40 protein-coding genes and 1 tRNA gene are annotated in these 48,158 nt (G+C 64.7%); 5 read left to right on the top strand and 36 right to left on the bottom strand.

Annotated features, from left to right (window positions below):
* From C1877_RS13130 to C1877_RS13010, 25 genes are all read right to left on the bottom strand, one after another.
* On the bottom strand, nt 1-427 hold a 427-nt coding region (locus C1877_RS13130; protein WP_114569375.1), incomplete at its 3' end, for a transcription termination/antitermination NusG family protein.
* 89 nt (nt 428-516) lie between these two features.
* Entirely contained in the window at nt 517-1,164 is a 648-nt protein-coding gene (locus C1877_RS13125) for a hypothetical protein (protein WP_147274560.1), read from the bottom strand.
* Between the two features lie 39 nt (nt 1,165-1,203).
* A complete protein-coding gene (locus C1877_RS13120) occupies nt 1,204-1,845 on the bottom strand; it encodes an uL22 family ribosomal protein (RefSeq protein WP_015539082.1) in 642 nt (213 codons plus the stop codon).
* Nucleotides 1,842-4,631 (bottom strand): vWA domain-containing protein, encoded by a 2,790-nt coding sequence (locus C1877_RS13115; protein ID WP_114569374.1) that lies wholly within the window; start codon nt 4,629-4,631, stop codon nt 1,842-1,844. The genes C1877_RS13120 and C1877_RS13115 overlap by 4 nt, the downstream gene beginning before the upstream one ends.
* A complete protein-coding gene (locus tag C1877_RS13110; RefSeq protein ID WP_114569373.1) occupies nt 4,628-5,194 on the bottom strand; it encodes a SipW-dependent-type signal peptide-containing protein in 567 nt (188 codons plus the stop codon). Before C1877_RS13110 ends, C1877_RS13115 begins: the two co-directional genes overlap by 4 nt.
* Before the next feature lie 50 nt (nt 5,195-5,244).
* Nucleotides 5,245-5,799, bottom strand: coding sequence for a SipW-dependent-type signal peptide-containing protein (locus C1877_RS13105; RefSeq protein ID WP_181813856.1), 555 nt, complete (start codon nt 5,797-5,799; stop codon nt 5,245-5,247).
* 39 nt (nt 5,800-5,838) lie between these two features.
* Nucleotides 5,839-6,345 carry a signal peptidase I gene (locus C1877_RS13100; protein ID WP_114569371.1) on the bottom strand — a complete coding sequence of 169 codons (507 nt, stop codon included), beginning with the start codon at nt 6,343-6,345 and terminating at the stop codon, nt 5,839-5,841.
* Nucleotides 6,346-6,368: 23 nt separating this feature from the next.
* Nucleotides 6,369-7,871, bottom strand: coding sequence for a hypothetical protein (locus C1877_RS13095; RefSeq protein WP_147274559.1), 1,503 nt, complete (start codon nt 7,869-7,871; stop codon nt 6,369-6,371).
* A 353-nt stretch (nt 7,872-8,224) separates the two neighbouring features.
* Nucleotides 8,225-8,986 (bottom strand): class B sortase, encoded by a 762-nt coding sequence (locus C1877_RS13090; protein WP_114569369.1) that lies wholly within the window; start codon nt 8,984-8,986, stop codon nt 8,225-8,227.
* Nucleotides 8,979-13,070 (bottom strand): VaFE repeat-containing surface-anchored protein, encoded by a 4,092-nt coding sequence (locus C1877_RS13085; protein WP_114569368.1) that lies wholly within the window; start codon nt 13,068-13,070, stop codon nt 8,979-8,981. The genes C1877_RS13090 and C1877_RS13085 overlap by 8 nt, the downstream gene beginning before the upstream one ends.
* A 10-nt stretch (nt 13,071-13,080) precedes the next feature.
* A complete protein-coding gene (locus C1877_RS13080) occupies nt 13,081-13,575 on the bottom strand; it encodes a DNA gyrase (protein ID WP_114569367.1) in 495 nt (164 codons plus the stop codon).
* A 127-nt stretch (nt 13,576-13,702) separates the two neighbouring features.
* A complete protein-coding gene (locus tag C1877_RS13075) occupies nt 13,703-14,713 on the bottom strand; it encodes a VirB6/TrbL-like conjugal transfer protein, CD1112 family (protein WP_181813855.1) in 1,011 nt (336 codons plus the stop codon).
* Nucleotides 14,710-15,459, bottom strand: a complete 750-nt coding sequence (locus C1877_RS13070; protein WP_114569366.1) for a hypothetical protein — start codon at nt 15,457-15,459, stop codon at nt 14,710-14,712. Before C1877_RS13070 ends, C1877_RS13075 begins: the two co-directional genes overlap by 4 nt.
* Nucleotides 15,460-15,471: 12 nt before the next feature.
* A complete protein-coding gene (locus C1877_RS13065) occupies nt 15,472-17,136 on the bottom strand; it encodes an NlpC/P60 family protein (RefSeq protein ID WP_227153583.1) in 1,665 nt (554 codons plus the stop codon).
* Nucleotides 17,133-19,601 (bottom strand): VirB4-like conjugal transfer ATPase, CD1110 family, encoded by a 2,469-nt coding sequence (locus C1877_RS13060; protein ID WP_220149918.1) that lies wholly within the window; start codon nt 19,599-19,601, stop codon nt 17,133-17,135. The genes C1877_RS13065 and C1877_RS13060 overlap by 4 nt, the downstream gene beginning before the upstream one ends.
* A gap of 31 nt (nt 19,602-19,632) precedes the next feature.
* Entirely contained in the window at nt 19,633-20,049 is a 417-nt protein-coding gene (locus C1877_RS13055; protein WP_114569364.1) for a PrgI family protein, read from the bottom strand.
* A gap of 9 nt (nt 20,050-20,058) precedes the next feature.
* On the bottom strand, nt 20,059-20,274 hold the full coding sequence (locus tag C1877_RS13050; protein WP_103265156.1) for a hypothetical protein: 216 nt from the start codon (nt 20,272-20,274) through the stop codon (nt 20,059-20,061).
* A gap of 146 nt (nt 20,275-20,420) precedes the next feature.
* Nucleotides 20,421-22,256 carry a VirD4-like conjugal transfer protein, CD1115 family gene (locus C1877_RS13045; RefSeq protein ID WP_114569363.1) on the bottom strand — a complete coding sequence of 612 codons (1,836 nt, stop codon included), beginning with the start codon at nt 22,254-22,256 and terminating at the stop codon, nt 20,421-20,423.
* Nucleotides 22,253-22,801, bottom strand: coding sequence for a hypothetical protein (locus C1877_RS13040; RefSeq protein ID WP_114569362.1), 549 nt, complete (start codon nt 22,799-22,801; stop codon nt 22,253-22,255). Before C1877_RS13040 ends, C1877_RS13045 begins: the two co-directional genes overlap by 4 nt.
* 84 nt (nt 22,802-22,885) lie before the next feature.
* The gene (locus tag C1877_RS13035; RefSeq protein ID WP_114569361.1) at nt 22,886-23,734 is read right to left on the bottom strand and encodes a hypothetical protein; all 849 of its coding nucleotides are present in this window, start codon (nt 23,732-23,734) and stop codon (nt 22,886-22,888) included.
* 120 nt (nt 23,735-23,854) lie between these two features.
* On the bottom strand, nt 23,855-24,688 hold the full coding sequence (locus tag C1877_RS13030; protein WP_103265160.1) for an ATP-binding protein: 834 nt from the start codon (nt 24,686-24,688) through the stop codon (nt 23,855-23,857).
* Entirely contained in the window at nt 24,663-25,139 is a 477-nt protein-coding gene (locus C1877_RS13025) for a helix-turn-helix domain-containing protein (RefSeq protein ID WP_103265161.1), read from the bottom strand. The genes C1877_RS13030 and C1877_RS13025 overlap by 26 nt, the downstream gene beginning before the upstream one ends.
* A gap of 14 nt (nt 25,140-25,153) precedes the next feature.
* Nucleotides 25,154-25,444 carry a helix-turn-helix domain-containing protein gene (locus tag C1877_RS13020; protein WP_157938949.1) on the bottom strand — a complete coding sequence of 97 codons (291 nt, stop codon included), beginning with the start codon at nt 25,442-25,444 and terminating at the stop codon, nt 25,154-25,156.
* 134 nt (nt 25,445-25,578) lie between these two features.
* Entirely contained in the window at nt 25,579-25,896 is a 318-nt protein-coding gene (locus tag C1877_RS13015; RefSeq protein ID WP_103265163.1) for a helix-turn-helix domain-containing protein, read from the bottom strand.
* Nucleotides 25,897-26,370: 474 nt separating this feature from the next.
* Nucleotides 26,371-26,447: transfer RNA gene (locus tag C1877_RS13010), tRNA-Met, on the bottom strand.
* 280 nt (nt 26,448-26,727) lie between these two features.
* On the opposite strand from C1877_RS13010, the gene C1877_RS13005 reads away from it, so the two are divergent.
* The gene (locus tag C1877_RS13005) at nt 26,728-27,516 is read left to right on the top strand and encodes an amidohydrolase family protein (RefSeq protein WP_015540101.1); all 789 of its coding nucleotides are present in this window, start codon (nt 26,728-26,730) and stop codon (nt 27,514-27,516) included.
* Here C1877_RS13005 and C1877_RS13000 read toward each other — a convergent pair.
* The 6 genes from C1877_RS13000 to menB form a co-directional block, all read right to left on the bottom strand.
* On the bottom strand, nt 27,513-28,844 hold the full coding sequence (locus C1877_RS13000; RefSeq protein WP_041239605.1) for a hemolysin family protein: 1,332 nt from the start codon (nt 28,842-28,844) through the stop codon (nt 27,513-27,515). The two genes, C1877_RS13005 and C1877_RS13000, sit on opposite strands and share 4 nt — an antisense overlap.
* 451 nt (nt 28,845-29,295) lie before the next feature.
* Nucleotides 29,296-30,756 (bottom strand): uracil-xanthine permease family protein, encoded by a 1,461-nt coding sequence (locus C1877_RS12995; protein ID WP_114569359.1) that lies wholly within the window; start codon nt 30,754-30,756, stop codon nt 29,296-29,298.
* Entirely contained in the window at nt 30,753-31,331 is a 579-nt protein-coding gene (locus C1877_RS12990; protein ID WP_041239607.1) for a xanthine phosphoribosyltransferase, read from the bottom strand. The genes C1877_RS12995 and C1877_RS12990 overlap by 4 nt, the downstream gene beginning before the upstream one ends.
* A gap of 247 nt (nt 31,332-31,578) precedes the next feature.
* A complete protein-coding gene (locus tag C1877_RS12985) occupies nt 31,579-33,099 on the bottom strand; it encodes a basic amino acid/polyamine antiporter (RefSeq protein ID WP_114569358.1) in 1,521 nt (506 codons plus the stop codon).
* Nucleotides 33,100-33,188: 89 nt separating this feature from the next.
* Nucleotides 33,189-36,017 carry an o-succinylbenzoate synthase gene (menC, locus tag C1877_RS12980; RefSeq protein WP_114569357.1) on the bottom strand — a complete coding sequence of 943 codons (2,829 nt, stop codon included), beginning with the start codon at nt 36,015-36,017 and terminating at the stop codon, nt 33,189-33,191.
* A 98-nt stretch (nt 36,018-36,115) separates the two neighbouring features.
* Entirely contained in the window at nt 36,116-36,955 is an 840-nt protein-coding gene (menB, locus tag C1877_RS12975) for a 1,4-dihydroxy-2-naphthoyl-CoA synthase (RefSeq protein ID WP_114569356.1), read from the bottom strand.
* Between the two features lie 319 nt (nt 36,956-37,274).
* Between menB and C1877_RS12970 the strand changes: the two genes are divergently transcribed.
* Nucleotides 37,275-37,832, top strand: a complete 558-nt coding sequence (locus C1877_RS12970) for a TetR/AcrR family transcriptional regulator (RefSeq protein WP_015540105.1) — start codon at nt 37,275-37,277, stop codon at nt 37,830-37,832.
* Nucleotides 37,833-37,953: 121 nt separating this feature from the next.
* Here the strand turns inward: C1877_RS12970 and C1877_RS12965 are convergent, their stop codons facing one another.
* The 3 genes from C1877_RS12965 to C1877_RS12955 all read right to left on the bottom strand — a co-directional run bounded on the left by C1877_RS12965 (nt 37,954) and on the right by C1877_RS12955 (nt 42,324).
* A complete protein-coding gene (locus C1877_RS12965; protein WP_114569355.1) occupies nt 37,954-38,874 on the bottom strand; it encodes an alpha/beta fold hydrolase in 921 nt (306 codons plus the stop codon).
* Between the two features lie 256 nt (nt 38,875-39,130).
* On the bottom strand, nt 39,131-41,005 hold the full coding sequence (menD, locus tag C1877_RS12960) for a 2-succinyl-5-enolpyruvyl-6-hydroxy-3-cyclohexene-1-carboxylic-acid synthase (protein WP_114569354.1): 1,875 nt from the start codon (nt 41,003-41,005) through the stop codon (nt 39,131-39,133).
* Nucleotides 41,002-42,324: an isochorismate synthase gene (locus C1877_RS12955; RefSeq protein ID WP_114569353.1), complete on the bottom strand. Its 1,323-nt coding sequence runs from the start codon at nt 42,322-42,324 to the stop codon at nt 41,002-41,004. The genes menD and C1877_RS12955 overlap by 4 nt, the downstream gene beginning before the upstream one ends.
* A 277-nt stretch (nt 42,325-42,601) precedes the next feature.
* Here C1877_RS12955 and mscL point away from each other — a divergent pair, with 277 nt between their 5' ends.
* On the top strand, nt 42,602-43,051 hold the full coding sequence (mscL, locus tag C1877_RS12950; protein WP_015540106.1) for a large conductance mechanosensitive channel protein MscL: 450 nt from the start codon (nt 42,602-42,604) through the stop codon (nt 43,049-43,051).
* Between the two features lie 34 nt (nt 43,052-43,085).
* Here the strand turns inward: mscL and C1877_RS12945 are convergent, their stop codons facing one another.
* Complete coding sequence (locus tag C1877_RS12945; RefSeq protein WP_181813854.1) at nt 43,086-44,522, bottom strand: helix-turn-helix transcriptional regulator; 1,437 nt, start codon at nt 44,520-44,522, stop codon at nt 43,086-43,088.
* Between the two features lie 445 nt (nt 44,523-44,967).
* Here C1877_RS12945 and C1877_RS12940 point away from each other — a divergent pair, with 445 nt between their 5' ends.
* Nucleotides 44,968-45,348, top strand: coding sequence for a response regulator transcription factor (locus tag C1877_RS12940; protein WP_015540107.1), 381 nt, complete (start codon nt 44,968-44,970; stop codon nt 45,346-45,348).
* Nucleotides 45,349-45,634: 286 nt separating this feature from the next.
* Here the strand turns inward: C1877_RS12940 and C1877_RS12935 are convergent, their stop codons facing one another.
* Entirely contained in the window at nt 45,635-46,873 is a 1,239-nt protein-coding gene (locus tag C1877_RS12935; protein ID WP_041239612.1) for a hypothetical protein, read from the bottom strand.
* A gap of 354 nt (nt 46,874-47,227) precedes the next feature.
* Here C1877_RS12935 and C1877_RS12930 point away from each other — a divergent pair.
* A partial coding sequence (locus C1877_RS12930) for an amidohydrolase (protein ID WP_181813853.1) occupies nt 47,228-48,158 on the top strand: 931 nt, incomplete at its 3' end.

Raw genomic sequence — 48,158 nt, 5'->3', positions numbered from 1 at the left:
TGCGGCCCTCGCTCGCGCGCAGCACGTGCGCCTCGTCGAGGACCGACTCGAGCCACGCCTGCACGCTCGGCGAGAGCGGCGCGTAGGTGCGGCCCCGCCTGCCCACGAGCGGTGCCGGGAACGACAGCTGCCCGAGCGCCTTGGCAAGCGCGCGCACGTCGCGCGTGGAAACGAACACGTACTCGCTGAACATGGGATGCACGACGATGCGCCAGGCGCCCTCGCGCTTCATGTACCGCTCGTACTTGGGAACGAAGCAGTCCTCCACGAGGTCGGAGCCGAGGAGCTGGCGGCACTTGCCCGCCACCGCGTCCTCGCGGCCCTCGGGCACGTGGATGGCGTACCAGCGCAAGTCGCCGTCGCGCGACGGCCTGTCCGACAGGAAACCCGTCGGCAAACCCACGCGCTGCCGTGCCTCCGTTGCCATTACGTCCTCTCCCCTACCCCATTAAGCATTGCCTTGAAAAAGGGCGGAGCCCAAACCGCTCGTCTCACCTTCCCGTCGGCCGTGTCCCCTTACGGTTGACGCTTCTTCCCGCAACTGCTGCGGCAACGTTTCCAAGCGATGAGCGCAACCAACGCGCTGACGATCGCCGCAGCACCCCAAACCAGCACATCTGCCCATTCGTCACCGGTTCGGGGCATGCCCAAAATCCCACCTCCGTCCTGGGCGCTCGGAAGCTCCTCAACCATGAAGGTCCACACGACCTCGCCGTAGGCTCCCTGCAGCTCGTTGCCCGCTTCGACAGGTACTTTGAGAACCGCCCGCAGATCCGCCCTTCCGCCAGGTTGGAGCGTGCCCAGGCAAACCCAGTCTCGAAGGCCGCCTTGCTCGCTGGCAGGCGCTTCGAACAACTTCGCCGACCCGTCCTGCTCGACAGTCAGATGCATCTGGCTCAGCATGCCTTCATGACGTTCGTCAATCGTCTCGGCACGCAGATATATCCTCGCCTCAACATCGTTCGAGCCGTTTTCGACCGTTATCTCCTGCGTTAGCTCGTCCCCCGGCATGACCTCCTTGAATCCGCGGAAGAGATCCGTGCTTTCAGGCAGGAACACGAACGACTTCGCGTCTCCTTCGTACACCACCGACGTCGGATCGGCATACGCACGGCCGGTCGCCGCACACAGCAAAGCCAGGCATGCCAGCAGCGCTCCGAACATGACTCCGGTCATTCTCCGCATCGTCATCAAGGCAACCTCCTATCCTTCGATCGATTGGTCGACCGCGCCACGGGCGAGCGCGCCGCTTTCGACGCATAAACCGCTCGAGCGCCCCCAGGCCTCGGCGAAAGCGACATCCGGCTCCGACTGGATGCCAGCCGCCAGCACGGTCATCTGGAGCTTCCAGCCCTTCTCCTCCGCGAGCGCCTTTCCCTTTTCGGTCAAGGCGGCGCATCTCACCAGTATCTCCGTGGCCTCGCCGGGCTCGACTGGGAGAACGTGATAACTCAATCCGTCGGCACCCTCCAGCCATCCGGAGGGATCTGCCCGCTCGAGCGAATAATCCTCACCCTGCACCGGCATCCGGCCCACCACCTTGCCAGCCTCGTCGACCCAGCAGACAACAAGCTCGGCACGCATCCATGCAGCCGTATCGCCCGTATTGCGCACGACAACGTTCTCCTTCGCCCGGCCCAGGTTCTCCTCAACCTCCACGCTCGCCTCCGAAGGTGCGAACTTGTTCTCCAACGGGCCTTGCGCATCCGCAAGCCATGCATAAGCCGCACCAGATGCCAGCGCCGCCCCAAACAGCACGGCCAATGCGACGGCAATCCGAATTCCACTGCACCCGTAGCCCGTTAACGTGCGTGCAGTGGCATGACGCCCTTCGCGCTTCGTCATGCTGCCCCTCCCTCGTTCGCCCTTACCACTTCGACGGATCCGTCGATTACCCCGAAAACGTTTACAGCAGAGCACTCGTGGGAGAGCCATGCCTCCCTCTCCAGCCGGTTGGTCAGCGTCACCGATGCTTGCGCATAGAGGCTTGAGGCCGGGCGCTCGTCGCTCGTCGGCAGGCTTACCGACGAACCGTGCTCCTCGGCCACGCCCCCCGTCGACCCAACGAACTCGTAGCGCCACGACCACGCTTGGTCCTCCGTTACGCGGTAGGTGCCTATCGGCAGCCCGGCCACCGTGACGCTCCCGTCTGCCGACACCACCGCCCTCACCGAACCGATCAGGAATGCGGATGCCCGGGGGCAATCCTGGGCGAGCTCCTCATAGCGGGCGACGGTGTCCTCGACTTGCTCCACCGTCACGAGGAAGCTGTCACCGGGATGGTACATTGCTCCCGACAGGCTCTTGCCCACCGTCACCGAGCACGCCACAGCTCGCACGCAGACCTGCCCTTCGATCTCGAGGTCATCTTGCGCCTCATTCCCATCCCAGGCGTCGCTCACCGTGCAGGACAGGCCGTATTCTTCCTCCCCAGCTCCAACGGGCAGCACCGTAATCGTCTCGACAGGGTTTCCCGAGGAATCCTTCCACGCCAACGCGAAATCCGGACCCGATGCGTCCGTACCGGCCGGAATCTCGCTGAAGTACGTAACGCCGTCGACAACGAGCCGATAAGCAATATCCACGAACGCGTTGTTCTGCCCGTCGGGCACGTACGATTCCGCCCAAGACACGTTGTCGGCGATGTTGGACGTCTCGCCAAGGTAGACCACGTCGTCCGAAGAGGCCACCTCGAAGTCAAGGGCGGCGGAGTCTATAGGCTGCTCGAACATGCCCAAAGGCTCGCTTTCGAGATCGGCGTACACCCCTGACGTCGCATCGTTGGTGCGCCCCGTGCCTCCGAAGGTTGCAGTGCGCTCAACCGGAATCCGAACCACCAGCTTGCTTCCGTGAGGAATCGCCGCGCCGCCTTCCTCCCGCATGCCGACCCAATTTCCCGAAAAGTCGAAGCCCGACACGTCGACGGTGGATCCGTCGACGACCACCGCCGCACCATCGAGCGGAATCGCTTCTGCCCAACCGGCGTCGGGGCCCAAGTAGGCTCGAGTAAACACCTTGACGGACGATGCATCCGCCGCCTCTGGCAACGAGAACCCAGCGGCGACGACGTCACGCACCACGGCCTCGGTGCCCACGTCCACGGACGATCCGCCCGTGGATTGGGATATGCTTTGGAATATGCTGTTCAGACCTGCGGAGTCAGACGCCGAAAGGTAGTAGTCGGGAGAAGAGCCCTCTTCGTCTACGAAGCGCGCACCCGGGCTGCCCATGCTCGACGCGTCCGGGTAGTTGCTGGACAGCAAATGCATGAAGCGATTCGAATCGTTGTCGCCCCAACCCATCGCGCTCTGGTCGGGCAGGTCTCCCGAGGCGTCGGCCCCGGGGAAAATCCCTATCGAGAACACGGTCGAACCGGCGGTCTTGAGCTCGGACGCCTGACTTATCGCCTCGTTCGCCACTCCGCGATCGTTTCCGTACAAGCCAGGGGCGCCGTCGGTCAGCACCACCGTCACGCGGTTGCGCAGCTCCCCCGTAACAAGGGGGTTCGCCGAGAAGACACCGTTCGCCATATCCAGGCCGTCGTCAACCAGCGTCCCACCGTCCGCGCTAAGCTGGCCTATAGAAGCGAGCGCATTGTCGAAACCCATTTCGGTCGTCATGTCCTGGAAAGCCGACCCATATTGGCTTTGCGCGCTTTGCCCATACGGATACGAGGCGCTTCCGACGAATAGCTCGGTGTTACCTCCGCTCGCGAAGCCGATCACGGCGATACGGTGGGGCACGTCGTCAACTGTCCCGGCGATTCCATCCTCTCCGAGGGAGTTGCTGCGAACACTTTGAACGAACGAGTTCGCCGCGTCTTTGAGTGCCGCGATCCGCGTGACGGTCTGGTCCGTCTGGAAGGAGTAGAACGTCACGCCCTCGAACTGGGGCACAGTGTATCGGCCCTCCGACGTAAGGGGTGCCTCCAACCCCTCCCACGTGTAAGAATATTTCAGAGAAATGAAGCCGGACACGTCAACGTCAACAGCCACATAGGAGCCGTCCCCACCTCGTACGTACAAATTGCCGTTTTCGGCCAGGTCGCCGAGCCGCTTATTGCTGTATCCTGACAACGCATGGTACGACCCTTGGGAGCCGAACCGGTCATCCATCGATCCCGACTGGTCGAGCACGAGCACGATGTCGCAGGGGATCCCCTGCTCAACTATGCTCATGCTGCCAGAGGCGTAGGCTTCCAACGTTATAACCTTGTCGCCTTGACCGTCGGTTTCCAGGCTTTTCGCCAATACGAGATCACCTTCGCCACCCGAGGTACCTCCAGTATCGCCGCGTACCAACCCACCTGCGCGGAGCACGTTGACCGAACGGCTCGAGGACGGATCCGCCACTTGACCGGTTTCGGCCTCATCAGCCTCGGAGCCGTCGTTCTGCCCTTCACCTTCATTCCCGCGTCCGTCCTCGTTCCCGCTCTCGGAGACGCTTCCCCCTTCTTCTTGCGGGGTCTCCTGTTCTGACTCTAGGGCATTCGTCTCGATTTCGCCCACAGCCTCCGTCGGCGTCGTGCCGCCATCGGGCTCCGTATCATCCGCGTAGGCAATGATCGGCACCAAGGAAAGAACTAGGATCACGCACGCGAAAACCGAGAGAGCCTTCCGCTTCACCGTCATGACCAATCCTCCTCATCGGACCAACCCAACGCGCCCAGCACACCATCGCTCCCATCGTTGTTCTGGCTCTGCACGGCCTGAGCGCGGACAGACACCGTCACCTTGGCGCCGGCGTAATCCTTACCTGCCGAACCGTCTAGAGACACGGCATCGATGAGCGGCGGAGATGCCATCCCTCCATCAAGCGGCTGCACCAGGTAGAGCCAGCCGTCTCCCCCGTCGACCCAGGCGCCAGCCCCCGCTTGCTCGGAAAACCGCAGACCCACCGGACCCGTTTCGAGCGCCTCACCACCTGCCGAGCTCGCGGCGACGTCGAGGCGCACGCGCACCCAAGCAGGATTAGAGCCGTCGTTTTCCACATAAACCTTCTTCCGAATGCTCTCGCCGGGTGCGATGCCCTGGGCGCCCAGCTCATCGAAATCCTCGACCAGCCTAATGCTGACGTCCCCTACGGTAACCACGTTCGTCGCCGTGCCGGTGGCCGTAAAGAGCGCCCACGTTCCCATGCACAGCACCGCTGCAAAGCATGCAGCCAGCGATGCGGCAATAACCTTCCTTCTCATTGAGCCTCCTCAAGCCCGTCTGTGGAGCGGCCCTTCGATTTCTACGACCGCTACGCGTCCAACTCGGCCCAGGCTTCGACTGGCGTATTGAAACCCACCTCCTGAATGGCGTACGCTTTGAACGACAACGTGGGCTGCACGGCTCCCTCGACCGCGAGGGCATCCATCATCCCGCTCGTCACACCTTCAAGCACGCTCACCTTGTCTCCGTCTAGGACGGGGAAAACCTGGTCGACCTGGCTTGCGGCAACAGCGCGGTAGAAGACGCCTTCCTCCCCCGGCAGCTGGATCCAACCGTCGGCTATCGCATATGCGATGTAGTCGTCCAGAACGGAAGACTCTTCGATCTTCACGAACACCCAGCTCGCCTCACTGCCTGCTTCCACACTCACCTTCGGATCCTTGGCGATATCGGTTCCGGGAACCATCTTGTACGACTCGCCCGTAGTCTCGGCCAGACCGATATCCACGTTGCCCACGGTGAACACGTTCTCAACCTCGGGAGTGGTGCTGGTCAACCACGCCCACGTGCCAACTGCGCCCAAACAGAGAGCCACGGCTCCTGCGGCCGCCACGGCCACCATCTTGAACTTCCTCGATTCCATATCCATCATCCTTTCATCTTTCGCTTCATATCTTGCACTTTATGCCACGTCGCGCGCACTCCGCGCTTTTCGTCCAAAGGGCCTCGATGAGACCAAGGCCCAGACGAAAAGGCAGGCGATCGCCGCCGCAACCACGAACAGCCCCGGAGGCCGGGAGACCCACGACACCGCGTAGCCGACCAGCGGGACACAGAAGGCCGGGCTGCCAATTACGCTGGCGAACTGAACGGGAGAGCCGTCCGGCTCGTCGTTCGCGTCGCCTTGGGTGCGCAGGCTCGCAGACTCCGCATCCACCTCGATCACCCGGTGGGTGGCCACTGCCTCCCGCCCCTCCAGCGTGAACGTGACGGGATCGCCCACGCGAAGCTCCGACGCATCGACGCTCCGGACGTAGACAAGTGAGCCCACGGGGTAGGTCGGCTCCATGCTCCCGCTGAGCACGACAAACGGTGTGAGCCCCAAAACACGGGGAGCCGCCAAGGCAACGGCCAGCAGCACGCATGCAAGCGCCGCCAGCGCTCCGAGGGATGCCCCGATTCTCTTCACGTCCCTTTCCTTTCACGTTGCCATCAGGTGCGATCACAAGAACTGAAAGTGTCGGAAACGTGGACTTTTTTAGAGCGGTCGGCTATTGTGTTCACTTGATCGACGACAAAGGTCTTCGGTGGAAAAGCCGCTGGTGGGACGAAAGGGGCTAGCCAGCGTGGGAGCGATTCCGCACGGCCGGAAACGTCCACCTTTGCCTTCGACTTTCGCTCCCCTATGTTCATCTCCAAGCCGTCTTTGACATCCACAACAAGCTTGTCGACAAAGCCGACGATGTTCTCTGGCAGTTTGTCCTCAAAAGATTCGAGCAGTTGATAAAATCGCTCCGAATTTCCTCGTTCTATCGATCCTTTGTCAATGGACTCAACTTTAGAAAAGGTGTCAGAAAAGTACTTCTCAATCTCGGTGTTGAACTCGTCGCCAGACTTGCTAAATAGACTTGCAACATAGTTTTGATTGTAATAATCGAACCTGAATTGCCCGGATGAAATATCAAATCCGCTCATAGTGCGAACCTTGATCTGGAGTCCGGAGACGAAAGCTCGCCTGCTCTCCTGCAAGTCTCCCTTAGAAGGATCGAGGGAATTAGCCAACGAGTCCAGGAGGACTGATTTTCCGCTTCCTCTTCCTCCTATTATGGCGTTCAAGCGAGGCGACAAGCCCAAGCATTGCCCTTCAAATTCTATAGACCCGATGAAACTTCCGAGATCATTCTCATCGACGAAGGTTTGACTATGAGTGATTCTTGAAATTTCGCTACCCACAAGTTTTAGCCCGTTGAAATTGGGAAGGGAATTGAAGTATTGGGGCGGTTCTTTCGCGTAGGCCTTGAGATCCTCGAGGCCCTTAGAGTCGGAGAACGCGACGACGGATATCAATTCATCGCTTTCCATTCGCTTTAAAAATTCAACTGCACGAGCGATTTCGCTCTTGCCGCTCGATTCCCAAAAACAGAAAAACTGATCCCTAAACTTCTTTATCTCGTTTGACATCTCCTCTTCTGGTAGAGGATGCCAGTCATAGTCGATTCCTCTCTTGCCCTGCTTCAAAGCATGAGGGCTTAGAACGAAATCGACCTTATAGCCTAAAAGCTCATCCAGCAATTCATGTATATCGACGGGCTGCTTCCCGGGTCCACTTCCGACATTTCTTTTTTCAAGGAAGGCATTGATTTTTGTCGCCAGTGACTGCAATTTCCCCAAGTCATTCATCGCATCGAAATAAACGACCAAATGCTTTGCCGTACCGCCCTTTTCAAGAGCAACGTCGATTTCGATTCCGGGAAGAAGAGAAATGCGGCTTTTCGCGTCGTAGAACGCCTTATACAGATCAAAGCAAATGTGATTGTGATCTGTAAATGAAATCATCTCAAGGTCTTTGAAATCAGAAAGCGCTTCGAGAATGCTGCTCACATATTCCGCCACGCTGAGCTTTTTTAATTTGGGATCGGTAATGGAATAGCATTGATTCGAATGGATATGCAGATCCCATATCTTGCCCCGTGTGCATATGTGCGCGTCGTTCATAATAGCGTCCTATCCAATTTGAGCCGCCCCCCGATAGGCGGATTCCGGAAACTAGCGCACGGGCTTCTTTCTCTAGCCTTCAAAAGAAGCCTGGTCGGCTAATGTCCATCGCTACAATAATGCCATAACCGACAATTTGGTGGAACGCGGCGTCATCGATGATGGTGGGTTTCAGGTTGACCGGCTTCGGGACTATTCAAATTCCTAGGGCATGAACAACTATCGCGGGCTTTACTTCTTCGATTCAGAATTCTGCGCATAATCATATTCGCTAATGCTACCAGCCCTGAGGCAGCACCATGCAAGGAGCGCGTTGCACATGAGAAACATCCCGAGCGCGAAAAGAAACGCTTTCATTCTCGTCTCCCGTCTTCTATCGCATAGACCACCGTCCGAGAGTTGGACGTCTGGTAGCTGCACGTCGCGAAGGCCCAGACCTTAGCATCCAGCAGATCGGGCTTCTCGAGCACGAGGTCGCTGCGCGATATCCGCTCGCTGAGGAAGGTGGTCCTCTCCTCATCGCTTTCGAATGAGACGCGGACGCGCTCGTCATCCGCGTCCACCACGTCCGCCGCCACGACGCGCAGCTCATGGGCCCCGCCGTCGAGGCGGGTGAGCACGAGGATGGTCCGGTGGGCCTCCGCGTACCCGCGGTCGGAGAAGCGCGCGAAGTCGGCGAACACGGTGCCGTCGTCCATGTGGTGCCCGTAGACGATCGAGAAGGGGGAGTCGGGCGAGCACTCCCAGTCCAGATATGGGGTGCCGTAGGAGCCCCGCCCAAGGGCGTCGGCATGGAGGTAGCGGTTGGGCGCGTCCGCCGTCGCCTGGGCGATGGGCTCGTCGACGGACGTGCCCGGCACTTCGACCCAGGCGACGACCGCCTCGGGAAGCGCCGCCCAGTCGATCGGGCTCTCCGATTCAGAGTCCAAGGCCTCGAATACGCCCGGTGTCAAAGTCGGGAGGCCCCCTTCTTCCTCCGGTTTGATCGTCTGCTGCAGGGCGAAGGCGAGCAGGCCCGCCGCGAGGAGCGCCAGAGCGATGCGGAGAGCCACGCCCAGGGGGCGGGCCTTGCGCCCGCCCCCCTTGTCGGCATGCGCGAGATGTCGCCTAGGCATCTTCGCCCTGATCGTCTGAGGCGTCCTTGCGGCGCTTCAGAAGGCCGCTCGCCGCACCGGCCAGGCCGTATGCAGCCAAGGCGATCCCGCCGGCTCCCGCCGCCACTGCGGTCGCGGCTGCGCCGGTCTTGGGATAGCCCTTGCCGGGCGCATCCTCTTCGGGCTCGACTATCGCCACCGTCTGGGCCTCGTCGTCGATGTCGGCGTGCGTCGCGACCTCGATGCCGTCCTTCACGAGCGACTCGAACGCGACGGCGCTCTTGCCCGCGAGCCCGGTGGCGTCGAACTCGAAGGCCACCTCTACCTCCCCGTCGGGGGACTCGGGCGTGAACGCGGCCGAGGCGGATACGCCGTTGCCCTGCGCGTCCTCCAGGGGCTCTCCCGTGGCCTTGTCCATAAGCACGCCCGTCACGACGTACTCCTTGCCGGGGATGAGGTTCTCGTACGTCACCGTGTCGACGATGACCGCGGACTCGCCCGCGACGAGGTTCTTGTCCCCATCAGCCCCGTCGACCGCGTTGGTGCGGATCATCGGGAAGAAGATCGACTGGTTCGCGTCTGCCATGTCGTCATGCACCGCGACGACGTTCCCCTCGGAGTCGGAGAGCGTCTCCGTGAACACGGTAGTCCTGCCGGAGAGCTCGCTCGCGTCGATCTCGAAGGCGACCTCGACGGTGCCCTCGCCCTCTTCAGGCGTGAACGCGACCTCCTGGACGTAGGCATTTCCGTCCCCGTCCATGAGCAGCTCTCCCGTCTCAGCATCCGCGATATGGCTCGTCATCGTATAGGTGTTGCTTGGCGTGAGCCCCGTGTACTCGACCGTGTCGACGAGCTCGAGCCCCTCGTCCGCGATGCCGGTGGCGTCCCCGGTCTCGGGGTTCACGGCCGTCGTGGCGATGTCGACGACGGCCACCGTCTGGCCTTCGTCTTCGATGTCGGCGTGGGCCATGTACTCCTCGCCCTCGCACGTCATGGTCTCGAAGGCGACGAGCCTCTTGCCCGCGAGTCCGGCGCCGCTGAAGGCGAAGGCCATCTCGACGCTTCCCGCGAAGTCCTCGGCCGTGAAGGTCGCCTGGGCGGTGATCTCGTTGCCGTCGTCGTCGAGCGCGGGCTCGCCCGTCTCGGCGTCCATCAGGATCCCTTCGAGCGTGTACTCGTCTCCGGGGATGCAGCCGGTGTACTCGACTGTGTCGATTATCGTCAGGTTCTCGCGCGCCTGGCCCTCGTGGGCCCCGCTTTCGGCATCGGTTGCCGTGGTGCCCATGGTCTTGGGCATGTTAGCTATCTCGAGCTCGAAGACCGCGCTCATGGTGCCGTCCTCCCGCTCGAACATGCCCTGATCGTTCACGAGGAGCTCGTGGACGGCGGCGTTGCCCTCGTTATCCACGTCGCTCACGATGTAGCCTTCGGGGGCCGAAGTCTCCTGCAGATGGTAGGCGCCGTGCACGAGGTAGGAGACATCGATCATGCCGTCCTCACTCGTGACGAGCTCCTCGTCGTAAGTGCCCTCGTCGTTCCAGAGCCTGAAGGTCGCGCCCGCCACGGGCTTGCCGGGGTCGAGGGCGTCGACCTTCTTGACCTTGAGTTCGGTGGGGGCATCCTCGGCTTCGAGCACCTCGTCGAACACGGCGATGTCCTGCCCTTGGTATTCGAGCGTCACGGTCTTCTCGTCGACGTCGAGCGCGTAGCCGTCCTTGGCCTTCGCCTCGTAGACGGTGTAGGTCCCGAGGTAGAGCTCGCCGCTCGTGGCGCGGCCCGCCTCGTCGGTCTCGAGCGTGGCCACGATGTCGCCGGCATGGGCGCGGACCGTGCCGTCGCCCGTGACGATGTCGGATGACGCCTTCACGACGTAGACGGAGTCGGAAACCGGCTCGCCCGTCGCGGAGTCGTGCTTGACGACGCTGATGGTGCCCTTCTGGGGCATGTCGGCGAACTCGACCTCGATGGGGTCATCCCAATCGTTGTAGACCGCCCCGACCGTGATGGTCTTGCCTTCGAGCGCCTTGACGTAGCCCTCTGGCGCCTGCACCTCGACGAGCGTGTAGTCGCCCTGTTCGAGCAGCATCGGCAACGTCACCTCGCCGCGCTCGTTGGTGGTCCAGGTGTCCATGACGTGGGTGTCGGGGTAGTGGCTCTCGTAGGTGACAAGCTCCCCGTCAGAGTCGAGCAGCTGGAACGAGCAGGGAAGCGGGATCTGGCGTCCCGTCTCTGCGTCTGTCTTGACGACCTTGAGCGGCGTCTGCGGGATGTGGTTGTTCACGAGCGCCGGCGGGTCGTACTGCCCCTCCTCGGAGATGGTCGTCTTCCAGTCGGGGACCGGGATGATGTCGTGGCCGTACTCCGCCTTGAAGTCCTCCGCCACGGAGTCCGGGATGACCTCGTGCACCGTGTAGGTGCCGTATGCCAGGGCCCCCGACCAGCCTTGCGGGATGTCCCATCCGTTGACGGCGAGGCCGCCTCGGGTCGATGCGAGGCCGTTCTCGTCGGTGGTGATGGTGCAGACCACCTCGCCGGGCTCGGCCTTCTCGCCGGTCTCGGGAGAGACGATCGGATTCTCGGATGCGTTGATCAGCTGGAACTGCACGCCGGGCAGCAGCACGCGGTCGGCCTCCTGCACTATGCCGGATTCGTCCTCCACCTCGATGGGGATTTCCTTGACCAGGCGGAAGTCGCCGCGCTCGACCGTGTCGGGCGCCTTGGGCGTGTTGTAGGTGTAGACGGCCTCGCCCATGGCGCCGCCGTCGGTTATCTGGATGCAGAACGCCTTGGGCTCGCCGCCCGCCCCGTCGTCGAGGTTGTAGCCGGCGGGCGCTTTGGTTTCCTGTATGACGGCCGTGCCCAAAGGAAGCGTGGGATCCCCGTTGCTCATATGGTAGAGGTCGGGACCCGCCACCTTGTAGGCGTCGGCGTAGTCCGCGAAGCCGTCGGCGTCGGTTGCGAACACCCAGGTTCGCGCGGGATCTCCGGACGCCTCGGCCTCCTCGGCGCTGGCGTAGTGGCCCTCGTAGAAGCGCACGGTGAACTCCGCGCCCGCAAGCGACGCCGAGCCCTGGGGAGCGCTCTCCCCGGTCGTCGCGTCGACCTTCATGACGAGCATGCCGACCGGGTCGGACTTGGGGTAGTCGGCGACGCCCGCGGCGCCGTTGACGGCGCTCGCCATGTCGGGATGGACCTCGACCTCGTAGACCGCCTCGTCGAGGGCGTAGCCCTTGGCGGGGACGGTCTCCTTCACCCAGTAGGTGCCGGGAATGAGCTCGCCCAGCTTGCCTGACCCGCTGCCGTCGGTCTCGATCGAGCCGACCCTCGAGGCGAGCCCGCTGTCCGAGTAGACCCCGTAGACCGCGCCGGCGAGGCTGTAGCAGGGGTTCGACCCGCTGACCTCGGGCAGCGCCGAGCCCTTCTGGAGCACGATCTCGCCGAAGGGGGTGTACCCGAAGGACAGGATGATCTGCGTGCCGGCTCCCGTGCTCAGCTGGAAAGCCTCGAAGTTCCGGGGCACCTCGCCCGTCCGCGCCGCGATCTGGCGGCCGGTCGCGTCCGGGTTGGTCACCTCCCCCGAGTCCCCGAAACCGAGCACGTTGTACTGCACCCAGTCCTTGAACTGCTCGGTGCAGCCGTACATGGCGTAGTTGCCGTCGGAGGTGTAGGTGTCGGACAGGAGGATGTGGGTGAGCGCGGCGTAGTGGTTGTCGCTCATCGTCGACCCGTCGTACCACCTATCCGGCCACATGGAGGCGTCGAAGCCGGGGGCTCCGTAGCCGAACCACAGGTCCGCCACGGCCTCGGCGGTGCGTCCGGAGGGCGCGCTGAGCGCGGATTTGGGGTAGGTTCCGGACGGCGGCGTCGAGGCGGAGGGGTTGCCGCAGTAGGCGATCTTGCCGTCCGCCCACATCCAGTTGGTCGAGTAGCCGCCGTAGTAGATGCTCGACCCGACGGTCAGCTTCGCGGTCTGCGCCGCATGGGCCTCCTCGGCGAACGCCGGCGACAGCGTGGCGAGAAGTCCGGAAAATGCGAGCAGGACGGCGAGGATCGCCCTGAGCGGCGCGGATCGGGTTGCCGCGCCGATGAGGCTTGATTTGCTCATGACGCACCTCCTATCGTGCTGGTTTCTCAAAAGGGGCTTTGCCCTCGGAGAGGGCGGAAGCGCCCTCTCCGAGGGCATGCTCGGCGCGCGAGCTGAGCGATTGCTCCCTGGATTCGCGCAGCGCGAGGTACTCCCTGCGGGCCTCGTCGAGGGCGGTCTTGAGCTGCGCCGGCATGACCTTGACCGTGTCCTTCGCCGCACGCCCCGTCCGCTCGTCTATGACGGGATTGCCCTCGGCGTCGAGGATGGAGCGCTGCAGCCAGACCTCCCTGTTCGTCAGAAGCGGTATGTCGACGAAGTTCTCGCCTCGGTACTTCGAGGGGTTCACGAACATGGGCGAGAACTGGTAGTAGCTCACGTCGTGCCCTTCGATCACCGTCCCCTTCGGCAGCGTCACGGAGTTGAAGGTCCTCTTCTCGCCGCTCTTGGGGTCGGTGTACTCGATATCGGCCTTGACGAAGTTCCTGTGCAGGGTGATGTAGGTGTTCTTCTTCTCTTCGGCCATCGTCTCTTCTCCTTTCCTTGGTATCGGGATGGCGCCGGCCCTTCTCTTTGTTGACCGGGCCCGGGCCGGCGGCAAGGCCCGCAGGGTCTCATCCCGAGGGACGAGGTGTGCCTGCGCGCTTCCATGGTCAGAACCCGCTCACGATGTCGCGGGCCCACGTGCCGCTCTTCACGAGCGAGAGGATGAGCAGGACGCACATGGCCAGGTACTGGAGCGCGTAGGTGAGGCCGTTCGCGATGCTGTCCATCGGCGTCCCCGTGCCGGGGTTGACGGCGACGAGCCCGCCCAGGATGAGGGGGAACGAGACGAGCAGGATGAGGATGATCAGCCCCGCGATGCAGACCGCGGCGAAGTTCTTGATGTAGCCGACGCCGATCTGGCGCGTGTCGTCGAGTGCCATGAGGGACAGCGGTATCGGGCTGAAGGCCGCCATGATGTAGAGCTGCAGGGCCCGCGCCCAGCAGACCACAAGACTCACGATGTAGGCCACCAGCACGACGAGCCAGCTGACGAGCGAGACGAGGAGCATCGCGATGAGCGAGGGCAGGTCGTCGTCCCCCGTGACGATGGAGACCTCGCCTAGGTCGAGCGCGCCCCCCGTGCCGAACAGCGCGATCGTCCTGTCTATCGCCAGCCCCACCACCTCGTAGATCGCCTGCATGAGCTCGAAGCTGTTCTGGATCAGAAAGAGGAACACGGCGAAGAACACGAGCAGGAACACCACCTCCTTCACGCCCGGCAGCGACTGGCTGCCGTCCATGCGCTGGGAGATCTGGATGAGCTTGATGGTGAACACGAGCGAGAGCACCCCGCAGCCGATGGGCAGGATCGCGACCTGCCACACGGCGTGCACGATGTCGTACATGGAGGTCCCGCCCGCCGTCGTGAGCATGCTGCCGAAGTCGGCTCCCAGGATCCCCTCGTAGCCGATCGACTCCAGGACGTTCGCCTGCTGGGAGAAAATCCAGTTGCAGCAGTCGCGCAGCACGCCGCAGAGCCACCCGTTGATGTCGTCGGCGATGCTCGCCCAGGCGGGCCGCGCCGGCAGGAAGATCGCCGCGCAGACGATGAAGGAGAGCAGGGACGCCCTCGCGAAGCGCTCCCTGCCGCCCTGCTTTGCCTCGATGCGCGCGATCATCGGAACGTCAGCTCCCCGGACCCGTCGTCGACCACGGTGACGGGGGTGTTCGCCGCGTCGTCGAGGGTGAAGTTCGTGAGCTTGGTGCCCGCGTTGAAGTCGAGCCAGACCTCGCCGTCCCAGGTCGCCTTGGTCGCATGGGGGGATGCCCCCTTCGCGAACTCGCCGAGGACCGCCTCGAACTCGTCGCGGGTGTGCCCGAACGCGTCGAACAGCGCCTCGTCCGGGTTCCCGATCGACACGTGCGCTTCCTCGGCGACATCGCGCACGAAGGCGCCGCCCAGCTCGTCGCATACGATCCTCTGGGAACCGTCTGGGCCGCTGGTGACGAAGAGCACCGCGAGCTGCTGCGGGCCGTTTACGGTTTGGGAGACGGAGAGCGTCGCGGAGAGGCTCCCGTCCGCGGAGGACTCCTCGTCGAGCGCGTAGTAGAGAACCGTCGTGCCCTCCGGGGACGTCACGACGAGGTTCGTCGGGGTGATGGACAGCGAGGACCCGCCGTCCTCGCTCGTCCAGGACGATCCGGCTAGCGCGGAGAAGCCCTTGGGCGCGCCGCCGGCGGCTCCGGCATCCTCTTCCTCGTCGCCTCGCCCGGCCTCCTGCGGGCTCGCCTGCTCCTGCGAAACGGGATCGGGCCCCGCCTCGCCGCCGTCCTGCGCGAGCGTGCAGCGCGCTACGCTCGATCCGACGAGGATCGCCAGCGCCCCTGCCGCCAAGACGGCGATGATCTTCGTTTTCCTATCCATTCTTTCCTCCTCCTATCCGATGACCTTGATCGCCGCGGTGAAGTAGCCGACGCCCGACGCTTCCCTGCAGACCTCGCCCGAGTAGGGCTCGTGGATGTACTTGTCGTCCCCGATGAAGATGGCGACGTGCCCCGGGCGCCACAGGATGTCCCCGGGCTCCGCGAGCGAGACGGGGACCTTGGTGCCGAACGCGGCCTGGTCCTCGGAGTTTCGCGGGATGGAGATCCCCGCCTGGGCGTAGCAGTACTGGGTGAGCCCCGAGCAGTCGAGCCCGACGCCGGGCGTGGTCCCGCCCCAGACGTAGGGCACGCCGAGCTGGCTGCGCGCCGCCGCGACCACGGTCGACCTCGCCTGGTCCAGGCTCCGGAACTCCTCCAGGCTCATGCCGTCGAAGCGGCGCAGGCCGTAGGCGTCCATGGCCGACTTGAGGCTCTCGACGTAGGACGAGCTCGTCGCCCATCCCGCGTCCTTGAGGCCTTCGGCCATCTTGTCCGAGTCGCGTTTCTCGATCGCCTCGCGGATGAGCGGGTTGTTCGCGTAGTGGCCCGCCTGCAGGAAGACGCGGCTCCTGAAGCGGATGCAGTCCACATCCGAGGTGAACGAGGTGAAGTACGCCGTGATCGCCACCGCCTCGCCCCCGTACTCCTCGTTGGTCGCCCAGGCCGACTTGCCGGTCACCTCTGGGCAGGCGGCGAACGACGAGGACCATTTCATCCCGAAGAGGTTGTGGTCGCGCTCCGCGAGCCGGCTCATGTGGTCGCCCTGGCCCGATTCGCAGATGATCTGGGCTATCGTGCAGCCCGCCGGATGCCCGTAGTCCTCCTGGCACTCGATTGCCTCCTCCACCATCTCGTAGGTAATGTAGGGGGGAAGGCCCGCGAGGCTCTGCTTCGCCGCCTCGTTCTGCCAGAAGCCGAACAGCGCCGCGACGAGCTGGCTTGCGGCGAGCGCGACGAGGATGAACGCGAGCACTCCCGCGAAGACGCCTCCCAAGGGGGCGGCTGCGCTCGCGATGGCGCCGCCTATCGCCTTCGCCGATGTGCTCTTCGCTGCTGCCGCCGCCTTGGCGCCGCCTGCAGCCTCGGCCGTCTTCGCCTGGACGGCAGCCTGGGCGCGGACGGCCGAGGCGCTTGCGCCCTTGGCCGCGCCCTTCCCCTTGGCGGACCCCGCGGCGCGCGACGCCTTCTTGGAGGACGCGCCGGGGCGCTTGCCGGATCCCGCCTGCCGGACGGGACCGTTCGCCTTGCCCGCTCCGCGGGCCTTTGCCGAGAGGCGCTTGGCCAGGACGGCCTTGTCGCGGACGCCGGCGGCTCCCGAGAATTCCTCGGTGTCGTCGAGCTCGTCCACCGCCGCGTTCCCGATCGCCGCCTTCGCTCCGATCGGGGCGCGATGCCCGCCGAGGCGCCCGGGTTGCGCGGCGGTCTGATCCGAAACGGCCGATCCTTCGGCGGCTCCGCGGGATCGCGCGCGTCCCCTCGATGCGCCCCTCGGGACGCGTCCTGCTTTTGCGGCGGCGAGCGGGCTTGCCTCCCGTGCCGCCGTGGACCTTTCCGCGAGCGTCGAGAGCGCCTGGTCGTCGGCGGATTTGACCGTCCCCGAGTTGAGGACCGTCTCCTTCTCGGCCGCCACGAGCTCGCGCATCCCGGCATCCTGGTATGTCTGGCCCTGGCCGCTCATCGCTCAGGGCCCTCCTCGCCATCCGCATCCCGAGACCCGGAGCTCGCCCGCCTGTTCGCCTCGAAGACGGCCTTGCGCTTGAGCTCGGCGATCTCGTCGGGCTTGGTGTTGAACAGGTCGTAGAGCGCGCCCTTCGGGAAGTCGTCCATGATCGGCACGCGCGCGCCGCCCGCGACGAGCAGGCCCTCGCCGGCCTTGATGGAATCGTCTATGTAGCCCGCCTCGGTGTCGGAGAGGGTGAGCAGGTCCACCCAGCTCTTGCGGTCGAGCGCGGACTGCTTGTGCAGCAGGCAGAAATCCGAGTTCAGGACCATGTTGCGGGCGGACTCGTGCGTGAGCATGTAGGTCGAGTTCTGCGTGATTCCGGTGCAGATGAGGTTGAACTTGCGCCCCTCGGCCCAGAACTTGGAGAAGTACTCGATGATGGCGGGATGCCCGAAGAGGCTCTGCACCTCGTCGATGTAGAGCCAGGTGGTGACGCCCCGCTCGAAGTTCTCGTACATGCGGTTTCGCACCGCCTCGAGCGCGGTGAGCATGCCGAAGACGCGCATGTTGCTGGAGAGGTCGTGCAGATCGACGTTGGTGACGCGGTTCTTGAATGCCACGTTGCTCTGGCGGTTGAAGAACGAGAGCGCCCCCTTCACGAAGCGCTCGTAGCGAAGCGCGATGTCGCGCGCCTCCCGTTCGGGCTGCTCGACGAGCACGCGGTAGAAGTCCTCGAGGGTCGGGATGCGGTCTCCCGCCTGGGCGTAGGCGGCCTCGACGCAGCGCGTGATGATGGACTTGTCCGCTTCGGGGAGCCCCTCTGCGCCCTCCGCCATCATGGCGGAGGAGAGGGCCAGGAACGCGTCGATCTTGAAGGCCATCTGGGCGGCGTCCGCCTTGCCTTCGACGTCCGTGAGGTCGAAGGGGTTCATGGACGTGTCCGAGTCGGGCGCGAGGCGGATGTTCTGGCCATTGCAGCTTCCGACGAGGGTGGAGTACTCGCCGGCGGGGTCGAAGATGACGACCTCGTCTTCGGGGAAGGCGAGCACCGTGTTCAGGATCTCGCGCTTGACGCTGAACGACTTGCCCGAGCCGGGCTTGCCGCAGACGAACCCCATGGGGCTCGCGAGCCGTTTGCGGTTGCAGATGACGAGGTTGCCCGACTGCTTGGACTGGCCGTAGTAGCCGCCGCCTTCCTGGTTGAGCTCCTGGGAGGCGAAGGGCATCTGCATCGCGATCTGGCCTGTGGTGAGGTGCCTGGAGACGTTCACGTGGTTGCGCCCCAAGGGGAGCATGGAGTTGAGCGCGTGCTTCTGGCGGTAGTCGAGCCCGACGATCCCGAGGGAGTTCCCCTGGGCCACGGAGACCACCTGCTCCACCTGGCGGTCGAGCTCCTCCAGGCTGTCGGCGTAGGTGTAGACGAGCCCGGTGTAGACGAAGAGGCGCTCGTTCTTGTTGCGCAGGAAGTCGAGCAGCTCCTCCGCCTCCTCCTTCGAGTAGCGCAGCTCGGGCGGGAGGATCGAGTAGTCGTAGCCCTTCTTCACCGCCGCCATCTGCTCGTCGATGATCTCCTTGTCCATCCAGTCGAGCTGGCGCTTCACCATCGCGAGCGCGTCGCTTTGCGCGATGGGCTGGATGTGCAGCGTCACGACGAGCGGGATGGGCAGGTCGATGATGTTCGCGAGGTAGTAGTCCTCGAGCATGCTCCCGAAGTCGCGTATGGCCAGCACGCTCCCGAACACCCCGTCGGACTCGAAGCAGTCCGCCCGTCCCTCGGGCGCGAAGTCCATGAGGTTCGGGGCGATGAGGTTCTTCGTGCGCAGGCCGCGGAACTGGGACAGTTTGTCCCAGCTGAACTCGAAGCGCTTCTTGGGGCGGACGATGGAGTCCATCGCGCGCAGGCGCTCCTCGCCGTCGATCGGGCGCGCGTCGCACCGGATGCGCGCGAGCGTCTGGCACACGTCCGCGCGGATGCGGGCGAGCTTCGGCGTCGCCGCATCCACGTCGTCGGCGCCGACCATGTAGGTGAGGTAGCGGTGGCGCTCGAGGTTGGACACGCCCTCGCGCAGCTTGTCGTTGAGGATCCGGTTGTACTCGTCCACGAGCCCGTCGTCGACGTCGGCGACGTGGCGGAAGAAGCGCTTGGACCCGATCACGTCGGCGGGGATGGGCGTGTTGGCGATCGAGAGCTGCACCGAGGCGTCCGCGTTGAAGTAGTTGTAGAGGCTCGAGAGGACGGAGAAGATGTTCTCCTGGGCGTCCCTTCGCGCCGATTGGTAGCTGATGTCGGAGAACTCGACCGTCTGGCTGAAGAGCCCTTCCTCCACCTGGGCGATGCCGTTTTTGTACATGGCGTCGTATCCGATGTAGTCGAGCTGGCGCTTCGCGGAGTTGCGGGCCTTGGACGTGCGCCTGGCCTTCTCCTCGCGGGCCTTCGCCTCGGCGCCCGTCGCCTTCCTGCCGCCGAGAAGGAGCCCCATGAGGCTCGACTTCCTGGCGGGCGCCTTTTTCCTAGAACTGTTCTGGGCCATGGACCTCGGCCCCCTTCCTCTTGGCCCTGCGGCGCGCCTTGCGGGAGGGCTTTCCTGCGACGGGGCCCGTGTATGTGCAGCCGGCGAGCGCGTCGCCGGTGTCGTAGAGCATCGTCTGGCTGTTCATGGAGTGCTCCCAGAGAAGGGGGAGGAACTCCTCCAGCTTCATCCCGAAGGGGCGCCAGAACCCGGCGAGCCAGAACGGCAGCGCCGCTGCCATGACGGGAAGCGTCGCGTTGCCGACCTCGATTCCGAGCCCGAAGTAGACGATCGCCGCCGCCGCGATGGCGGACGCGAAGCCGAGGGACACGCACGCGAGCGTGCGCAGGCTCATCTTGCCGACGATCTTCTCCTGGTACTCGCCGATGTCCTTCTGAATCGGTATCTGCAATGACATGCCGACCACCTACGCTGGGAGCCAGGATGTGTCGAGCATGCCGAAGTAGACGGCGGCCGCGATGATGATCGCGCCGCCCGCGATGGTCGAGATGGCGCTCGCGATCTGGGAGCCTCCCTGCTGCTCGCGGATGGCGAGGCCGAGCGAGACCGCGCCCCACACGACGAGGAACCCGCCGAGGAAGGTAACGCAGCCCGATACGAGCGTGATTATCTGGGTTAGCATCATGGTTTCCTTTCTTCTTCTCGCCGCGATCGCGGCGATGTGCCCTGGTCGATCCCGAGAGGCGCATGCGGGCGGCGGCCCCATGCGCGGTCGCCCGCGCATGGGCCGGGTCTCCGGGCGCCGCCGCCCCTAGGCTCTTCTTTCCCTCATGCCTCCTCCTTTTGACGTATCCGATAGGACGCGAAGCCGAACCGCTCGGCATGCCTTGCCTCTGGACGGCCGGGATCGATATGCCTGTAACGGGGATGCCGCTCGAGCGGGTACTTCTTGTCCTTGAACGGGAAGGCTCCCGTGATGAGCACGATCGCCTCGTCCCTGGGAAGCCTTCCGACCTCGGACGGTTGGATGAGGTCGCGCTCCTGCCTGTTGTAGTTGCGGGTCCGGCTCGAGTTGGAGCCGCGGGAGTCGTTGAAGGTGATCGTGGAGACGGTCTGCTTTCCGACCGCCTCCGAGATCTCCTTGTTGGTCTCGCCCGACTTCCCGCCGAGGAAGAGCGTCGTGTCGCAGCAGTCCTGGATGGTCTGCGCGTCGTCCTTGTAGCGGCTCTTGAGCTGGGCGAGGGACTGCAGGATGATCGAGCAGGATATGTTGCGGCTGCGCACGACCGCGATGGTCCGCTCGAAGTCCGGGACGTGGCCGATGTTGGCGAACTCGTCCAGGATGAAGTGGACGTGCGTGGGGAGATGGCCCGCATGCCGCCTCAGCGCGACGTTGCAGAGCACGTCGAGCGTCTGCCACATGAGGATCGCGAAGAGGAAGTCGAAGGTCGAGTTGGTGTCCGGCATGCTCGCGAAGACGACCGTCCTCTTGCCCTCCTCGCCGAGCTCGTCGAGGCCCATCTCGTCGCGCTCGAGGAGCTTCGAGACCTCCTTGATGGAAAGGGGCTTCAGGCGCACGTTGCAGCTGATGATGATCGACTTGAGCGTCTTGCCTGCGGCGGTCTTGAACGCCTTGTAGTTCGACAGCGAGAAGTCGTCCTCGGGCGGCACCGGCTCGCCGGTCCTCACCCACGTAAACCCTCCGGCACCGCTCGAGAACGCCCTGCTCTCGAAGTCCCCCTCGGCTGCCTCGCCGGTCTTCACGAGCTTCTTTCCCGTCTCGAGCTCGGCGAAGAGGATGTCGAGCGGGCTCATGTACGATTCGTCCTCCTCCTTCGCCTCCGCGAGCCCGAGCAGGACGAGCAGCCCGGGGAGGTTGCGGTCCTCCTCGGGGCAGTGCGCGAGCAGGTAGGAGACGAGCGCGGTGTAGAGCAGGCGCTCCGCGTTCTCCCAGAACGGGTCTCCGGCATGGTCCTTGTCGCCTGTGGTGTTCTTGATGAGGCATTCGACGAAGGTGAGGACGTCGGCCTCGCTCCTCACGTAGCGAAGCGGGTTGTAGCGGTTCGATTCGGCGAAGTCGATGGTGTTGAAGGAGCGGATCTCGTATCCCGCCTCCGCGAAGAGATGCCCCGTCTCGCCGATGAGGGTCCCCTTGGGGTCTGTCACGAAGTAGCTGGAGTTGAGCTGCATGAGGTTGGGCTTCACGTAGTAGCGCGTCTTGCCGGAGCCCGAGCCGCCCACGACCACGACGTTGTGGTTGCGGTCGGTCTTGAGGTCGAACCTCCCGCGGTCGAGCGCGATCCGCGCGTTCTTCGTGAGGATGATGTTGTTGTCGGGCGCTTTCGCGTCCCCGAACGCCCTCATCTCGGCCCTGGTCGCCCAGCGGGCGCTGCCGTGCTCCTCGCCGTTCCTGGTCCCCTTGGCCGTCAGGCGGTACGACCAGGCGATCCACACCGCGCAGACGAGCAGGACGCCGACGCAGATTCCCGCAGGCTCTCCGGTGAAACCGCCGCCTTTCGCGACGAAGCCCGGCAGCGTGACGGCGGCGGTCGCCAGGTTCGCGATCGGCTCTCCTGGAAGCGACGTCAGGTTCGACGCGTAGAGGTTCCCGGCCGCGAACGCGATCGGCGTCGCCATCAGGGCCGTGATGAGGGAAGGGCTCATTTGGACCTCACCGCCGCGATCTCGACCTCATGGGCCTTGCCGCGCGCCGCCTCTATCGCCTTCGCGCTCTCGCGGGCGGATGCCGCGCGCTCCTCGAGCGGCTGGGCGTCCCTTATCTGCTCGCGGGTCTTTCCGCGCTCCTCGAGCGCCCTGTCGAGGGCGATGTCCGCCTGCTTCTCCAGATCGCCGAACGTGCGGGAGACGCTAGGGGCGTCCTCCACCTTGAAGAGAAGGTGCTCCTTCCCTTTGTCCTCGAAGAAGGCGTGCTCGATGCCCTCGCCCGAGAGCTTCCCGTCGATGATCTCCTTGATGCTCCGGTATTCGGGGAGGGATGCGAACTGCTCCATGCTGAGCTTCGCCCACTCGGAAGGCTGCTCCGCGGCATCCTCCGGGCCCTTTCCCCTTATCTCCCCGCGGGCGTTTCGCAATGCGTTCTTCAGCTTCTCGGCGCTCGCGAGCATCGCCTGCTCGCTTGCGTCCTGGCCGATCCTCAGCACCCAGTCGAACAGCTTCTCGCCGCTCTCGTCCCCGAAATCAGTGGCCATCGGTTCTACCTCCGTTTCTCGCTGGGACAATCTGTCCCACTTCGCAAAACGACAAAGCACGCTCCAGCGGCATCGGATGCCTTGCTAGGAACGTGCTTTGCCGTTTCTTCCCGTTGCGTTTGAAGGGGGGTTGATCGCCGACGACGATTCGCGGGCTTCCGACGAAGCGTCTCTGAGGCTCCTGAGCCTGCTTCTCGCCGCCTCCGACCTCGATCTTCCATCGCTTTCCCGCGACCCCTCAATCAGGGAGGACAATGCATCGCGGGCTCTGCCCGAAGCGGAGACGATGCTGTCGCATGCCCCGTCATGGAACACGAGGGCGCGGGAGGCGCGGTCGGATATCTCGAGCATCGCGCCGTCGAAGCTCGGGCGCTCGTACGCCTTCACCGCGTAGTCGCCGCAACGGCTCTCGAGGATCTTGCATTCAACCTGATCGCCCGCCCGGTTCTCGGAGCAGGCGGTCATGAGGCTCCAGGGCTCGTCGAGCATGGGAAGCCTGTATTCGAGCCTCTCGCATTCGCTCGCGGAAGCCGCGCTCATGCCCACGATGAGATCGTTGAAGCCGTGCCGGTCCCGGCTCAGGCCGCCGAACGAGCAGTTCTCGAACGCCAGCCAATCGCCGGGCTCGCCCTCGTCGCCGATCTTCTTGAGGGTCCACCACTCGTCGCCGCCGTCGACCTGCTGGACGAAGGCCAGATCGCGGTAGACCACGCCCTGCCGTATCGCCCAGTTTCCGCGCCGGAAAAAAGAGCGAAGCTCCTCCATCGAGGATGCTTCGCGGATGTCGTAAGGATAGTCTTCGAGGTAGGGGTCGTCTTGCCAGGCGTATCCGCCGGCTCTCAGCCAGCCGTTCTTCTGGCATTTCGCCGCCAAGGATTCCTGGACGGATGCGTCGGCCCGGTCGGCCCCGATATGCGTCGCAGCGTGCGCCAACGACCTCGCCCCCTTTCGCTGCCCCCCGGATCGGCGCCGTCGGCGTCGGCGGGAGGACGGTTCGCGCCCATTGAACCATCGGGCGGGAGCGGTCGAGGTCGGTGGGCGGCGCGCTCGGTTCTATTCGGTTCCGCTGGTCGCTCGGCCTCCCGGATACCCTCCGGGAAGGCTCCTGAAGTCGACGTCGGGACGCTCGATGCGCGTGCAGGTCTCCTTCAGGCGGGACAGGATGGCGGTCGCCGGATCGCCGAACCCCTGCCGGCTCATTCGCCTCCCGAGGTTCGGGGGGTCGTATTCGCTCGTGACGATCGTCGAGCGCATCTCCCCATACCTCGCGTTCAGGATCTGGAACAGGGTGCGGACGGCCCAATCCCCCGCGCTCTCCTTACCCATGTCGTCGATGACGAGGAGGTCGCATTCGACGTACCTCCTCACGACGTCGAGGGTTGGGCTCGAGTCGTCGAACGTCCGCTGGATCTCCCCGAGCATGTCTATCGCCGTGGTAACGAGCACGCGCTTCTTCGCGTCGAAGAGCCTGCGCGCCAGCGCGCAGGCAAGGGACGTCTTCCCCGATCCGCACGTGCCTTGGATGTAGAGCCCGCTGCCGGGACGGGAGTCAAAGTCGGCGAGGAACATGGCGGCCTCGTTGCTGTCGATGACCGCATTCTGGTAGCGCGGAGGTATGCCGACCGCGCGGAGCTTTTCCGTGTAGCGCCGGTCTTTCTCGGCAGCCCTCCTGGCCTCCTCCTCTTCCTTCGCCGCCCTCTCCTGGTCGCAACCGCACCCTCCGCTGATCCAGACGACCTTTCCGGCGATCAGAAGGGCGAAAGGGGCCTTCCGCCTCCCGCAATGCAGGCATCGGACCTCGGGAGGGGGAGGGTACTCCATCCCCATTTCGGCAAGCTGCGCTTCGGTGAAGCGGCTTGGCTCAGAAGCTGTATCTGTCGAAGCCATCCTCGGCTTTCCTCTCCCTGGGGTTTTTCATCTCTATACTCTCTGGCGGAACTCGATTCGGAGGGCGTCGTCGTGGCCGTTCGGGCAGGGGGCGCTGCCCTTCGGAACTTTGTTCGGCGAAGTCCGTTCCGGTGGGACAGATTGTCCCACCAGCGCCCTTGAGCGGGTTCACGGCGCGGAAGACCTTGGTCGAGCGCCCGTTTCGCAGGCGATGCGAGCCGACCTCGACGACCAGCCCCTTCTCCCTGAGGATTCTGAGGGCCTTGCCGATCGCCCTCTCGCTCACGCCGAGGCTCTCGGCCATGGACCTCTGGGATTCGTAGCAGCCCGCGCCCCCTCCGACCGTGAAGCCGTATATCCTTGCGTACAGCAGCAGGGGGACCCCTTGCAGCTTCAACTGCTTTATCATGAACCTCCGGATCACGATGAAGCCTTCCTCGCCGCCCGCCATGGCCAGCCTCGCCCTTATCTCTCGGGGCTTCCGAGCAGAGGAGCGTTGCGCTCCACCCACTCGTTCAGCTCCCGCCTCGTGACGAGGTAGCCCCTCGTCCTGAACCTGAGCTGGCGGGCGGGCAGCGGGTCCTCAGGCAGCTTGATCAGCTTGTACGCCAGATGCTTGTTGATGTGGAGCATCTCGGCGACCTCTTCTATCGTGTAGATGTCCTTCTCGGTGCAGATGAGCTTGATCTCCGCGACCTGCCTTCTCCCGGCGCCTTCCTCTTTGGCCTTTATCTTCTTCACTCCAGCGTCCGACATGCACGCACTCCTTTCCGACACGCTTCTGCTGAAGCGAACGCGACCGTATGGGCATATGTACATTCAACGGCGGAAGGCGGCTGAACGGACGAGGGGCAGCAGTCGCGGATCCTGTAAAACGCTAAGACGTTCGCTTAAGCAAGCAAGCCGTCCTTGATGCACCGGTCGAGCGTCTCCCTGCAGATCAGGATTCGCCCCCTTACGCGGTGGGACGGTAGCTTGCCCTCCCTGACGAGCCTGTACATGGTCGTGCGCGAGACGTGCACGTAGTCGCACGCCGCCTGTACAGAGAGCCACTCCTCGCCCGCGGGCCCTTTGGAACCCGCATCGCGGCGCGGCTCGGCATCGGCGGGGGACGGCTCCTCGGCGGCCCGGAGTCGCGCCATGACGCCGAGCATCTCGGCAAGCAGGTCCTGCCGATCGTTGGTGCTGCCGGTCTTTCTTGTCTCCATGCCTGCTCATTTCTCTGTCTTCGTGCTTTCCGAAAAGAGACATCTCCTAATCGATGCCTGGCTAGATTATTGGGAATGGGCAGGTGAGCGGCAAACGAGAGGGGCGTTTTTCAGTTCTATTCGGTTCTATTCGCCCCATCGGAGGGGCACGGGAGAATTTCTCCGCGAAAGAAGGAGGACGTGAAACTTTGTGTTCGCAATGTGGAATCGCTGGATCGCCGATCGGCCCGTTTTTGGGCTAATGGCCCTGGCGTTTCATGGGGTTTCCCCAGGTTGCAGATTGTTTCATTGTATTTTAGCCCAAAATTAGCCCATAACCTCATCTCGAAGGGCGCTTCGACGGCGGAAAAAAGTGCCGACGTAGAGGTTCGGGCAAGGGCCAAAGGAGGGCATTTTAGCCCAAATTAGCCCAAAAACAGCCTGATTTGGGCAATAAAAAAGGCCAGAGGATTTAGCCTCTGACCTGGTGTTTTATGGTCGCGGGGGCTGGATTCGAACCAACGACCTTCGGGTTATGAGCCCGACGAGCTACCAGACTGCTCCACCCCGCAACATTGGCGCCTGCCCCTCCTGTCCGGTATACTGCAAACAGGAAAAGCGGCAAGATTGAATATTACTCATGTTTCATGCAGAGGGCAAGCCTTATCTTCCTCTCCACAAAACGCACGCAATTCGAAGAAACGAATTGAGGGGAGCGGATTTCGTTGCGAAGCCCAACAGTTTGGGGAGACTGATTGGCGCGGGCGCTGCGGGGATGCAGTACAATCGACAGCGAAACCATACGCGCGGTTCGTGACGAACCGCCTACCCAAGCGAGCAAGGAGCCCAGCCATGGCCGTCATCGACGTGCATGCCCATATCTATCCCGAGAAGATCGCCGAGCGGGCGGTCGGCGCCGTGGGCGAGTTCTACCTCGTGGACATGTACGGGCAGGGCACGGCGGCACATCTGCTGGCCTCGAAGGAGCAGGCGCCCCTCACGCACTTCGTCGTGCACTCGGTGGCCACCAAACCCAGCGCCGTGGCCAGCATCAACGACTTCATCGCCGAACAATGCCGCCTCCACCCCGAATTCATCGGCTTCATGGCCATGCACCAGGACCTCGAGGACCCCGAGACGGAGATCGAGCGCGCCGTCGGCCTGGGCCTGCGCGGCATGAAGCTGCATCCCGACACCCAGAAGGTGAACATGGACGACCCGCGCCTCATGCGCATCTACGGGATGATCGAGGGTCGGCTGCCGCTCATCGTGCATACGGGCGACTACCGCACCGATTTCTCGCATCCGCGCCGGCTCAAGAACATCCTGCGCACGTTCCCCAACCTCGTGGTGGACGCGGCGCACTTCGGCGGCTGGTCCGTCCCCGAGATCGGCTACGACGTGCTGCACGAGGAGAACGTGCTCATCGACGTGTCCAGCTCCTTAGCCTTCCTGGGCAATCGGCGCACGCGCGAGCTCGTGAGCCTGTGGGGCGCCGACCGCGTGATGTTCGGCTCCGACTTCCCCATGTGGGACCCGGCGAGCGAGTACGACACGTTCACGTCGCTCGGCTTCTCCGACGGCGACTTGGAGAAGATGCTCTGGAAGAACGCCGAGCGATTCACGGGCGTGAGGGTTTAGCGGTCCTTCTCCGAGCCTTCGGCCTCGGGCTTCTGCTCAAGCACTACGCGCACCTTGTCGATGCGGTGACGGTCCATGTCCACGACGGTGAACGTGGCCTTGCGGTCGTCGTGCTCGATGGTCACGGAGTCGCCCTCTTCGGGAATGCGGTCGAACAGCGACAGCAGCAGGCCGCCCGTCGTCTCGCATTCGGAGGCCTCCTCGGGCTCGAAGCCGATGAGCTCCTCCACCTCGTCGATGGCCATGGAGCCGTCCACGAGGTAGCTGCCGTCGTCGAGGCGCACCACGTCCTCCGAGCCGCCGTGCGCGTATTCGTCGTCGATGCGGCCGACGATCTGCTCCATGATGTCGCTCATGGTGACGATGCCCGACGTGCCGCCGTGCTCGTCGATGACCACGGCGATCTTCGTGTGCTTCGCCTGCAGGATCTGCAGCAGCTTCGCGATGGGAATGCCCTCGGGCACGGCCTGGATCGTGCGGATGCGCAGGTCTTCCATCGTGCTGTCGGGCGGCAGCGTGTAGAGGTCCTTCACATGCACGAAGCCGACGATGCGGTCCTTGTTGCCGCGGCACACGGGATAGCGCGTGTACTTGTACTGCATGATGAGCGCCAGGTTCTCCTCGAGCGAATCCTCAAGGTCGAGGCAGATGACGTTGGTGCGCGGCGTCATGATGGCCTCGGCGTCCTTGTCGCCCAGGTCGAAGATGTTGTCCACGTACTCGTTCTGCTCGGGATCGATGAGGCCGCTCTCGGTGCTCTCGTCGATGAGCAGCTTGATCTCCTCGTCGGTGTACACCTCGTGCTCGTTGGCGATGTCGTGGCCGAGCAGCTTCATAACCCCGTTCGTGATGCTGTTGAACAGCCACATGATGGGGTACGTGATGCGGTAGAACCACACGAGCGGCGTGGCGGTGAACAGGGCGTAGCGCTCCGTGGAGAAGATGGCGAGCGACTTCGGTATGAGCTCGCCCACCACGATATGCAACGCGGTGATGACGACGAAGCCGATGGCGATGGCAATGCCGTGGATGGCCGCCTCGGGCAGGCCGATCGCCAGCAGCGGACCCTCGATGAGCTGGGAGACGGCGGGCTCGCCCAGCCAGCCCAGGGCGAGCGAGGCCAACGTGATGCCCAGCTGGCAGGCGGAGAGGTAGGCGTTCACGTTGTCGGCCACGAGTTTGGTGTACTTGGCGCCGGAGCGGTCCTCGTCGACGAGGATCTCCACTTGGGACTTGCGCACCCGCACGAGCGAGAACTCGGCGGCGACGAAGAAAGCGTTCATGAGCAGGAAGAAAAGGACAAGAAAAAGGCTTAACGCAACAGGCATTAAAGCAGGTCTCCTTAGTTCGGTTTTCAATGTCTGCTGGGTGCGGCTTGCCTAACCGCTCCTTCGGGCAGCAGATTTTTGACTGTCCTCGTAATTTGTACCATCCCCGGCAGCCAACGCAGGGAAAAACTACTCTTTATACAGAAGTTGACACTGTTCTGCAACGTCTTGGCAGCTGCTCGGCCGCCAACGTGACGCGATCGTAAGCGAAAGCACAGGCACGTGCAAGGTTGCCGCAGGGCAGGGGCGGTATCGTGGTAGGCGAAGAGAGCCCCCGCGAGAAGGAGCATGGCATGAAGAGAATCCTCGTCACCTTGGCAACACTGGCCGCTATGGGAGGGCTGCTGGCCTACGTGGCGCTGCAGACGCCCCGGCTCGAGAAGAACCGCTAGGCCGGAGCGGGCGCGAGCTACGCGGGTGTTTCGACGCAGGCGGCCGCCCCAAACGCAGATTACGCGCGCGCCAGTTCGCCCTCCTCCGCATCGGGTGCGGAAGAAGGGGCTGGAACCCGGTCGGGAGCCGACACCGATGCCGCCGCGGGCACGCTTGCGGCCGCGGCGGCAGACGCCGCGCCGCCGCGCTCGCCCGCCGCATCCGGCGCATCCCCCGCCTCGGCGTCCCGCGGCAGCACGAGGTTCGCCACCACGGCCACCAGGAACACCACGGCCACGCAGTTCTGCGCGAACACGCTCTGCACGATCTCGGGGAACACCGCGAACAGGGCCGACGCTTGCGTGAAGCCAATGCCCACGGCCAGCGACAGCGCGGCGATGGTGATGTTGCGCTGCGTGAACCCGGCGCGCGCGATCATCTGGAAGCCGCTCACGATGATGTTGCCGAACATCATGATGGTGCAGCCGCCCAGCACCGCCTCGGGCAGCGACGAGAACACCACGCTGATCACCGGCAGGAACGCGGCCAGCACCATGATGACGGCGCCGGTGGCGATGGCGCGCCGGTTCACCACCTTCGTCATGGCCACCAGGCCCACGTTCTGCGAGAACGACGTGATAGGCAGGCAGCCGAAGCACGCCGACAGCGAGCTCACGAAGCCGTCGCACGCGATGGAGCCGGTGAGCTCCTTCTCCTTCACCTCGCGGTTCAGGCCCACCATCGTGAGCGCGGAGGTGTCGCCGATAGTCTCGGTGGCCGACACGAGGAAGATGAGCGTGACCGACACGATGGCGCCCAGGTTGAACTCCGGGGTGAACGGCATGAGCTGCGGCAGCGCGAACAGCTGCATGCCCGCGAACCCGCTGAAGTCCACCGCCCCCATGAACAGCGCCACCACATAGCCTATCACCAGGCCGAACAGCACGGAGAGCTGCTTGGCCTTCCCCTTCGCCAGCACTTGGAACACCAGGCACGACACGAGCGAGACGGTGCCCAGCGCCAGGTTCTGCGGCGACCCGAAGTCCGGCACGCCGCTGCCACCGCCGAACGACGTGGCACCCACGCCCAGCAGCGAGAACCCGATGGACGTTACCACCACGGCCGCCACGATGGGCGAGATGATGCGCCGCCAATACTTCGCGAACAGGCCCAGCACGCCCTCGATGATGCCGCCCACCATGATGGCGCCGATGGCCGTGCTGTAGCCGTACGTGGCCACGATGCCGCAGAGCACGGTAACGAACGTGAAGCTGATGCCCATGACGATGGGCAGCCCCGAGCCGATGCGCCCCAGAGGAAACAGCTGGATGAGCGTGCCGATGCCGGCGATGAGCATGGCGCTCTGGATGAGCGAACCCGTCTGGTCGGTGCCGAGGCCGGCCGCGCCCGCCACGATGACGATGGGCGCGAGATTGGCCACGAACATGGCCAGGATGTGCTGCACGCCGTAGGGCACGGCGCGCAAAAGCGGGATGTCGCCGTCGAGCTTGAACAGCTCCTCGGTTGCGAACGGCTTCATCGGCGGAACTCGATCTCGCCGGTTGCCGGGTCCATGGCGTCCACGATGGCGAGCGACTCCAAGCGGTAACCGCGCTCGCGCAAGCCGTCGCCGCCGGGCTGGAAGCCCTTCTCGATGGCGATGCCGATGCCCTCCACCGTGGCGCCCGCCCCGTCCACCAGCTCAATGAGCCCGTTGAGCGCGCAGCCGTTCGCCAGGAAGTCGTCGATGATGAGCACGTGGTCGTCCGGCCCCAGGAACTTCTTCGACACGATGACGTCGTAGACGCGCCCGTGCGTGAACGACTGGATGCGCGTGGTGTGCATGTCGCCGTCCAGGTTGATGGACTGCGCCTTCTTCGCGAACACCACGGGCACCCCGAAGTGCCGCGCCACCACGCAGGCGATGCCGATGCCCGACGCCTCTATCGTGAGGATCTTCGTGACGGGCGCATCGGCGAACAGGCGCTTGAACTCGGCTCCCATGGCGTCGAACAGCTCGATGTCCAACTGGTGGTTCAGGAAGCTGTCCACCTTCAGGACGCCCTCCGACTTCACCACCCCGTCGCGCCTGATGCGCTCCTCCAACTGCTCCACGTGCCGCCTCCGTCGTCCGCTTTCTCCGTCTCCCGAGCCGCCGTGCGCACCCCCGCGCGCACGGGCGAAACCTCTGCTGGACAGTGTAAAGGACACGCCCGCAGTTGGGAACGGGTCATTTGCCCGAGCAGCCGGAAAGCGAGACGGAAGCGAGCGGGGTGCAGGGCGCGGCAAGCAGCTGGTACGATGCGAACGGCAAAGTTTCAACCGGTAGGCTGCAAAGCCGCGCACCGCGCTCGTTCCGGCCCTACAGCACGACTTGGCCGGTGACTACCAGGACGATGGATGCCACGGCGGCGGCCAGGATGACGAGCACCACCACCTTGTCCAGCGTGCTGCGCAGGTACGGCTCGCCCCGCTCCTTCTTCCCCTTGATGTACATGAGGATGCCCGGCGCGTACAGAAGCGACATGATGGTGAGCCCCACCGCGCCGCTCGCGAACGCTAGGAAGAAGCTGTAGATAACGCCCACGATGCCGAAGATGCGCCAGAACACCAGGCTGCCGCCCACCTTGCCCTTGAATGCCTGCGGCTCCGTGAACGTGAGCTTGGCGAAGTACGCTGCCGACAGCAGGTACGGCAGCAGGATCATGCCGGCGGATATGGTGTAGAAGAACTGGTACGTGCTGTCCGAGAACAGCATGATCACGAGGAACGCCTCGATAATGATGTTCGTGACCACGAGCGTGACGATAGGGGCGCCCTTTTTGTTCGTCTTGGCGAACGCCTTGATGAACACGCCCTGCTCGGCCGCCTCGTAGGGCGATTCGCTCGAGAGCACGGTGTAACCCAGCATGGCGCCCACGAGCGATAGCACCACGCCGCAGTTGATGAGGACGGCGCCCCACTGCCCCACGGCCACCTCCATGACGCCCGCGAGCGCCGGGTTCTCCAGCAACGCCAGGTCGGACAACGGCATGACCCCCATGCTAAGAACGCTTACCAGCAGGTAGATGGTCAGCACGCACACGAACGCGATGATGGTGGCCTTGCCCACGTCGCGCTCCTTCTTCGCGCGCCCGGAGATGGCCACCGCACCCTCGATGCCCACGAACACCCAGATGGTCACCATCATGGTGCCGCTCACCTGCTCCCAGAACGGCAGGTTGGGATCGGCGCCCGTCGCGAGGTTCGCCATGAAGATGCCCAAGTCGAACTTCTGCAGGAAGATGATGGCCGTGATGGCCACGAAGATGGGCACGACCTTCGAGATGGTGATGACGGCGTTCACGCCGGTGACTTCCTTGATGCCGCGCGACACGAGGAACACGTAGAACCAGATGAGGCAGCTCGCACCGACAATGGACGCCAGGTTGTTGCCCTCCCCGAAAATGGGGAAGAAGTACGACAGCGCGCCGAACAAGAGCGCCGAGAAGCTCACCGTGCAGAGAAGCGCGCTGATCCAATAGCCCCACGCGCTGTTGAAACCCAGGAAATCGCCGAAACCGGCGCTTGCGTAGCTGTAAATGCCGCCCTTGAGCTGCGGCTTGATGCGCGAGAGCGCGAAGAACGTCAGCACGAGGCACAGCACGCCCACCGCCGAGATGCCCCACGCTGTGAGAATTGCCGCGCCGCTGGCGCCGTTAGCCGCCTGGTCGCCTGCCAGCGAGAACACACCGCCGCCCAAGATGAGCGTGATGACGGTTGTGACGAGCCGGAAGATGCCGAGGCCTCCCTGCGGGCGGAGGATATCGGCAGATGCAGCTGGCACGACCGCCGGGGCGGCCTCGATCGTCGATGCGGATTGGTGCGATGCGGAAGCGCTCATGGGACCACCGTTCCTCGTCGGGTTGACCGCATCATGATACTCCACCGCCCTGCATTACGTCAGAGCGTTATGCATTATTTTGTATGCCGTTAACGAAGGGAACGGCGCTGCCGCTCGATGACCGTGCGGTCCACGAGAACGTCGGCCAAGGAGGAGCGGTTGAGGTCGCAGCCCAGACCGTGCGGATGGCCGGTGCGGTTGAGCGTCACCCGGCCGCGCTCGGCCGTGTACGGCGGATCGGTGACATCCACGGCAAAGTAGCGTGCGGTGGCGCCGACGTCACCGGGCGCGTCGATGCCGGGCAGCGTTTCGAACGCGGCGTGCAGGCGCCTGGACACGCCGGTGTCGTACATACCGCCCATCCACACGCCAAGGCCGCGCACCTGCGCCAGCCGCAGGAAGTCGAGCGCAGGCTGCACGCCGCCCATCTTGGCAATCTTGAGCGCATAGCATCCCAGTTCAGGATGCTGCAACGCCCGCGCCAGATCGGCCGGGCGGGCGATGGACTCGTCCAGGCAGATGGGCGTATGCAGGCTGCGCTGCAGGCGCGCCAGCCGGTCGAAAAGGTCGGTCGGCCCGACGCCGGGAAGGCGGTGCGGGTCGAGCGGCTCCTCGATCCAGGCAGGGCCGCACGCGTCGAGGGCGCGCAGCTCGTCCAGGTCGTGCTCCGCGAAGCTCTGGTTCGCATCCAGCGTGATCATGAGCCGGGGATACGCTTCGCGCACCGCCTGCACGGACGACAGCGAGCCCCCGGGGGCAACCTTCAGCTTCACCCGGCGATAGCCCGCCTCGACGCAACGGCGCACCGCAGCCACCGTGTCGGCAGCCGCCCCCATGCCCACCACGGCGCCCGCCGGCACAGACGCCTGGCCCGCCGCAGCTCCCCCGTGGGGCACTGCGCCGCCGATCAGCTGCCACAGCGGCTTGCCGACGATCTTGCCGTACAGATCCCACAGCGCCGGCTCGAGCGCACCTTGCGCCAGCGGGAACGCGGCCGCCTCCGCGCAGGCGGCGAACGACGCGCTGGCCTCGGAGGGGTGCAGGTACGCCTCGTTCAGCACCAGGGGGGCCAGCACCTCCTTGAGCACGCGCACGTCCTGGTCGAGCGTCTCGGGCAGGTACCAGTCCGTGGGGAACGCCACGCATTCTCCCAGGCCCGTGCGCCCGGCATGATCCTCCACCTCCACTATGACGGACTCGCGGTCGCGCAGGATTCCCTTCGCCGTCTTGAACGGCCGAAGGAACGGCAGGCGGATGCGGTACAGCGTCACGCGCGCCACCTCGATGCGCTGCTCGTAGAGCGCCTGGAGCGCCGCGCGGTCGATCTTGCCGATGCCCGTGCGGGGGAACTCGTCGAGCGCGAAGAGGCAGCGCGGCTGGTAGAGCTTCGACAGGCGCGTGCTCAGGCTGGCGCGCACGGTGGCGGCGAACTGCTGCGGCGCGACCGGCTCCGTGCGCTGCGGGGCGGCGGGGCGCTCGCGCTCCACGAACGCCACGGGACGGCGGCCCCAGACGGCGTCGGGCGCGCCGAACACGTAAGCCTCGGCCACGCCGGGCACGCGCACGAGCTTGTCGCGGATCCCGGCCGGGTAAACGTTCTCGCCGCCCGACACGAACATATCGGTGGTGCGCTCCTTCACGTACAGCCGCCCGGCCGCAAGCGCCGCCGTGTCGCCCGTGAGGAAGAACCCGTCCACCGTGTGCGCCGCCCGCGCGTTGAGGTAGCCCTCGAACACGCCGGGGCCCTTGACGGCCAGGCGGCCGAAGCCCTGCGCGTCGGGGTCGACGATGCGCGCCTCGTAGCCCGGCAGCAGCCTCAAGCCCCCGTCGAACGAGGGCGTGACCTGCGCATGGGCAATCTGGCTGGACGTCTCCGTCATGCCGTAACTCGCGTACACGCGGGCGCCGGCTGCGGTTGCGCGGCTAAGCGTATGCGGGTTCGACGCCGCCCCGCCCAGCAGGATGCAGCGATAGCCCTTCAGCGTATCCGCCTCATCCTCGTTCAACAGGTCCTGCAGCATCTTGTCCACCACCGACACGTGGGTGACGTGCGAGCGCGCCGCATCGGCCAGCACGCGCTTAGCGTCGAAACGGCGGTAGAGGATGAAGGGAACCTGCCCCAGCAGGCTGCGCACGACCACCTGGAAACCGCCGATGTGGTACAGCGGCAACGCCGCCTGCCACATACCTGAGCCGGGGCTGTTGAGGGCGGCGTTCGACGCCTCGGCGGCGCGGCATACCTGGTCCCAGGCCAGCGGCACGGCCTTCGGCTTGCCGGTCGTGCCCGAGGTGAACATGATGAGGGCCCGTGCCTTCGAGTCGAACACGTGGGCGGAACGCTCCGCGAAGTGGATGATCTCCTCGAGCGCGTCCTGCCGCTGCGTCTCGTCGCGCCGGCGGCGTGCCGCACGGTTGGAGGTCGCCCGGCCCAGGCCGCGCGCAGAGCGCGGTGCCGCCGTGGCAGCCGAGGCCCGCGCCGTGAAGCTCGGGCGCATCGTGCGGGCGGCAGCCGGATCGGAGCGCTCCTCGCCCGCGAGCAGGGCGGCGGCATGGTCGAACAGACCTTGCGCGCGCTCCTCATCGATGCGGAACGCCACGCGCTCGCCCAGGCAGCGCTCCAGCTCCAGCAGGCGGGACAGCTTCTCGCCTGGTGCCAGCCGGTTGTTCACGGTCACGATGGTGAAGCTGCCGTAGGCGGCTGCCAGGACCAGCATCACGTACAGGGGGCAGTTCGGCAGGTCGACCGCGATGCAGCCGCCGCGCTGCACGCCCTTCGACTGCAGGTAGCGGGCAAGGGCAGCCGCGAGCATGCGCACCTCGCGGTACGAATACGGCGCCTCCTGACCCGCCCCGTCGACGTACGTGAAGCACGTCCGCTGCGGGTATCGGCGAACCATGCTCTCGAATGCGCTGATCATCGCCTACCCGTTCCTGATTCCTGCCTCGCATCCTGTCTTGCTCCCGGGAAGCCGCCCCGCCGAGCTGCACGACGCTTCCCTGACGACCCTGCCCGACCCTACGGAAATTTCGGGAACTGCGTGAAGTCGGGCGCGCGCTTCTCCTTGAACGCGTCGCGGCCCTCCTTCGCCTCGTCGGTGGTGTAGTACAGAAGCGTCGCGTCGCCGGCGAGCTGCTGGATGCCTGCCAGGCCGTCGGTGGCCGCGTTGAACGACGCCTTCATGAAGCGCAGCGCCGTGGGGCTCAGGCGCAGCATCTCGCGCGCCCAGCTCACGCACTCCGCCTCCAGCTGGTCGAACGGCACCACCTTGTTCACCAGGCCCATCTCCAGCGCCTCCGCGGCCGTGTACTGGCGGCAGAGGTACCATATCTCGCGCGCCTTCTTCTGGCCCACGATGTTGGCCAGGTAGCCCGCGCCGTAGCCGGCGTCGAAGCTGCCCACCTTGGGGCCCGTCTGGCCGAACTTGGCCGTGTCGGCCGCAAGCGACAGGTCGCACAGGATATGCAGCACATGCCCGCCGCCGATGGCGTAGCCGTTCACCATGGCGATGACGGGCTTGGGCACCACGCGGATGAGGCGCTGGAGGTCCAGCACGTTGAGGCGCGGGATATTGTCCTCGCCCACGTAGCCGCCGTTGCCGCGGATCTTCTGGTCGCCGCCGGAGCAGAACGCCTGGTCCTCGGGACGCCCGTCATGGTTGGCGCCCGTGAGGATGATGACGCCGATGCCCGCGTCGTCGCGCGCGACCGTGAACGCGTCGTAGAGCTCGTTCACGGTGAGCGGCGTGAACGCGTTGCGGCGCTCGGGCCGGTTGATGGTGATCTTGGCAATGCCATCGCAGGTTTCGTAGATGATCTCGCGGTATGCCTTGCCCGCCTGCCACGCGGTATCGCCCATGGCCGTCCTTTCGCTGCGCGCCTCGATCGTCCGAGCACGCCTGTTAGGGAAGAATGTTCGGTAGGATGAGCATATACTATCGCGCCCCGCAGCCTGGAACAGCCGAACGCAGAATAATTCCGAAAAAGAACGGTGACCGTCAACGAAAACATGAAGACGGAACAGGCGCTCCTTCCCCCGGCACGTCTCTGCAGGACCGCACCAGTCAACGCACGGAAGGACGGCGAATCTCACAGCGGCAGGCGGAGGCGAAAAAAGCCCGGCCCGGTCGTACTATAATGGTGCCCGCACCCGCCGAAAGCCCGAGCGAGGAGATCCGATGTACGTCGAACCGAAGGATTCCCGACAACGCTGTACCAAAGAGCGCCTGTTCGCGTCGTTCGAGCGGGCGTTGCAGAGCAAGGCCGTGTCGGACATCACGGTAAGCGAGGTCTGCAGCGACGCGGGCATTTCGCGCAAGACGTTCTACAAGTACTACTCGGATCCGTTCGCGCTGTTGCTGGCCATGCAGGATGACCTGTTCGCCGGGTTGGGGCAACGCTTGACTAAGCTACCGCCCGACGTGTACGTCATCTCGTCGGATATCATCGACTTCGTGGCCGAGCATCGCGTGGTGGCGAAGGCGGTATTCGAGAACCGTGGCGAGGGAAACCTCATCGATCGCGTGCTCGCCTACCTGCATGCCACCTATCACGAAAGCTGGGAGCAGGCGAACCCCGACATGTCCGAGCAGGCGGTGGAATTCCTGTTCCACTACGTTACCTCCGGCTGGGTGGGCATCGTCAGGCTCTGGCTCTTCCAGCACCCCGATCTAGAAGTAGGAGAGGTCAAGGCGCAGGCCGAGAGCCTGTTGAAGCTGACGACGCCCCGCGCTTGAGGAACACCGTGCGTCCCGGGAGCGGAATGGCACGGTGCGCAGAGGCCCTTGCGCCATCCCACTCCCGCCGTCGTTCGTACCCGCGCTCCTTCGCCGGGCGCGCGGGCTTAGGGGCGCGGCGCTATCCGGGGAAACCCTCGAGGGCACGCAGGTAGGCCGCAGGCGCCTCGAGGTGGACGTTGTGGCCCGCCCCGGCCACGATGCGCACCTCGCACAGCCCTTCATCCTCCAAGCCCTCGGCAAGCGTGCGGTACTTCACGTCGAGCGCGCCAGCGATATACCGCACCGGCGCGCCGCTGACGCGCAGCGAGGCGAGCACAGCAAGGGCGTCCACGCGCGCGGGCATGGCGTGCTGGCCAGCATGCTCGAACGTGCGGGCGAGGGCTTCGGCGTCGTTCGCCAGACGACTGGCACGCATGCGTTCGCGGGCCGAGGCAGGCAGGTCGCGCTGGGTGGCGAACAGGTCCAGGCGCTCCCAGGCATCCATGAACGCCGAGAGCCCGTCGCGGCGCAGGGCTGCGGCGTTGCGCGCATCGCGCTCGGCAGCGTCTTCGCGCTCGTGCTCGTCAACCGGGCCCAGCCCGGCGCTTTCCAGCACGAGGCCCCCAGCAAAACGGGCGAACGTTTCCGGCTGACTGCTGGCGGCGGCAAGCGCGACACGCCCTCCCATCGAGTAGCCCACCACCAAGGGTTTCCGAGAGCCATGCGCAGCCGATGCGGAACCTCCGTTTGACCTTCCTGGCGCGGCGAGGGCAGCAACGCCAACCGGAGATGCGAGGTACGCCAGCAGCATCTCGCCCTGCACCCCGAGCGCATAGGCATCAGCACCCTCCGGCCGGTCGCTGCCGCCGTGGCCAACGAGATCGAGCGCCACGACGGAGCGCGTGCGGCCCAAGAGCTCGGCTATGTTATCCCAGCTTGCGGCGCTCTGGGCAAAGCCATGCAGCAGCACGACAGGCGCGGCTTCGGCAGCCTCGCTTTCCCAGACGGCGAAGCGGTAGCGCACGCCATCATGCTGGAAGAACCCCTCTCGTTTCGCCATGGTGCGCCTCTCTCCCTGCGGTGCCGATACGGACAGAAGACAGTGGACAGAATTCTAGGCTATGGTCGAAAATCGGGCCGCACAAGCGAGACATCGACGTCAGAGACTTGGCAGCCAAGCAATACGCAAGGTCAGATGCTTGCTTTCTTCGGCCTCGCTCGCGCTGTCCAAACGACCCTTGCCCTAGCCTTGCATTTTGTCCATGACTCTTTTGGTTATTTATAGCGCCACTCACTTGGAAAGCGTCGCCGTGCCTCTACCAGTACGGGGCATAGCGATCCTTCAACCCCGAAAGCGGCACGCGCACCTCGACGAGCGAGATGCCGGGGGTGCCGAGCAGCGCGCGGTAGGCTTCGTCGAACGCCGGCACGGTGTCGGCGCGGCGGTACGGCACGCCGAACGCCTGCGCGGCCGCCCGGAAATCCACGTCCTGCGGGGTGAGGAACAGCCGCTCGAAATACGGGTCCTCCGATTTCTGGGGCAGCATGTCGAAGATGCCGCCGCCGTTGTTGTTCAGCAGCACGATGACGATGCTCGGAACCGCGCCGGGCGCGACGTTGTCGGATGCCGCATCGGTCGCATGGCCGGGCGTTACGGCGCCGGCCGCTTTGCTGGACGCCGCGTCGAGCGAGGCGGAGAAGCACGCCGCTGCCTCCCGCTGCAAGCGCAGCTCGCGCTGCAGCGCAAGGGCGTTCAGGTCGTGCAGCAGGGTGAGATCGCCCGTGACCAGCGTGGTCTGGGCGAAGTGCTGCGCCGCGCCCAGCGCCGTGGACACCGTGCCGTCAATGCCGTTGAGGCCCCGGTTGCACAGGACGGCGAGGCGCTTGGCACTTTTCAGGTAGAACGTGTCGAGGGCCCGCACGCTCATGGAGTTGGCCGAGAACAGGCACGAACCTTCCGGCGCGAGTTCCACGACCCGCCGGACGAACGCCCCCTCGAAGCCGGCCTCCGCATCGTCCACCGAAGCGATGCGCTTGCGCGCGGCGTCGTTCGCGTCGATCCACGCGCGCGCGAAGGCCCGCTGCACGTCGTCGGGATCGTAATCGATCGTCCGCACGTCGTACGCGAACCCGAGCGACCCCGCCAGCTCCGACGGCCTGCAGCGCACGAACACGTCGGTGGCCGCGTTGCAGTCCCGCGTCTCCAGCGGATCGACCACGATCTGCACCGGACGTGCCGCGGCAACCAGCTGCGTCGCCTTCTTCGACACCGGATAGCGCCCGAACCGCACGACCACCTCGGGCGCAAGGCCGTCGGGGGCCGCGCCGCCCGGGCCGAGCACAGAGTCGTAGTTGTCGATGACCAGGGGGTCGTCCGAAGACCGCAGGCCGGACAACGGGTCCGCGAGCAATGGCAGGCGGAAAGCTCGCGCCCAATTGAGCACCTTGCCGGCTTCGAGCTCGCCTGTGCAGGTCCCCTCGCCCGCGTACACGAGCGCGCGCCGGTCCGCGAGCAGCGCGGCCAGACGCCCGGCGTCGCTCGGCGCAAGCTGCTGCGAAACAGGAACGGATGTTTCACGTGAAACATCCAGGCGCCGCGCCGACTCGAACAGCCCTTCCGCGCTGAAGTCGGGCTTGAGCGGCTCGTCGAACGGGAAGTTGAGGTGCACGGGCCCGCCGAAGCACTCCTCGCCCGCCGCGATGACCGCCTCGCGCGCAGCCTGGCGTGCGAACGCGAGCGCCGCGCCGTCGGCCGAGGGCAGCGGCATCTGGCGGAACGCGCGCACATGGTTGCCGTAGGCGTTCAGCTGGTCGCACGTCTGCGGCGCGCCGAGGCCCTGCAGCCGCGGCGGGCGGTCGCCCGTGAGAACCACGAGCGGCACGCGCGACGACTCCGCCTCCATGACCGCCGGATAGTAGTTCGCCACCGCCGTGCCCGACGTGCAGACGACGGCGGCAGGATGCCCGCTCGCCTTCGCCAGCCCGAGCGCGAAGAAGGCCGCACCGCGCTCGTCCACGTCCACGAACACGCGTAGCCGCCCCGGCTCGCGCCGCGACAGCTCGAACGCCGTCATCGTCAGCGGCGTGGAGCGCGAGCCGGGGCTCACCACCATGTCGTGCACGCCCCACCGCGCCAGCTCGTCGAAGAACGCGCCCAGGAACAGCGCCGTCGCGCGCGGATCGGCGCTCATCGGCCGGCTCCTTCGTCAACGCGCTGGTCGCTCAAAGAGTCAGCGAGGGTTTCCGCAGCGTCGGCTTCATCCTCTCCGCTGAAAGCGGAGAGGATGGTCATGAGCTTCATGCCTATCTCGTCGTACTCGTCGTCGGCCACGCTGCCCTCCACGATGCCGCAGCCGGCGTACACCCAGCCGATCTCGCCATCGAACACGCCGGTGCGCAGCGCCACCGAGAACTCGCCGTCGCCCGCGCCGTCCACGTAGCCGCACGCACCGGCGAAGAAGCCGCGGTTGTACGCCTCCACCTCGCGCAGCAGCATCTTCGCCTCGCCCACCGGCGTGCCGGCCACGGCGGGCGTGGGGTGCAGATCCTCCATCATCGACCACAGGTCGACCCCCTCCAGAAGGCGCGCCCGCGCCGGCGTGCACAGGTGCTGCACGTGCGTGAGCGGGAGTATTCCCGGCTCGGCGGGCACGTCCACGCCGTGGCAGGTGCGGCGGAACACCTCGCGGATGAACCGCACCACGTAGTCGTGCTCGGCGCGGTTCTTCGGGTCGGCCATGAGCTCGGCCGCCAGACGCGCGCGCTCGTCCTCGGAGCCGCCGGCCGGGCAGGTGCCTGCCAGGCACATGCTCTCCAGCTCGGCACCGCGCTTGCGCACCAACAGCTCGGGCGTGCAGCCGCAGAAGAACACGTCGGCGTAGCGGTACAGGAGCACCGTGCCCCGCGCCGGCCCGTCTATCAGGTTCACCAGCAGGTCCTTCGACGAGAACGGACGTGTGGCCACCAGCCGCTGCCGCCGTGACAGCACCACCTTGTCCACGCGCCCCGCCTCGATGGCCGCCAGGCCCGCGCCCACGGCGTCGCGCCATGCCTCGCGCGAGTCGGGCTCCAGCCGGTACGGCACCGTCTCGCGGCGGCGCGGCGGCGCGGCGAGCGCCTGGCGCATGAAGCGTGCGATGCGGCCCGGGTATACCGGGCCGAGCGAGTTCACCTGCAACAGCGTGCCCCGTTCGTTCTCGATGAGCACGATCTCGGGCAGCATGAACTTCAGCCGGGGGAACGCCTCGAACAGCTCGTCGGCAGGAGCCGGATTCTCCGCATCGAAGCGGTTGAACGAGAAATACACGGGCGGCTGCTCCACCGGCCCCTCCAACTCGCTTTCGGCCCCGTCGAGCGTCGGAAGCGCGATGCAGCGCCCGAGCCCCATATAACGGCACGCCCGCTGCTTGTCGTAGTATACGAACTGGTCGGTGAACCCTTTCTGCATCAGGCAGAACGCGTCGACGATATCGGCCCCGATCGGGAGGGTATGCGAATGGATCTTGGTCATGACGCTCCTTACCGCACCTGCTCGAAGCCGAGCATCGTCTTAACCGTGGTCTTCACTTTGTTCACGAGGTCCTCCGATCGTCCGGGAACAGCAGCACGCGAGATCGCACAGCCCCATAGTATACCCGTCCGAGCGCCGGGTTCCCGACCGCGGCCGCAAGGGGTTGCCAGCGTGCGCCGGTCAACGATTCCATGAACTTCTCGCCTGCACGCCGGCCGCATCCTATACTGGAACGAACCTCCGAAGACGAAGCGTCACGATCGACGAAAGGGCCTCCATGAAGAAGTTTTTACAGGAATTCAAGGATTTCATCAACCAGGGCAACGTGATGGACCTGGCCGTGGCCGTGGTCATCGGCGCGGCGTTCACCGCCATCGTCAACTCGGCAGTGAGCGACCTCATCATGCCGATCGTGGGCGCGTTCACCGGCGGCGTGGACTTCTCGGACATGAAGCTGTACCTGCCGCTGGGGGCGGGCGATTCCGCCATCGCCTACGGAAGCTTCATCAACGCCGTCATCCAGTTCGTCATCATCGCGTTCGTGGTGTTCCTTATGGTGAAGGCCCTGAACAAGGCCCGCTCGCTGGCGAAGCACGGCAAGCAGGCGCAGGAGAAGGAGGCCCCGCACTGCCCGTACTGCCTCGAGGAGGTGGCCGAGGGAGCCACGCGCTGCCCCCACTGCACGGCCGAGCTGCCCGAACCAGCCGGCTTCACCGCCAAGGCGTAGGACGCTCGCCCGCCGAGCGTTGCCATGCCCGCCCTCATACCTCTTCGGGCGGCAGGGGCACGGCATCCTCCTCGGTGGAGAACATCCGCTCGCGCTTCGCGACGAACGCCTTCAAATCGCTCTCGGAGTGGATATCCAGCTTGCCGTACAGATTGTGCAGGTGCGTTTTGATGGTGTTCGAGGTGATGTACAGGTCCTCGGCTATCTCCTTGCGCGACTTTCCCTCTATCAGGCTGTACATGATCTCCAATTCGCGCTGCGTCAGCCCGAAGTCCTGCGCCACCACCTCGCAGGTGCGATAGCTGTCCGTGGCCTCATCGGGATCTCCGGGACGCACGAACCCCCAGCCCGTGCGCATGTTCGCGTTGTTGGTGAGCAGCAGCGCCGTCATCAGCACCAAAAAAGCCAGCGTGCAGAAGAACACGACGATCTGCGCGGAATCCGCCAGCACCTGCAGGGCCACGCTGCCCACCACGATGCCCAGCGCGCGCCCCAACATGAGCGCCGTGCTGGGGCAAGAGGCAACCCAGGTAGCCGGCTGGTCGCAGTTCTTGATAAGGTACGATCCCAAACCCCACAGCACCAGGTCAAGGTACAGGAATCCCGTCACCTGCAGCACGCCCGCCATTACCGACGACGGGCCCAGCATGCCCACCGCCAGCAAACCTGCCCCCGCAAGCGGAAACCCTATTTGGTAGATTGAGCGGTTGAAGTCCATCTGCAGCACCAGCACCGCCAGCAAGGCGAGCGCTGCCGCGAAGAAGTACCCGACCGAATCGAGCATCTGGGAGAGAAAGCCCGAGAAGCTCAAGAAGCCCAGCGGTATACCCAGCGCCAAGCCCTGCGTGACGGAGGTGGCCATGAAGCGATAGGGAATGAACAGGTCGTTCGCAGATTCGCGGTAGAGCACCTTCTGATCGGGGAACACCCTGCCCTTCGCGCAGTAGAACAGCAGCACGATGAAAGCTGGCAGCACGAAGGCCACGACCCACCGCAAAAGCGGGTCGAGCAGCGTGATACCCAGCGACAGCACCCCCGTGGCAAGCGCCGAGGCAATGCCGAACGTCAACGTGGGCGTCATTCCCAGCATGCCGAAGATGCGCCCCAGCTCTATATGGATGCCCATGGTTCCCACGGCCAGCAGCACCATGCCCAACACCAGCGTCGCGAAACGGAACGCGTCGTCCGCAATCCCCGCATGGGTTTCCATGAAGAGAAAGAACACGCCCAGCACCATGCTGACCACAAGAAACCAAAGGTACGCGTCCTTGTCGAATACCTTGATCTTCCTGAAGCGGAATGCGAAGAACAGGCACACGCCCGCGCAGATGAACAGAAACGGCACGATGGTGGAGAACTCGAAGCCGGCTACCCGGAACGTGCCGGGAAAGAAGAAACCGTCCAGGAACAGCAGGACGGCGAACGTCTTGTAGGCGGTGAAGCCAACGAAAAGCGTCGGTTGCTCCCGCACATCGTGGACAACTTTACGCATGCCGCCAAAGCGAGTGCCCTCAGCCTCCATATGGATCCCCCCGATATCCATCGACTTCGCGAGCAAACGCACAGCCCCACGTCAAACAGGCTGTATAGCCCCCGCTCACGCCACTGGCGAGTATACCTAAACCCGCTGGAAAAGCATCTAATACTTATGGGGTGAGATGCTCGGGAAGCGTAAACCACCTCTGGCGGAGGATGGCGCCGGCCAAGCCGAAACCGCATTATTTTATCCAGCACGTGCGCCTTGCCCGGCATTTCCGAGGAAGGAATACCGCAAGGAGGTGAAACAGGGGGACGGGCACGAGCGCGACAAACTACTGAAGTTTCGCGAGAAAGCGGAAACCAAGTATCACCCCCTGCTCCCCTTCCGGGTCGCTCCCGGAAGGGGAGCGTCAAAATGAAGGGAGGCGTCGTTCGCCATGAGCACCCGAACACCCGCCCACGGCTCCGAGCGCTACCTGGATTTCACGAACGCCCAAGGACTCTGCTTCCGCATGCAGGTTGAGGACGACCCTCATGACGCCTGCGCATTCACCGTCCGCGTCACCCCCCTGCAAGGCCACGGGGAGCCCGACGCGAGCCAACCCGCCTTTTCGCAGCACGCGCTGCTCTCCGCCCTCACGTCGCGCGAGCGCGACGTTGCACTACTCATAGCCGAGGGCTTCACGAACGACCAGATCGCCCTCCGGCTGTGCATCAGCCTCTCCACCGTCAAATCCCACATCCAGAACATCTTCGCCAAAGCCCACGTGCCCAACCGCACGGCGCTCGTCGCCCTACTGCACGACGCGGCACGCTAGCCTCTGCGCAGCGCCGCACCAAGCAGAACACAGAAGGCGCGAAGTCGAGGGATATCGTCAAGAAGCCAGCCACCCCCCCCCGGAGCGAAGGACCCGAGGAGCGCTCCTCGGCAGCCGAAGCACCTTAGCTAAAGCCTTTTCGCAGAAGGCGCCTCTTCGGACGTCCTCCCCCGCCGCGCCTTAACCGCACAGCGCAAAAGCCCCCCGCCGCGGGGACTGAATGCGGCGAGGGGCTCGAGGAATAAGATGTCGAGCGCGCCTGTCGGTGCGCGCTGCGACCGGGTAGTTAAGCCAGCATCGGCATGATCAGGTACATGACGGCGAACGACCATGCGGTGCATACCGTGAAGATAGCAACCTGGATCAGGCAGATGGGATGGTAGGTTCCCTTGAAGCGGAACACCTTCAGCACCCACTCGACCAGCGGCGCGAACACCACGGCGCCGATGAGGATGGTGGGGATGACGATGGCCCAGCTGGGCGGATAGGTGCTCACGACGGCGGACGCGAACACGATGCCCGCGAACGTGAAGGCCATGCCCGTCTTCTTCCACTTGGGGTACCAGATGAGGATGGCCAGAGCGCCCGTGACCACCTGCACCATGATGAGCAGGGGGAAGTTGCCGGAGCCGTATGCGGGATGCAGCGGGTTCATGACCCACGAGATGATGCCGCCCACGTACATGCCGATCGTGGCCCACGAGCTGCCCCAGATGGTCAGCTGGCCGATGTCGCCGAAGATCTGGTGCACGAAGAACTTGCTCTTGTTCTGGTCCGTGGGGTTCGCGCCCTCGGCCGGCGCCGGGATGGTCATCCACGGCATGAGGCGGAAGATGAGCGAGCACACCGGCACCACGATGGCCACGCCGGCGGACACGGCGATGAACAGCGGCAGCCCCAGCGGGGACACGATGCCGTACAGCAGGGCGTAGCACACCGGGCAGGTGACGATAGTGCCCAGGATGAGCGACGTTGCCACCTTCTTCAGGTCGGACCCGTAGAAGATCACGAACACCTGCACGGTGAGCACGGTGGCGAACGTGGGAATCCAGCCGCTGGCGAACAGGCCGCCGTAGAGCAGCTGGCCCAGGATGAGCGACAGGCAGGTCGTCACGAACATGGTGGTGAAGATGTGGCCGTTGCCCGCCACGCCGGTGCCGGCGTGGGCCGACTTCTTGCGCTCGAGCGCGGCGGCCACGAAGCCCATGATGATCATGCCGATGGAGGCCGGGAGCGCCGCGATGAACGAGCCCTCGGTCAGGTCGGCGAAGAACCAGGCCACGCGGTAGAGGGGCGAACCCTCGATGCAGCCGGTCATCATGGTGCCGAAGTCGTAGATGAAGTTGTTGTTCATGAGCAGGGGCTGCACGTAGCTCATGAGCGCGTACAGCGCGATGGCGGCTACGACGGTGATGCAGAACGCCGGCAGGATCTCCTTGCGGGACACGGCCGTCGCGGGTGCTTTCGATGATGCGGGTGCGTCTGCGACGATGGTCGCATCGTCGTCGATGATCGTGTTCTCCACGATGACACCTTCTCTCGTTTCCGATTGGTATTGCCACAAAACCCCTGGCGAGCAGGCAGATGGCCGCCCTTGTCGCCCTTTGCAGCACGTTATGGATTTTTCCGAGGAAGGATTACGTTGCGGCCCATCCTACCCCACGCCCCCGCCGGAAGGGAATCGGCCGAAAGTACGATCATACCCGCGATATCGTCCTTACGGCCGGTGGCAGGAAGGACGAGTTTTACTCTATGCTGTGCAGCGGGGATGATTCATGGTTTCACGATAACGCCGACCGGTGCGGCCGCATTGCCGCATGCAGGCAAAGGCGCTCTTCCGCTTTTCCGCGATAGTATCGAAGGAAAAGGAGAACCTGTTATGAGCACTTGGTATCCCGAGGCAGACCTGGTCATCCAGCATCCGAAGATCTACACCGTCGCCATCACGTGCGACGAGGTGAAGGAAGGCAAGACGGACTTCCCCATCATCGAGGACGGCGGCGTGGCCGCCAAGGACGGCAAGGTCATCGCCGTGGGCACGGCCACCGACGTCCAGCAGTTCATCGGCGAGCACACCGAGGTCATCGACGCCTCCGGCAAGATCCTCACGCCCGGCTTCGTCGAATGCCACATGCACTGCAAGTGGACCGGCGAGCAGATGCTCAACCTCGACTTCAACGGCGTGACCAGCCGCCAGGCCATCCTCGACGCCGTGGCCGAGAAGGCCGCGAACACCCCCGACGGAGAGTGGATCGAGGGCGACGGCTGGAACGAGCTCATCTGGGAAGACAGCCAGGAGGTCATCACGCGCCGCGAGCTCGACGAGGTCGCCCCGAACAACCCGGTGTTCCTGCTGCACATGTCCGTGCACACCATCGCCGCGAACTCTCTCGCGCTCGAGGCGTGCGGCTACACGAAGGACACCCCGCAGCCCGAGGGCGCCGAGATCGGCCACTACGACGACGGCGAGCTCGACGGCCTGCTGTACGAGAACGGCGCGCTCCAGCCCATGCTGAAGGCCAAGCCGGCCCTTACCGACGCCCAGCACCTCGAGAGCCTCGTGCTCATCGGGCAGCGCCTGAACTCCTTCGGCATCACCAGCGCCATCGACGCGAACCTCAACTACAAGCAGATGCACATCTACAACGAGGCCCGCAAGCAGGGCAAGCTCACCTACCGCGGCAACCTCATGTTCTACCTGGACCCGCAGTTCGGCTCCTTCGAGGACAACCTGCGCCGCCTGGAGGAGATGGACTGCGTCACCGGCTTCGGCGACGAGATGCTGAAGCTCAACGGCTGCAAGGTCACGC

The sequence above is a fragment of the Gordonibacter pamelaeae genome, assembly GCF_003340385.1.
GTDB lineage: Bacteria > Actinomycetota > Coriobacteriia > Coriobacteriales > Eggerthellaceae > Gordonibacter > Gordonibacter pamelaeae.
The sequence above is the reverse complement of the archived record's forward strand: the minus strand, read 5'-3'. Positions and strand labels throughout refer to the sequence as shown.

Coding starts and splice junctions, on each gene's coding strand:
- C1877_RS13070 (WP_114569366.1), bottom strand. CDS start 15,459: ATGGATAGGAAAACGAAGATCATCGCCGTCTTGGCGGCAGGGGCGCTG.
- C1877_RS13045 (WP_114569363.1), bottom strand. CDS start 22,256: ATGAGCCCTTCCCTCATCACGGCCCTGATGGCGACGCCGATCGCGTTC.
- C1877_RS13000 (WP_041239605.1), bottom strand. CDS start 28,844: ATGCCTGTTGCGTTAAGCCTTTTTCTTGTCCTTTTCTTCCTGCTCATG.
- C1877_RS12985 (WP_114569358.1), bottom strand. CDS start 33,099: ATGAGCGCTTCCGCATCGCACCAATCCGCATCGACGATCGAGGCCGCC.
- menD (WP_114569354.1), bottom strand. CDS start 41,005: ATGAGCGCCGATCCGCGCGCGACGGCGCTGTTCCTGGGCGCGTTCTTC.
- C1877_RS12970 (WP_015540105.1), top strand. CDS start 37,275: ATGTACGTCGAACCGAAGGATTCCCGACAACGCTGTACCAAAGAGCGC.
- C1877_RS13085 (WP_114569368.1), bottom strand. CDS start 13,070: ATGAGCAAATCAAGCCTCATCGGCGCGGCAACCCGATCCGCGCCGCTC.
- C1877_RS13075 (WP_181813855.1), bottom strand. CDS start 14,713: ATGATCGCGCGCATCGAGGCAAAGCAGGGCGGCAGGGAGCGCTTCGCG.
- C1877_RS13080 (WP_114569367.1), bottom strand. CDS start 13,575: ATGGCCGAAGAGAAGAAGAACACCTACATCACCCTGCACAGGAACTTC.
- C1877_RS13065 (WP_227153583.1), bottom strand. CDS start 17,136: ATGAGCGGCCAGGGCCAGACATACCAGGATGCCGGGATGCGCGAGCTC.
- C1877_RS13050 (WP_103265156.1), bottom strand. CDS start 20,274: ATGCTAACCCAGATAATCACGCTCGTATCGGGCTGCGTTACCTTCCTC.
- C1877_RS13095 (WP_147274559.1), bottom strand. CDS start 7,871: ATGAACGACGCGCACATATGCACACGGGGCAAGATATGGGATCTGCAT.
- C1877_RS12965 (WP_114569355.1), bottom strand. CDS start 38,874: ATGGCGAAACGAGAGGGGTTCTTCCAGCATGATGGCGTGCGCTACCGC.
- C1877_RS13030 (WP_103265160.1), bottom strand. CDS start 24,688: ATGGCTTCGACAGATACAGCTTCTGAGCCAAGCCGCTTCACCGAAGCG.
- C1877_RS13105 (WP_181813856.1), bottom strand. CDS start 5,799: ATGGAATCGAGGAAGTTCAAGATGGTGGCCGTGGCGGCCGCAGGAGCC.
- C1877_RS13120 (WP_015539082.1), bottom strand. CDS start 1,845: ATGACGAAGCGCGAAGGGCGTCATGCCACTGCACGCACGTTAACGGGC.
- C1877_RS13125 (WP_147274560.1), bottom strand. CDS start 1,164: ATGTTCGGAGCGCTGCTGGCATGCCTGGCTTTGCTGTGTGCGGCGACC.
- C1877_RS12995 (WP_114569359.1), bottom strand. CDS start 30,756: ATGAAGCCGTTCGCAACCGAGGAGCTGTTCAAGCTCGACGGCGACATC.
- C1877_RS13015 (WP_103265163.1), bottom strand. CDS start 25,896: ATGGAGACAAGAAAGACCGGCAGCACCAACGATCGGCAGGACCTGCTT.
- C1877_RS13025 (WP_103265161.1), bottom strand. CDS start 25,139: ATGGCGGGCGGCGAGGAAGGCTTCATCGTGATCCGGAGGTTCATGATA.
- C1877_RS13055 (WP_114569364.1), bottom strand. CDS start 20,049: ATGTCATTGCAGATACCGATTCAGAAGGACATCGGCGAGTACCAGGAG.
- C1877_RS13005 (WP_015540101.1), top strand. CDS start 26,728: ATGGCCGTCATCGACGTGCATGCCCATATCTATCCCGAGAAGATCGCC.
- C1877_RS13040 (WP_114569362.1), bottom strand. CDS start 22,801: ATGGCCACTGATTTCGGGGACGAGAGCGGCGAGAAGCTGTTCGACTGG.
- C1877_RS13115 (WP_114569374.1), bottom strand. CDS start 4,631: ATGACGGTGAAGCGGAAGGCTCTCTCGGTTTTCGCGTGCGTGATCCTA.
- menC (WP_114569357.1), bottom strand. CDS start 36,017: ATGATCAGCGCATTCGAGAGCATGGTTCGCCGATACCCGCAGCGGACG.
- C1877_RS13090 (WP_114569369.1), bottom strand. CDS start 8,986: ATGCCTAGGCGACATCTCGCGCATGCCGACAAGGGGGGCGGGCGCAAG.
- C1877_RS13020 (WP_157938949.1), bottom strand. CDS start 25,444: ATGTCGGACGCTGGAGTGAAGAAGATAAAGGCCAAAGAGGAAGGCGCC.
- menB (WP_114569356.1), bottom strand. CDS start 36,955: ATGGGCGATACCGCGTGGCAGGCGGGCAAGGCATACCGCGAGATCATC.
- mscL (WP_015540106.1), top strand. CDS start 42,602: ATGAAGAAGTTTTTACAGGAATTCAAGGATTTCATCAACCAGGGCAAC.
- C1877_RS13110 (WP_114569373.1), bottom strand. CDS start 5,194: ATGAGAAGGAAGGTTATTGCCGCATCGCTGGCTGCATGCTTTGCAGCG.
- C1877_RS13060 (WP_220149918.1), bottom strand. CDS start 19,601: ATGGGGCTCCTTCTCGGCGGCAGGAAGGCGACGGGCGCCGAGGCGAAG.
- C1877_RS12955 (WP_114569353.1), bottom strand. CDS start 42,324: ATGACCAAGATCCATTCGCATACCCTCCCGATCGGGGCCGATATCGTC.
- C1877_RS12940 (WP_015540107.1), top strand. CDS start 44,968: ATGAGCACCCGAACACCCGCCCACGGCTCCGAGCGCTACCTGGATTTC.